The organism is Streptomyces sporangiiformans (assembly GCF_005768555.2).
GTDB lineage: Bacteria > Actinomycetota > Actinomycetes > Streptomycetales > Streptomycetaceae > Streptomyces > Streptomyces sporangiiformans.
In genome coordinates, this window is the sequence record NZ_VCHX02000071.1 from 1 (window position 1) to 57,671 (window position 57,671).

Sequence of the window (57,671 nt, forward strand, 5' to 3'; positions counted from 1 at the left end):
CCAAAGTCGTCACCACCCGCTGGCCCCAACCCACACAACAAGTCAACGCCGGCTTCAACTTCCCCACCTCCAGCTGAGGTTGCGTCGGCCGTCGCCGCAGAACCCTCATCCGGCGGCCTCTTCCCCGTTCCCGTTTCGAAGGACGTACACCATGGCAACGACGCCATCCCCCCTCCGCACCGTCGTGGGCAACCTGTGCCTGGGCTCCGCCCCCGACTCGTGGGGCGTCTGGTTCCCCGAGGACGAGCACCAGGTTCCGTACACCCGCTTCCTCGACGAACTGGCGGCGGCCGGCTACAAGTGGCTCGAACTCGGCCCGTACGGCTACCTCCCCACCGACCCACAGCGCCTCAAGGAAGAGCTGGAGTCTCGTGGGCTCCAGGTCTCCGGCGGCACCGCGTTCGGTGCGCTGCACCGTCCGGACGCGTGGGACGAGATGCTCGACCACGTCCGTCAGGTGGCCGCGCTGACCGCCGCCGCGGGCGCCCACCACCTGGTCTTCATCCCGCCCATGTACCGGGACGAGAAGACCGGCGCGTTCACCGAGTCGCCCGAGCTGACCGCGGAGCAGTGGGCGGGCTTCGGCCGGGCCGCCGACCGGCTCGGCAAGCTGCTCCTCGACGAGTACGACGTACGTCTCGTCGTCCACCCGCACGCCGACAGTCACATCCAGACCCAGCCGGAGATCGAGCGGCTGCTGAACGAGTCCGACAGCCGTTACACCAACCTCTGCCTGGACACCGGACACGTGGCCTACGGCGGCGGCGACAACCTCGACCTGATCCGCCGCTTCGGCGAGCGCGTCGGCTACGTCCACATCAAGCAGATGGACCCCGAGATCCTCGCCCAGGTCGCCGCGGAGGACCTCTCTTTCGGCGAGGCCGTCAAGCGCGGAGTGTGCGTGTCGCCTCCGGCGGGTGTGCCCAAGCCGGCCGACGTGGTGACCGAACTGGCCGGGCTGGACGCCGAGTTGTTCGTGATCGTCGAGCAGGACCTGTACCCCTGCGCTCCCGAGGTGCCACTGCCCATCGCGGTCAGTACCCGTGAACACCTGGCCGGTTGCGGCCTCACCGGAACCCGGCGCCCCAACGCCTACAAGTAGGAGGTGGCCATGGACGTCAACAAGGACACGGCCCAGGCCCCCACCCCGGCCACCGCCGTCCCGGACGACGCCCCGCCCACGGTCTCCCGGCGACTGCGGGTCATCACCCTCATCGCCACCTTCGGCGGTCTCCTCTTCGGCTACGACACCGGCGTCATCAACGGCGCACTGCCCTACATGACCGACGACCTGGGCCTGACTCCGGTCACCGAGGGCATGGTCACCAGCTCGCTGCTGCTGGGCGCCGCGCTGGGCGCGATCACCGGCGGCCGGCTGTCGGACGCGCGCGGACGGCGGCGCACGATCCTCACGCTGGCCGTGCTGTTCTTCATCGGAGCCCTCGGCTGTACCCTCGCCCCGACCACCGCGGTCATGGTCGTGGCCCGGTTCGTGCTCGGTCTCGCGGTCGGCGGCGCGTCGGTGACCGTGCCGGTGTACCTCGCGGAGGTCTCGCCCGCCGAGCGGCGTGGCGCGCTGGTCACCCGCAACGAGCTCATGATCGTCAGCGGTCAGCTGCTGGCCTTCACCTCCAACGCGATCATCGCGCGGGTGGGCGGCGAGTCCGGCGGGGTCTGGCGCTGGATGCTGGTGATCGCCACTCTCCCGGCCGTCGTGCTCTGGTTCGGCATGCTGGTCATGCCGGAGAGTCCGCGCTGGCTGGCGTCCAAGAGCCGCTTCACCGAGGCTCTCGACGTGCTCAGGCAGGTGCGGTCCCAGCAGCGGGCCGAGGCCGAACTCGCCGAGGTGACCGCGCTCGCCGTCAAGGACGAGCAGGAGAAGCTCGGCGGCTGGCAGGACATCAAGGCCGTGCCGTGGGTGCGCAAGCTGATGTTCGTCGGCTTCGGCATCGCGATCGTGCAGCAGATCACCGGCGTCAACACGATCATGTACTACGGCACGCAGATCCTCACCGACGCCGGCTTCGCCGCCGACAGCGCGCTCACGGCGAACATCGCCAACGGCGTGATCTCGGTGCTGGCCACCTTCGTCGGTATCTGGCTGCTGGGCCGCGTACCCCGTCGCCCGATGCTGATGACGGGTCAGATGGGTACCACCGCGGCTCTCTTGCTGATTGGCGTCTTCTCCCTGGTGCTGCCCGCCGGGGACGGCCGGGCGTACGCCGTGCTGGCGATGACCGTCACGTTCCTCGCCTTCCAGCAGGGTGCGATCTCGCCCGTGACGTGGCTGATGCTGTCGGAGATCTTCCCGATGCGGATGCGTGGCTTCGGGATGGGGATGGCGGCCGTGGTGCTGTGGCTGACCAACTTCGTGATCGGGCTCGTCTTCCCGTCCCTCGTCTCCGGGATCGGGATCTCCAACACGTTCTTCCTCTTCGTGCTGGCGGGCCTGTTCTCCCTCACCTTCGTCAAGCTCTACGTCCCCGAGACCAAGGGCCGCACCCTCGAAAGCCTCGAAGCGGAGCTGAAGGCCCGCCTCTCCTGACCTCTTCGGAGGGGCGGGAGCAGCCTGAACACTCCCGCCCTCCCCCTCCTTTGAAGGAATCGACCATGACTGTACGTGTAGGTGTCATCGGCGCCGGCATGATCGGCCAGGACCACATCCGCCGGCTGACCGACGTCGTCACGGGAGCGCGGGTCACCGCGGTGACGGACCTCGACGCCGCCCGAGCCGCCGAGGTAGCCGCCAGTGTCGGCGCCACCGCGTACCCCACGAGCGCCGACCTGATCGCCTCCCCCGACGTGGACGCCGTCCTCGTCACCTCCTGGGGCCCCACCCATGCCGAGCACGTCCTCGGCGCCATCGCCGCGGGCAAGCCGGTCTTCTGCGAGAAGCCCCTCGCCACCACCGCCGAGGACTGCCTGCGCGTCGTCGAGGCCGAACGCGCCTACGGCCGCCGCCTGGTCCAGGTCGGCTTCATGCGCCGCTTCGACGCCGGCTACCGGCAGATGAAGCAGGTCCTCGCCTCCGGCTCCATCGGCACCCCGCTCATCGTGCACTGCGCCCACCGCAACCCCACCGTGGGCGACACGTACCACTCGGCGATGGCCGCCCAGGACACCGCCGTGCACGAGATCGACGTACTGCGCTGGCTCCTCGACGACGAGATCGTCTCCGCCCAGGTGATCACCCCGCGTGCCACGAGCAAGCGGTTCGCGCACCTGAAGGACCCGCAGATCATGTACTTCGAGACCGCGAACGGGGTCCGCATCGATCTGGAGGTCTTCGTCAACTGCCAGTACGGATACGACATCCAGTGCGAGACGGTCGGCGAGGACGGCCTGGTCCGGCTGCCCGACCCGGCGGCCGCGCACGTCCGCACCGCCGGGCAGCACAGCTCGGCCGTCCTCCAGGACTGGAAGGCCCGGTTCGCGGACGCCTTCGACACCGAGTTCCGCGAGTGGATCGCCTCGGTCACGGCCGGCGCCGAGCCCACCGGCCCGTCCGCCTGGGACGGCTACGCCGCCACCGTCATCAGCGACGCCGCCGTCCGCTCCCTGGAGTCCGACGGCACCGTCGTCACCGCCGACATGAAGCCTCGCCCCACGTTCTACGGAGGCACCGCATGAAAATCGCCCTTGACCCCTACATGTTCCGCGGTCTGTCCATGGACGACATGGTGCGCACGGTCGCCGAACTCGGCTACGAGCACATCGAGTTGTCCCCACGCGCCGACTTCATGCCGTTCTTCCTGCACCCGCGGGCGGACGACGAGCGCATCGCGCAGCTCAAGAACTCCCTGCGCACGCACGGTGTGCAGCTGTCCTCGGTGCTGCCGCTGTACAAGTGGTCCTCACCCGACGAGACGGAGCGGCAGGCCGCCGTCCGCTACTGGAAGCGGATGATCGAGATCACCGCGGACCTCGAATGTCCCCTGATGAACTCGGAGTTCAACGGCCGCCCCGAACGCGCCGCGGAGAGCGAGGCCGCCTTCTGGCGCTCCATGGAAGAGCTGCTTCCCCTCCTCGATCGGGAGGGCATCGCCCTGAACCTGGAGGCCCACCCGGACGACTTCTGCGAGGAGAACACCCCCGCGGTCGACCTCGTCCGCTCCATCAACAAGCCCTGGGTCAACTACCTCTACTGCGCCCCGCACACCTTCCACCTCTCGGGTGCCTCGGAGGTCGGAGCGGACATCGCGGCGATGATGCGCTACGCCGGCGACAAGCTGAAGCACGTGCACATCGCCGACTCCTTCAACCACAAGGGATCCTCCGGCCTGCGCTACATCCTCAACCCGCCCGGCACCCCCGCCCGCATCCACCAGCACCTGGACATCGGCCAGGGCGAGGTCGACTGGGACGTCTTCTTCGGCACCCTGCGGGAAATCGGCTTCGACGGAGTCGCCACCGCGTGCGTCTTCGCCTGGGAGGAACGCGCCCGCGAATCCTCCGCATTCATGCTGGACCGCATCTCCAAGGAACTCGCCGCCTGAGACGCCCTGAGGCACGCAGCGATCCTGCGTGAACAATTCACTCAACCTCCGACCCACCAGTTCTGAGCCATCACACTAGAGCGCTCCATAAACTTCGCTATCTGTAGCGAATAAAGCCCTGCCGAGTACCGATCACCACCCGGCAGGGCCCTTTGGCCTGCATAAATGCTCCCTACTAGGCCAATGGAAACCACGCTGAGACATGTCCGAGCGAGGCCACCTCGGAACATCAAAATCCCCGTTACCTATTCGTTGGAATTCGCCTTGCGAAAGTGTATTGACACCTTCTCCCAAACAGGCGCTAATTTTCGCCAAAGAGGTTCCCGACCGGTCTGCGACGAGACCAGGACCTCAATCCCGTTCCGCGCCGTTCGAAGACACCTCAGTCAGTCCCGCATTCTCTGCGGGCCCGCGGCGCCCTCACTCATTCCTCAAAGGAGAGGTAGCAACATGCCGCACTCCGCTCACTCGCCCCGAAGAGCCCGCCGGGTCTCCGGTTGGCGCGCGCTCGCCGTCGTCCCCGCACTGGCTCTGCTCGCGGTGGGCTGCTCCCAGGGCTCGGACGACACCGCATCGGCTTCGGGCAAGGGAACGTCGCTGAAGTCGGGCCTCGGCAGCACGGCCAAGGACCGCAAGGTCACCTTCCTGCTCCCCCAGGACCCCGGAGACCCGTTCTGGACCACCATCGCGCAAGGCGCCAAGGACGCCGCGCAGTTGCTCAACCTCAAGCTCAACATGCAGACCAGCTCGGGCGACCAGTCCAAGTACAACGACCTGATCGGCAGCGCGGTCGCCGACAAGCCCGCGGCACTGGCCGTGGTGCTCGACGACCCCAACAAGTACACCGAGAACGTGTGTGCGGCCCAGAAGGCCGGCATCCCCGTGATGAGCTACAACATCACCCAGGAGGGCAAGGTCGGCGCCTGCACGCTCGGCTTCGTCGGACAGGACTTCGAAGAGGTCGGCTACCTGCTCGGCAAGCGCCTCCTCGCCGAACACCCCGACATCGGCAAGGGTGACACCGTCCTCACCCCTGTCGAGTTCCCCGACCAGGTCTACGCGGTCCAGCGCCACGCCGGCGTCAAGCGCGCACTCGACGAGGCGGGCGCCAAGACGGACATCCTCGGCACCGGCATCGAGGACTCCGCCGCCCTGGACAAGATCACGCAGTACCTGCTCGGTCACAAGAAGACCGCCGCCATCGTCCCGCTGGGCGGCACCCCGCACCGCAACGTCGTCAAGGCCATGGACGACTCCGGTGTGAAGGTGCCCGTCGTCGGCTTCGACCTGGCGCCGCAGATCGTCACCGGCATCGAGTCCGGCGCCATCGACGCGGCGGCCGACCAGCAGGGCTACGTCCAGGGCTTCCAGACGGTCATGGAACTCGGTCTGAAGCTCGACTTCGGTCTCAGCCCGGCCAGCATCAACTCCGGTGGCAGCGGCCTGGTTGACAAGTCCAACGTCGGCATCGCCAAGGAGCTCGCCGGCAAGGTCCGCTGACGCACGCCGTCCGCACCTCCGGCAACACCTCATCCGCCGACGATTCGGCTCGGGGCGGCCAGGCATTTCGGCCGGCCGCCCCGCCATCTCAACCAGGAAGGCAGTACGACCATGAGCGAGCGGAGCGGTCAGGCGACCGCGGGGAGCATCCCGGCGGCAGGGGGCGCCGCCGTGGAGGACAACGCCACAACAGGGGGCGCGCCCGCCCGGAAGCGGACTCTCGCGGACTCCGCCCCCACCACCACCGCCGACCGGCTGACCGAGCGCCTGCGCCAGATCCGTGGACGCGGCGCACTGGAGATCGGCCTGGTCTTCGTCCTGGTGCAGCTCGGCTGCATCATCTACTACCTCGTCGACCCCGTGGGCTTCCCCTACCTGGAGACGTCGAACTTCAACGTCCTCAGTCAGAGCATCCCCGTGCTGGCGATCCTCGCCATCGGCGCCGGCGTCCTGATCATCGCGGGCGAGTTCGACCTGTCGCTCGGCGCCAACTTCACCTTCTGCGCACTGGTGTTCACGAGGTGGTACGCCGACGGGGCGAGCGCCTGGACCGCCACCGGCATGGCCCTGGTCACCGGCGTCGCGATCGCCCTGCTGAACGGCATCCTCGTCACCAAGGCCAAGATCCCCTCCTTCATCGTGACGCTCGGCATGATGCTCTTCTGGGAGGGAGCGGCTCTCTTCTACAACGGGACCACGGCCGCCCTGATGGTCCCCAGCGAGACCCTGAAGCAGATCTTCACCGCCGACCTCGGCTTCTTCCGCGGTCAGGTGCTGTGGCTGCTCGGCCTTGGTGCGCTGTTCTGGCTGCTTGTGCACCGGCACCGGCTCGGCAACCACATCTTCTCGGTCGGCGGCAACCCCGCGGCCGCGCGCGCGATCTCCATCAACCCCGACCGGGTCAAGATCATCGCGTTCGGCATCCTCGGTCTGTGCGTGGCGCTCGCCGCGGTCCTGACCGCTGTCCGCACCGGTTCGGTCCAGCCCGGCACCGGCCGCGGTATGGAGCTGAAGGCGATCGCGGCCGCCGTCGTCGGCGGGGTCGCGCTGTCGGGCGGCCGCGGCAGCGTCCTCGGCATGGTCCTCGGCGCGGCCCTCATCCTCACCGTGCAGGACATCCTGCTTCTCGGTGGTGCGCCCGGCTTCTACCTGGACCTCTTCGTGGGTCTGATCATCGTCGCCGCGGCCTTCTTCAACCGCATGATCGAGGGGAAGGCGAAGTGAGCGCCGCCAAGCCCACCGCCGGAAACGGAGCAACCATGTCCCCCACCGCCACCGCGGAGCGCACCGGCGAGGTGCTGCTGGAACTGTCCGGCATCACCAAGCGGTACGGAGCCAACACCGTCCTCGACGACGTCAGTTTCACCATCCACCAGGGCGAGGTCGTCGGCCTGCTCGGCGACAACGGCGCCGGCAAGTCGACTCTGGTCAAGACGATGTCCGGAGTCGTCACCGCCGAGGAGGGCGACTACCTGTGGCGCGGCGAGAAGCTGAACACGCCCAACCGCCAGGAGACCGAGAGGCGCGGCGTGGAGACGATCTTCCAGGACTCCGCCCTGGTGCCGTCCATGACCATCACCCGCAACATCTTCATGGGCCGTGAACTCACCAATCCCCTCGGGTTGCTGAAGCTGAGGAAGATGGACGAGATCGCCGCGCAGATCCTCGACAGCGTGGTCACCATCGAGGGCATCAAGAGCCCGCGCCAGCTGGTGGGTTCGCTCTCCGGCGGCCAGCAGCAGGCCGTGGCGATCGCCCGCGCGGTGCACTTCAAGCGCAGTCTGCTGATCCTGGACGAGCCGACCAGCGCGCTGGCCGTCCGCGCGACCGAGGCCCTGCTCAACTACCTGCTGCAGTTGAAGCAGGAGGGCGTCAGCTCGGTGCTGGTCACGCACAACCTGCACCACGCCTACCAGATCTGCGACCGGCACATCGTGATGAACCACGGGCGCAAGATCCTCGACGTACGCCGTGAGGACACCAGCGTAGAGGAACTCACCGCCGCCGTCGTGGAAGGGCCCGAGGGCCTGCGCCGCCACCGCGAGGGCAAGCCCCTCGCCTGAGCAACGGCCGTGCCCGACAGGACCGTTCACAACAATGGCGAGGCCGGACCTGCCCGACACCACAGGCAGGCCCGGCCTCGCAGCGGTCCGCCGCCCTGCCCGGCCTGCCGGAACTCAGCTCCGGGACGGGGTCAGCACCACGAAGTCCGCGTTCGACGGGTCGAGGCAGACGGCCAGCCGACCGACACCCTCGGCATCCTCCGGCCCCATCTGCACACTGCCACCGTTCTCGGTGACCTTGGCGACCGCGGCGTCGCAGTCGGTCACGGCGAAGACCGGATGCCAGTAAGGCCGTCCACTCGTCAGAGCGAGGTCCTCCTTGCGGAGCTCCATGACGCCACCTTGCATACGCTCCTCGGGAAGGTCGGCAGGGGTGATGAGGTGGTACGTACCCCCGCCGCCCGGCAGTTCCATGTCGCTGAACCGCCAGCCGAAGACACCGCCGTAGAACTCCTTCGCGGCCGCGGCGTCGCTCGTGAACAGCTCGGTCCAGGACAGCGAGCCAGGCTCGTCCACCAGCTCCGCGCCCTTGTTCGTGCCCGGCTGCCAGACAGCGAACTGACCCCCCAACGGATCGCTGTACTGCGCCATCCGGCCCCACTCGTCGAGATCCATGGGCGCCACCCGCACCGTGCCGCCCAATCGCTCGACGGTGCGGGTCGTGGCGTCCGCGTCCGTGACGCCGTAGTAGATCATCCAGGCCGAGCGCGCACCCTTCTCGGTGAGCTTGCCCAGCCCGGCGACGATCTTGCCGTCCTTCCGGAACATGCCCCCTTCCATCTCCTCGCCCTCGCCCATGGACTCGTACTCCCAACCCAGTACGGCGCCGTAGAAGGAAGCGGCGGCCCGGACATCGGGAGCGCCGAGGTCGAGCCAGCAGGGAGACCCTGGTGCGAAGTCACTGGTGATCATGGCAATTCCCTTCACGGATCGTGTGTCCTCAGCGTGACACCGGCCGCGGACACACGCCCGTCGACCACACCTGTTCGAGCAGCCGTAAGCTCGCGCCAGAGTGGTACGACAAAACATCGGCGAGGAAAGGAGTCTTCCCACTCGCCATCGGCAGTCCGGCTACAGAAATCGTGACTGCTGTTACTGCTACGGACATGTCCGACATGAAATGCGGGGTATTCAAACCTCCGATCCAGGAGGCATCCCGCCCGAACTGATTGACTCCCACTGACGATTGCGTGACGAGCATGTGTGGGTCCTGTAGTCGTCAGTCCTGCGATGGCGACGTATAAGCCCGAAGGCGCCGATTCTGTCCGCTGAGGGTCTTGAAGGAGGCTTGCGGCAATAACTGTCTTGCAGTAACTACGTGAAACATGAACTTGTTCAACCGCGGCACGTCCTTCCGCCGCTCGGCACCCCCCGCTGCTCCACCGCTCCCCGTCGACCCGCCGGCTGGTCCTGCTGCCGGCTTGCCGGATCCCGCCCTGGCGGCGCTGACCGGAGAGTGGGCGATCGACCCGGCGCACAGCCGGATTGGCTTCTCCGTCCGGCATGCCATGGTGACAACAGTGCGCGGGGCTTTCGCGGAGTACCAAAGTCGGCTCTACTTCGACGGCCGCAACCCCGTTCGCTCGCAGGCCGAGATCGTGCTGTCCACGGCCAGCGTCGACACCGGTGTGGAACAACGCGACGCCCACCTGGTCGGCCGTGACTTCCTGGACGCCGCAACCTACCCCCGTATGCGTTTCACCAGCACCGCCGTGCAACTCGCGGGGCCCGACGTTTACCGTATGACCGGCGACCTCACCATCAAAGACGCCACCCGTCCCGTAGCCCTGGAACTCACCTACATAGGACACGTCACCGACCCATTCGGCGATGAGCGGGTCGGATTCGACGGCACCACCACCATCAATCGTTCCGAATGGGGCCTGACGTACAACGCCAGGCTGGCCGAGGGCGGTGCCATGGTGAGTGACAAAGTGCGCCTCCAATTCGACATCGCCGCCATCCGCACCGCCCCGTGAACTGACGGACGGCTCGATTCACTGCTGATGCGGAGCTCGCACTCCAGACCTCAGGCCGGCGTGGCCAGGTGGAGGGCGAGGAGTTCCCGGCGGGCCAGTACGACAGCCGTAGATCGGGGCTGTGGCCTGAGGTGACGCTGGACGTGGGGCGGCCGCCGCCCGGATGCCTGCCGGAAGAACTGCTGGACGGTCGCCGAGCATGCCGGGCACGACTCCCCGCACCGGTCGCAGTACCTGCTTGGTCGGGCGATGTGGGACGCGGACGGCGCGCGGGACGACGTGCGCTCCTACGTGCTCGGCCACTGGCGGACCCGGGCGCGGTGCTCGTGGTCGACGAGACGGGCACCGAGCTCCTTGATCCAGGCCGGGACGTCGCACCGGCACTCGCGCTCACGATAGATCACAGGCCGCGTCCAAACTGGGTGGCTGGCCTGCGTCCAGCGTCATCGACGGTCACCGACGCGATCTACGGCTGTGGTACTGGGACCAAAGCCCAAAGGGTCAGGCCGGCGTTTTTTCTTCTGGGCAGCAGCTGATGTGCTGGAGGGTGCGGAAGGCGTGGGCGGCGGCGACGAGCGTGACATGGTGGTGCCAGCCGTTCCACGTGCGGCCCTCGAAGTCGGTCAGGCCCAAGGCCTGTTTCATCTCGCGGTAGTCGTGTTCGATGCGCCGGTGGAGCTTCGCGAGGCGCACGAGCGTGGTCAGTGGTGTGCTCTCGGGAAGGTTGGAGAGCCAGAACTGGAACGGTGCGGGTTCGTCGGAGGGCCATTCGGCCAGCAGCCAGTGTGCGGGCATCTCCACGGCTTCGCCGATCTCGGGTCCGGCGGGACGGATCCGCAGGGGGACGAAGCGCGAGTACATGTGCTTGAACCCGATGCGGCCGGTTCCGAGACGGAATCCCTCGCGCCACTGCACCGGGCGGGCTGTCTTCCGGCCCGAGTCGATGACCAGCCGTTGCACTGTCTGCGGCCGGTCGGAACAGGCCGCCACGGGATTGCGGCCGCAGCCACCGCACATGGGCGTCTGCGGTCGCGCAGCGGCCGGGTGCGCCGTGGCCGTCTTGGGCAGACCCACCAGGTAGGACAGCCCGCGTTCTTCCAGGCCGAACCGGAACGCAGCGGCGTGCCCGTATCCGGCGTCCGCGACGACCACGGGAACGTCGATACCCCAGGAACGGATCTCGTCCACCATGTCGAGGGCCAGCTGCCATTTCTCCACATGGCCGACGTCGGCGGGGATGCCGCACCGTGCACGGCGGGCGACCTTGGCGGGATCGGCCTGGGGCGATGCGGGATCCCAGGATCTGGGCAGGAACAGCCGCCAGTTGACCACCGCCGACGAGCGGACGGAGGCCAGGTGGAGCGAGACGCCCACCTGGCAGTTGGTGACCTTGCCCGTGGTGCCGGTGTACTGCCGGGACACGCATGCCGACGCATCGCCGTACTTGAGGAACCCCATGTCACCGACGATCACGGCGGTCGGCTCGACGACCGGCTGCATCTTCCGGGCCAACCGGGCCCGGACATGGGCAGAATCCCAGGGGCTGGAAGTGATGAAGTGAGCCAGGGCCTGGCGGTTGCCGTCCCCACCGAGCCGGGCCGCCATCGGCTCCACCGATTTCCGTTTCCCCTCCAGCAGCAATCCGCGCAGATATACCCCGCCCCAATGGCGCTGATCCGCCCGCGGGAACGGCTCCAGCACATCCGCGGCAAAGCTGTCCAGTCGGCACCGGACCTCATCTAATTCCCCAGGTGTCACCCCCGGTCAACGACCCGGCCTTTCAACCGGACACGCCGGCAACTGCATCTGACCAAGTCCACTACTCATTGGTGTACGCCGGAGTGCCCCCTGACCTGCGGGTAGCGCATTTGCATACCGATTAACACATCGAAACGACATGCGATCACACGCTCTTCTCGTGCTTCCATGCCCCGCTCCTGCCGGCGCTTCGCGGGACCCAGGTCGGAAAGACTGCTGGTAGTGCTCTTGGCGGCATCATCCGGCCGTAGTTCCCCGACCTTTCACGTCAGGATCGGTTCTCCCATGCCTTCCCGTCTCGTGTTGCTCAAAGATGGTCCGAGCGTTGCTCCACAGGTAGTTCAGGCGCCGTCCGGTGAAACGGGTGCTCCGGTGAAGATCGCGTACTACGGCGGCTACGAGCATTACGAATTCACCGGCGAGTTCGCCGACATCGGTGAGGGCCCGATGCCGGTGTACCGCTGGACGCGCCATCAGCCTGGAGCGGAATAGCCGACGGGGAGGGCGGCGTCGCCGCCGACGGAGACGAGCGGACTGCACAGGAACCGATGACACCACCCCGCTTTCCCGTGCGTTGCGCCACGAGCGCACCACCACACGCCTTTGGAGGTCAGGATGAGCAATGCCGTGAGCGCGCGGGACGTCATGGTCACCGGCATGGGGTTCTGTCTGCCAGGGACCAGCCGACCGGTGTTCTCCGCGGACGACGTCTGGGACGTCGCATCGCGTGGAGCGTCGTGCCTCGTCCATGGGGACGTCTACTACGGTGCGGTAGACCTGTCACCGGCCATGTTCGACGCACGACTGCCGGACATCCCGCCGGCGTTCTCCCGGCACTACACCAACGCCCACAGGTACGGGCTGGTCTCGCTGGTGGAGGCCTGCTCGGACGCCGGGCTGGACTTCCGGGCAGGTGACCTGACCGGGGCAGCCGTGCTGGCCGGGCGCGGCGGCGTGGACACCAATGTGGGGCCCTACCTGGCGGTGCTCGAGGCCGATCCGCTGACGACCAGCTCGCAGGAAGCGATGGAGTTGTTCGTCCGGGGCCAGCAGGGACTCACACCGTCCGATGTCTCCCTGGTGCAATCGGCTGTCTTACGGTCGACCGGCCCGTGCTTCACCGTGTCCTGCGGATGTGCCTCGTCCGCGGTGCAGGTCGGCACCGCTCGGCAGATGATCGCCGGGGGTGTGGCCGACCTGGCCGTCGTGTCGGGCGTGGATCTCTTCGGGGTGGACGTCATCTTGAACGTCCAGCGGCTGCTGCGCTCCGCCCAGGGCGCGTACGAGGCGGTCCGGGTGGAGGGCATGCCGGAGCTCCTGCCCTCCTTCGATCGGCTGATGCGCCCGTACGACCGCCGGGCGGACTGTGTGAACCACGGCGAAGGCGCGGCGACCCTCATCCTGGAGTCCCGCGAGCACGCCGACCGGCGAGGCGCACGCGCCTACGGTCAGGTGCTCGCGCACGCCATGACCCGCGACGGCCTGGTGAATCCGTTGGCCAGTGACGACAGCGGAACCGCCTTGGTGGACGCCGTCCGCCAGTGTCTGGGAGACCGGTGGGACCTGTCGCAGGTGCCCTACATCCATGGCGGCAGCGACGGTGACGTGGTGGTCACCGCTTTCGAGGCGAACGCGGCCAAGCAGCTCTACGGCCCCGACAGCGACCTGGTGATGACCTCGCAGGAGGCCTGCTTCGGTCACAACGGCGCGCCGGCCGGCTGCGTCGGAGTGGCGTTGAGCCTGCTGATGATGGAGCGCGGTCAGGTGTGTCCCACGGCGAACTGCGAAGAGCCCGCCGACGGGCTGCCGTTCGATCCCGTTCCCGGCACGAGCACCAGGCCCCTCGACTTCGACTACGCGCTGACCTGCAACTACCAGATCGGCGGGGTGAAGAACGTGATTCTCGTCGGCGGCCCGGACGCCGTCTGACGGCAGGAGAGGGAGAAGCCCGTGGCACAGAACGAGCACGATTCAGCAGCCGATGGTGAGGGACGCATCGCCGTCATCGGTATGGGTTGCCGCCTGCCCGGGGACGTCGACTCCCCATCAGACCTGTGGCGGCTGCTGGCCGCCGGCCGCGACGCGGTCGGCGATCCGCCGCCCACTCGTACGGACATCGGGCGGACGCGGGATGCCGCGCCGCCCCGGCAGGGCGGCTGGCTGAGGGACGTCTGCGGCTTCGATGCGGCGTTCTTCGGTGTCTCCGGACGGGAGGCGGGCCTGCTCGACCCCCAGCACCGGCTCTTGCTGGAGGTGTCCTGGGAGGCCCTGGAGCACGCGGGGTTGCCACCGGACCGCCTCGCGGGAACGCCGACCGCGGTGTTCACCGGGCTGAGCTACACCGACTACATGGACCGCCTGGCGGGGCATCCCAAGGAGCTGGAGGGGGCGGTCCTGACGAACGGTCACTGCGTCGCGCCAGGACGCATCTCCTATCTGCTGGGGCTGCAGGGCCCGTCGGTCGCCCTGGACACCGCGTGCTCGTCCTCGCTCGTCGCCGTGCACCTGGCGGGCCAGGCCCTGCGGAACGGCGAGTGCGATGTCGCGCTCGCCGGGGGCGTCACGTTGATGCTCGCCTCCAGAACTACACGGTCGTTCGTCCGGATGGGCATGCTCTCACCCACGGGGCGCTGCCGTGCATTCGATGCGGCGGCCGACGGATTCGTCCGAAGCGAGGGCTGCGCGGTCGTCGTCCTGAAGCGTCTGCGCGACGCCCTACGGGACGGTGACCGGGTGCTGGCCGTACTCCGGGGCTCGGCCGTGAACCAGGACGGCCGGTCGGACGGCCTGGCCGCGCCATCGGCGGCGGCCCAGGAGGCGCTGTTCCGTCAGGCCCTTGCCCGTGCCGGGGTGGAACCGGGCGATGTGGGCATGATCGAGGCACACGGCACGGGCACGCCGGTCGGCGACCCGGTGGAGTTCACGAGTTTGGCCCGCGTCTACGGGAAGGGCCCGGGCCGCTGTGCGCTTGGGTCGGTGAAGACCAACCTGGGGCACCTGGAACCTGCCGCGGGAGTCACCGCTCTGCTGAAGGCGGTCATGTCCGTCCAGCAAGGCGTCGTCCCGCCGAGCCTGCACTTCACCCGTTGGAACCCGGCCATCGCAGCTGAAGGCACACGCTTCTTCGTGCCCGACCGGCCGGCGGACTGGCCCACGCGGATGACGGCCCGGCTGGCCACCGTCTCCTCGTTCGGGTTCTCCGGCACGAACGCTCATGTGGTGCTGGAGCAGGCGCCTGCGGCCGCCGTGCGCCCTCTGCCCAGCCGGCGCTCGGGCCGGGCGGGGGCGGGGTCAGGGGCAGGGGCAGGGGGCGCGGAAGCACATGCCCTGTTGGTGCCGGCGGGCTCGGCCGATGCGTTGCCCACGGCTGCGCGACGGCTGGCCGACTGGCTGGAGGGCGAGGGTGCGGGCGTGCCGCTCGGCGACGTCGCCCATACTCTCGCGCTGCGCCGCCCGGCGGGATGCGGGCGTCTCGGTGTGGTGGCGTCCTCGCGCCCGTCGCTCGTCCGCGCCCTGCGGTCGTTCGCTGCCGGGGAGGCCGTCCCGAATGTGGTGTCGGGGGCTGTGGCGGCCGGTGTGTGCAGGCGGCCGGTGTGGGTGTTCTCCGGACAGGGCTCCCAGTGGCCGGGTATGGCCCGCAGCTTCCTCGCGCACGAACCGGCCTTCGCTGCCGCCCTGTCCGAGGTCGAGCCGCTGATCGCCGCCGAGGCCGGCTTCTCCGTACGGGACATCGTGCGGGAGGGCGCGGAGGTGACCGGGTGCGGACGGGTGCAGCCGGTGCTGTTCGCCATACAGACCGCCTTGGCCGCGACATGGCGGGCCTACGGGGTGGAGCCCGCCGGGGTCGTGGGCCACTCGATGGGCGAGGTCGCCGCCGCGGTCGTCGCGGGGGCCCTGTCCTTGCAGGACGGCGTACGGGTGATCTGCCGGCGCTCCGCCCTGCTGACCCGCATCTCGGGCACCGGTGCCATGGCGACCGTCGCCCTGGGCCGTGCCGAGGTCGAGGCGGAGCTGGCCTCCGCCGGCGCCTCGGCATCGGTCTCCGTCGCGGTCCTGGCCGCGCCCGGTTCCACCGTCGTCGCCGGCGACACGGCAACCATCGAGCACCTGGTCGAACGCTGGGACGCCCGGGACATCCCCGCCCGACTGATCGCGGTGGATGTCGCGTCGCACTCCCCGCAGGTGGAGCCACTGCTGGACGAACTGGCGTCCGGTCTTGCCGACCTCACGCCCGGCCCGCCCGTCGTACCGTTCTACTCCACTGTGCTGGACGACCCGCGCACGGTCCCGGACTTCGACGCCGAGTACTGGTGCCACAACCTGCGCCGCCCCGTGCGGTTCACGGAAGCCGTCCGCGCGGCCGCCGCCGACCGGCACACGGTGTACGTGGAGGTGTCCCCCCACCCGGTCGTCACCCAGGCCCTCACCGGCAGTCTGAGGGACGTGGTCGACGTTCCCGTCGTCCTGCCCACACTGCGGCGTGAAGAAAACGAACAGGCAGCCTTCCGCACCCACCTCGCCGCCCTGCACTGTGCCGGCGTACCCGTCAACTGGGCCGCCCTGTATGACGGAGGCACCCTCGCGGAGGTGCCCACCATCACCTTCGACCGCAAACAGCACTGGGTGGAACCGAGCGACCGGCCCGACGGCGGCAGGCCATCGGCGGCTCCCGGCCTGTCGGTGGACGCCGGAACGGACGGCGTGAGGAGTTCCGTGCCCGGACTGCCCGGAGCCCACACGAAGGTACCGGGCCGTCCCGTCCGGCACACCTGGCGAGGAGAAGCCGGAACGCGCGCCCACCCATGGCTGGCCGACCACCAGGTGAACAACGCGGTGGTTCTTCCCGGAGCCGCCTACTGCGCCCTCGCCCTGAGCGCCGCCTGCCAGACCTTCCACGCGCCACCGCGCGATGTCGAGGTCAGTGACATCACCTTCCATGAACTGCTTGCCCTCGCCGACCGGTCCGAGATCACCATGACGGCGGACCTGAGCGCCCAGGCCCGCGCCACCTGCCAGGTCTTCGCTCGCGCTGACAGCGATGAGGGCGGTGAGGACGGTGAGGAAGGGGAGGACGAGGACGGTGAGGGCCAGTGGGTGCTGCATGCCAGTGCCACCCTGAGTTCGGGCGGACCACCGAGGAAAAAGCCCGCCCCCGTCTCCCTGCACGCCCTGGACGCGGAACATCCCCTCGCACTGCCCGCCGCCACCCTGTACCAGCGCCTGCGCTCACGCGGCCTCTACCACGGCGACGCGTTCACGGGACTCAGCGAAGTACGCCTGTCGCCCACCGGCGACAGTGTCTGGGCGCGGGTCGGTCTCCCGGCCGCGGCCGGTCCCACGCCGGACTCCCTGAGCGTCCATCCGGTACTGCTGGACCTCTGCGCCCAGTTGGCGGTGGCCCTGCCGACCTGCGACGACGCGGCGAGCGGCCTGGTCCTCCCCGTCCGAGCGCGGTCTTTGAGGATCCACGGTGATCCCGCTGAAGTCGTCCACGGCCACGCGGAGATCACACAGCAGCATCCCAATGGCGTCACCGCCGACATCCGGCTCCTGACCGGTGACGGACACACCGTGATCGCCCTGAACGGCCTGCGCCTGCTGCACCGCGAAGTGCATGAGGACGCCGCCGTCGACCGGTGGTTCTACGCCATCGACTGGCAGAGCGCGCCCACCGGCGAAGCATCGCCCGCACGGCCGTCGGACCCCGCGCCGACCGGTACCTGGCTGGTGGTCGGCGAACACGGCGCCCGAGCCGAGGTACTTGCGGAGGCGCTCCGCGCGTCAGGGGCCGGCGCCCAGGTCCTCGCTCTCCCGGAGGGCGAAGACCGCGTCCCCGCCTTCCGGGCCCACGTTGCCGAGCGGGTGCCGGCCGATCCGCCGGGCGCCGTGGTGTTCCTGTGCTCGCCGGCCGGCGTGCCGGAGGTGGCCGGCGCCGAGACGCCCGCTGCCGATCCCGCGGTGGACGCCCTGGAGCGCACCCGACGGCTCCTTGGCGTCGCCCAGGCCGTCGCGGACTGCGAGCGCCCTCCGAGGCTCTACGTCCTCACCCAGCAAGCCCGCGCCGTACGGCCGGGCGAGACGGACGACCCCGCTCAGAGTCCGGTCCGCGGCCTGGCCCGCGTCATGGCCCACGAGCACCCGGAGCTGCGCCCCACGCTCATCGACCTGGGACGCTCCGACGACGACCTGCGGCGGACGGCCGCCCTCCTGCTGGCCGGGGTGCCCGGAGACGAGATGGCGGTGCGGGGTGCGGACCACCGCGTGGCCCAACTAATCCCCGCCCCACTGACAGACGCCGAACGCCTGACGGCGACCGCCCGCACAGTGCGCTACGGAACGGACCGTTTCCGGCTCCGCGCGTGCCGGACCGGAGACCTCGGCTCCCTGGGTCTTGTGGTGGGCGAAGAGCGCCCACCTGGACGGGGAGAGGTGGAGTTGCGGGTACGCGCGGCGGGGGTGAACTTCCGTGACGTCCTGACCGTCATGGGGCTCCTCCCGGCCCCGGATCAGCCTACGGACCGGGGCACGGACCGGCCTGCGAACCGAGGTACGGACAGCGGTGACCGTATCGGTTTCGAGTGCGCGGGGACGGTGACCGCTGTCGGGCCGGGCGTCGAGCATGTCCGCGCCGGGGACACCGTCCTGGCCGTGGATCTCGCCGGCGGCGCCTTCGGCTCGTTCGCGACCGTCCGCGCCGACGCCGTGGTCCCCCTGCCACCCGGCGTCGACGCCGTCGCCATGGCCGGCATCCCGACGGCGTATCTCACCGCCTGGTACTCCCTGCGCCACATGGCGCGCCTCTCCGCAGGCGAACGCGTACTGATCCACTCCGCCACCGGAGGTACGGGCCTGGCCGCCATCGCCGTTGCCCGGCATCTGGGGGCCGAGGTACTGGCCACAGCCGGGAACGACGAGAAACGCGGGTACCTGCGCGGTATGGGCGTCCGGCACGTCATGGACTCCCGCTCACTGGACTTCACCGAACAGGCCCGGGAGGCGACCGGAGGCGAGGGCGTCGACGTGGTGCTCAACTCGCTCTCGGGGCCGGCGATCCGCGCCGGTCTGGAGGCACTGCGCCCCTTCGGCCGGTTCGTCGAGCTGGGTGTCCGTGACATCCTCGCCGACACCTCCCTGGGGCTGGCGCCGTTCCGGCACAATGTCACCTTCAGCACGGTCGACCTCATCGAACTCCAGCAGAGCCGCCCGAAGGTGTTCCAGGACCTCTTGGGCGAGGTCATGGACCTGTTCGCCGCGGGTCGGCTGAAGCCGCTGCCGTACCAGGAGTTCCCTCTGGCCCAGGCTACGGAGGCGTTCCGTCTCATGGCGGGCGCCGGCCACATCGGCAAGCTCGTCCTGACCGTGCCCGAACACGGTGAGACGACCGCCGTGCGCGCCGAGCCGCCCTCGCCGGTCCGCTCCGACGGCGCCTACATCATCACCGGCGGGCTGCGCGGCGTGGGGCTGGCCACGGCGGCCCGCCTGGCCGAACTGGGCGCCGGGCACATCGTCCTCAACGGACGTACGCCGCCCAGCGAGGCCACCGAAGCCCATCTGACCCGGCTACGCGCCGCAGGTTCCCGCATCACCGTCGAACTGGGCGACGTCTCCCGGCCCGGGACGGCCGAACGGCTCGTGTCCGCCGCCACGGCGGGCGGGCTGCCGCTGCGGGGAGTGGTGCACTCGGCCATGGTCCTGGACGACGCTGTCCTCACCAACATCACCGACGAACAGCTTGAACGCGTCTGGCGGCCCAAAGTCACGGCCGCATGGCTGCTCCACGAGGCCCTGACCGAACACCCGGCCGGCTGGTTCGTGCTCTACTCCTCCATGGCTTCGCTGCTGGGCAACCCGGGCCAGGGCGCATACGCCGCCGCCAACGCCTGGCTGGATGCCTTCGCCGCGTGGCGGACCGACCAGGGGCTGCCCACCTCGGCCGTCAACTGGGGGCCATGGGGACAGACCGGCGCCGCAACGGGCTTCGGGGGGCGCGGTTACGAAACCATTCCCACCGAGGACGGCCTGCGCGCCCTCGACGCACTGCTCACCCACCGGCGGGTGACGACCGGTGTCCTGCCCGGCCCACCGGAAACATGGATCCTGCCCAACGTCCGCAGCTCCCCCTTCTTCGCGCGCCTCGTGGACGGCCACGAGTCTCAGAGCAGCGCACCGCCGGGCAACGCGTCGTCAAGCGGCGAGCCCGCCACAGGAGCCGACGTCCGAGCCGGCCTGGCAAGGCTTGACTCCCCTCTCGCCCGCCGTACGGCCCTGGAGGCCTATCTCGCCGAACAGATGGCCACTGTCCTCCAGTCCGGCAGCGCACGACTGGACCCGCAGACACCGCTCCGCAGCCTCGGGTTCGACTCACTGCTGTCCATGGAACTGCGCACCCGGCTGCAGGCGGCGCTCGGCATCAAACTCGCGAACAACTTCGTCTGGCAGCACCCCACCATCGCGGCACTCGCCACCGGCCTGGCCGACAAGATGGGACTGGACCTGTAAAGGGCCCTCATGCGGCAACTCATCTCGGGCGTGTCGACCACAGCAGTACAGACGTGGCTCCAACACCCGGCAATGGATGAGGATGTGCATCAGTGACTCGATTCAGATTCCTGGCCTCGCTCACCGCAGTGCTCACCATGGTGGTCGCCTTCCTGGTGGCTCCGCCCGCGACCGCCGCCGTCGCCTTCACGTCGACGGGGGTGAACCAGAACGGCGGCAACTGCCTTGAGGTCCCCGGCAGTTCGTCGACCAGCGGAACGCAGCTCCGCGCCAACACGTGCACCACCGTTGTGAGCCAGACCTTCGGCTTCACTCCGGTCGCGGGGACCACCGACGTCTACACGATCAGTACGCACGCCGCCGGCCAGTGTGTCGACGTCCACGGCGCGTCCACAGCGGACAACGCCACGATCATCCAGTGGACCTGCCACAACGGAACGAACCAGCAGTGGCGGCTCGTCCCCGTGTCGGTCACCGGAACCGACAAGACCTTCAACCTGGTCTCCGTCAGCTCCGGCAAGTGCGTCACGCCGAGCGGCGGCTCATCGGCCTCCAATACCGGCCTGGTGCAGCTGCCGTGCGGTACCGCGAACGGCAGGGTGTGGCGCCTGCCCGGCTTCTCCGGCGGCGGCACCGGCCCGCGCACGTTCACCAATCCGCTCTCGCAGCACGGGCCCGACCCCTGGCTCACGTACTACGACGGTTACTACTACCTCGCCACCACGACCTGGAACTCGACGATCACCATGCGCAAGGCCAGCACACTGGCAGGTCTCGCCACGGCCGACGACCAGGTGATCTTCAACCTCACCCGCCCCAACGGGGCCGGCACCATGTGGGCCCCGGAGTTCCACCTGCTCGACGGCCCCAACGGGAAGCGGTGGTACTTCTACTACACGGCCGGGCGGGAGCCGTTCGACCTGGGCACCCAGCGCATCCACGTGCTCGAGAGCGCCGGCCTGGACCCGATGGGGCCCTACAGCTTCAAGGCCGACCTGCTCGACCCGACGCAGGACAACACCTGGGAACTGGACCCGGGCATCCTCCAACTGAACGGCAAGCTCTACCTTCTCGGCACCTTCTACAACGGCTCGCAGCCGATGTTCATCCGGCCGCTGTCGAACCCGTGGACCGCCAGTGGCACCCGCCGTGTGCTGTCGACCCCGACCTACAGCTGGGAGACGGTGGGCGGCGCGGTCAACGAGGGCGCCGAGGTGCTCCAGCGGAACGGCAAGACCTTCATCATCTACTCCGCGAGCCACTGCTCCACGCCCGACTACAAGCTGGGGATGCTCACCTACAACGGCGGCGACCCGCTCAGCTCGTCCTCCTGGGTCAAGTCACCGAACCCGGTCTTCCAGAGGTCCAACGCCAACGGTGTGTACGGCCCCGGCCACAACGGCTTCTTCAAGTCGCCCGACGGGACCGAGGACTGGATGGTCTACCACGCCAACGACTCCGCCGGCGGTGGCTGTGACATGAACCGGACCACCAGAGCTCAGAAGTTCACCTGGAACGCCGACGGCACACCGAACTTCGGCACTCCGGTGGCCCTCGGTGTCCCGCTGGCGGCACCGTCAGGGGAGTAGCCGACCGCTCGACCGCAAGAGCGCTGTTGCGGCCGGAGTCGCCTTCGCGGTGGCCGCTGTTCCGACGGCCGCCGCGTCGGCGCCGACACCGCTCCGCGACGAGGACGCGGCTGCTACCCCAGATCCACCTGGAACACCTTGTCCGCGCCGTCCGGCTCGCCTCCGTTGTTGTCGGCGTTGGTGGTGGACAGCCACAGGGCGTTCTTGCCGGGGACCTTCTCCACTGTCCGCAGTCGGCCGTACTGACTGGTGTAGTGCGCCACAGGGGTACCCGCGCTGGTGCCGCTGACCGGGATCCGCCACAGCCGCTCGCCGCGCAGTGCCGCCAGGTAGAGGGCGCCGTCCGCGTACGCGACCGCGCTCGGGGAGGCCTCACTGACGGTCCACTGCCGTTTGGGGTTGGTCATGCCGGAGCTGGAACAGGTGCCCTCGCAGATCGGCCAGCCGTAGTTCTTTCCGGACTCGATCAGATTGAGCTCGTCGTACTTGCTGTTGCCGAACTCGGCTTCCCACAGCCTGCCTTGCGCATCCCAGGTGAGGCCCTGGGGGTTGCGGTGGCCGAGGGAGAAGACGAGCGTGCCGAACGGGTTGCCGGGTGCGGGCTTGCCGTCCGCCGTCATCCGCAGGATCTTGCCGTTGAGGGAGTTCTTGTCCTGTGCGCGATCGCCGTTCTGGGCGTCGCCCGTGGTGGCGTAGAGGTAGCCGTCGGGGCCGAACTTGATGCGTCCGCCGTTGTGGTACTTGTTCTTGGCTATACCAGTCACGAGTACCTTGTAGCCGCTGAGCGAGGAGCCGTCGTACGTCATGCGAACGATGCGGTTGTCACTGGCCGCAGAGTGCATGAGATAGACGTAGTGGTCGGTTCTCCAGTTCGGCGAGACCGCGACGCCGAGGAGGCCGCCCTCGCCATTGGTGGTCACGACATTGGGCACCGTACCGACCTGGGTTCTGGTGCCGGACTGGGTGAGCTTGAAGAGCTTGAACGAGTCCCGTTCGGTGAGGAGTGCCGACCCGTCGGGCAGCCAGCTCAGGCCCCAGGGAACGGTCCAGCCGGACGAGACCGTCCGGATGCCCGTGGGGACGGAGTCGATGCCGCTGTCGGTTCCTGAGACGCTCCGGGCCGTGGCGTTTCCGGTCCCGGCAGCCGCGCCGAGCAGACCGGCGGCCAGCGCGACCGCGGTTGCCGCCGCTGTCAGGGCAGGGGGCACGCGTCTTGCGGTGATGCGGGGGTGGCTTGCCATGGAACTGCTCCTCGAGTGGGGGATCAGGAGTCCTCGACGGTAGGTGACGAGACGTCAGCTCACCGAGAAGGTAGGAGGTGTGCGACGGGCGGTCAAGAACAGATAGAGCCAAAGGTCCGTACCACCCCGGCGACATCAGAGATCATCACCCCTCTCGCCAGGCCCTATATCGACACATCCGCCGACGGATGACTTTGAGGCGTCATCTCCCACCGGGAGAGATCGGAGCACTTTCTTGCTGCCCCATTGACCCGGAAGGCTTGGCTCGCGATTCTGCAACAGAGCACAAGTCGAACAGGAGACCACCTGTCCCCCACTAGAAAGGCAGGTCTGTTCATGACCGAATCCGTGCAGCAGGCGGTGGAATTCCAGGCACAGCCCGGCAGCGAGGAGACATCGGGCTGGCAGACACCCGACTACGTGGTCGTCGAGACCGCGCTCGAAGTCACCGCCTACTCCCTGAACAACCGTTAGCCCGCCGCTGTGCTGCTGCAGGTGCTGGGCACCGCGGCGGGCGGTGGCATTCCCCAGTGGAACTGCGCGTGCCCTGGGTGCTCCGGGGCACGCGCCCACCCGCACTGGCGCCGCCGCCACGCCTCACTCGCCGTACAGGCGTCCGAGGACCGCTGGTATCTCGTCAACGCCACCCCGGACATCGGGGACCAGATCGAGAACTGCCCGGCACTGCACCCCCGCCCCGGATCGCGGCGGACCCCGCTCTCCGGGCTGATCCTGACCGACGCGGAACTCGACCACACCCTCGGCATCGCCCGGCTGCGCGAAGCCGGTGCCGGCGGCCTGGAGTTGCTTGCCACCAGTGCCGTACGCGAGGCACTGCTCACCCGACTGCGGCTGCAGGCCGTCATCGGCCCGTACACCCCGCTCAACTGGCGGGAACTGCCCCGCGAGCGGCCCGAGCCGCTCGAGTCGGACTCCGCTGTCGCGATCAGCGCGATTCCGGTCTCCGGCAAACGCCCGCGATACGCGACGGACTCACCCGGCCCCGGCGAGGATCCCTGGGTCGTGGCCCTGCGTCTGACGGATCGCGCCACCGGGGCGACCGCGGTCTACGCCCCGGCGCTGGCAGCCTGGCCTGACGCCCTGCAGTCCGCCGTCACCGAGGCCGACTGCGTGATCGTCGACGGTACGTTCTGGGACGACGAGGAACCTCGGCGTACGGGCATCTCCACTCGCACCGCGACCGGTATGGGGCATCTCCCGATCGACGGGCCGGGCGGCACCGCGGAGCGCCTGGCGCCGTTGCGCGCCCGCTGTCTCTACACCCATCTGAACAACACCAATCCCCTCGTCGACCCCGGCGCGCCGCAGCACAAGCGGCTGGCCGACCGGGGCATCGAGGTGGCCGGCGACGGAATGGTGATCAATCTGTGAGCACCAGCACCAGCACCAGCAGGGCAACGGCGTTCGAGGACCGGCTGAGGACCGTGGCCCGGGAGCGTTACCACGACCGCCACCCCTTCAACGTGCGTATGCACCAAGGCGAGTTGACCCCCGACGAGCTGCGCCGCTGGATCCTCAACCGCTTTCACTACCAGCGGCACATCCCCGTCAAGGACGCCCTTGTGCTCGCCAAACTGGACGGCCCGCAGCTCCGCCGCATGTGGCTGCGGCGGATCGAGGAGCACGACGGCCGGGCCGAGGGAGAGGGCGGTATCGAGCGGTGGCTGAGACTGGGCGAGGCCGCAGGACTCGACCGTGCCCGGCTGCTGTCCGGTGCGGAAGTGCTGCCCGGCGTACGGCTGGCGGTGGACGGATACGTCAACTTCTGTCGGCTCCGCTCCCCGCTGGAAGCCGTCGCGGCGTCCCTCACCGAGCTGTCCGCCCCGGGCATCATGCGCACGCGCATCGCCGCGTTCGAACGCCACTACCGGTGGATCGACGCCGACGGGCTCGCGTACTTCCGCTCCCGCGAGACCCAGGGCCGCCAGGACAGCGGGGAGGCCCTCGGCCTCGTACTGGACTGGGCGCGCACCGAGGCCGACCAGGAGCGCGCTGTGGCAGCCCTCGCCTTCAAGTGCGACGTGCTGTGGTCACTGCTCGACGCGATCGATTACGCCGACGGAAAGGAACGGCCGTGACCGGATGGCGGCCGGCCCTGGCACGCTCGGTCGTGCTCCGGCACGACCGGGTACGCCGGGCAGACCTGCTGGTCCTGCCGGAACGGGTGGTGATCCTCGGCGGCCGGGCGGCTGATGTCCTCAGGTTGTGCGACGGCCGGCGGCAGGTCGGCGACATCGTCGACGAGCTGGCGGCCCGGTTTCCCGGCGCCCCCGTGGCGGCCGAGGTGCCCCGGTTCCTCGACCGCGTACGCGAGGAGGGCTGGCTGCGATGACGAGCCCACCGCCGCCCTGGGCCCTGCTGGCCGAACTCACCCACAGCTGCCCGCTGCACTGTCCCTACTGCTCCAACCCGCTCGAACTCGTGCGCCGTTCCCGCGAACTCTCCGCCGAAAAGTGGGCAGACGTTCTGCGGCAGGCCGCGGAACTCGGCGTGATCCACACTCATCTCTCCGGTGGCGAGCCACTGCTTCGCCCCGATCTGGCGGCCATCGTCGCCGCGGCCGAGTCGGCCGGGATCTACACCCAGCTGGTCACGAGCGGAGTCGGGCTGAGCGCACCGAGAATGTCCGCGCTGGCGTCCGCCGGGCTGCGCAGCGTCCAGTTGTCGGTGCAGCACGCGGGTCCGGCCGCCTCCGACCGGATCGCGGGGTACCGGTCCTTCGCGGCCAAGGAGCAGGCTGCCGCTGTCGTACGTGACGCGGAGCTGCCGCTGGGCCTCAACGTCGTCCTGCACCGTGACAACCTCGACGCCGTCGACGCCATCGTGGACCTCGGCGTGGCCTGGGGCGCCGAGCGGATCGAACTGGCCAACGTCCAGTTCTACGGGTGGGCCCTGCACAACCGCACCGCGCTGCTGCCCACCCGCGACCAGCTTTCCCGCGCCCGGGAGACGGTCGAGAGCCGACGGCAGCAACTGGCGGGCACCACCGAACTGGTGTGGGTGGTACCGGACTACTTCGACGGGGTGGCGAAGCCGTGCATGGGAGGCTGGGGAGCGGTCTCCCTGACGGTCGCCCCGGACGGCGGTGTCCTGCCGTGCCCCGCGGCGGGGGCCCTGCCGGACTTGGAGGTACCGAACGTGCGCGACAGATCCCTGGAGTGGATCTGGAACAGTTCCCCGGCCTTCAACCTCTACCGCGGCACCGAGTGGATGAGCGGACCGTGCGGTGGCTGCCCCCGCCGGGAGACGGACTTCGGAGGCTGCCGCTGTCAGGCGCACGCGCTCACCGGCGATGCCGCCCGCACCGACCCCGCGTGCGCGCTCTCCCCCGACCACGCCCTCGTACGCGCACTGGCGGAGGCACCGCCTGACGACCTCCCGCCCGACGACGCCCGGCGCTACGTCTACCGCGGCCCTCGTCCGGCACGGCGCGAAAGATCCAGGGGGTGAACCGGGACGGCACACACGGCGAGAACCCAGGAGGACGGCTTCGTGCCCTCGGCACTCAGGGCGCGTGAGGGCCTGCCGACAGTTCTGCCAGCGGCTGGAAGGCGCGTCGGAAATAGAGCAGGGGCTGGTCGTCCAGGAGAGTGACGTCGTGGACGCGGGCGACCAGGATGCTGTGGTCGCCACCGTCATGGCGTGCGTGGGCCGAGCAGGCCAGGGTGACCGGCGCGTCCGGCAGGACCGGGACGCCCCGTTCGTCGGGGACGAACTCGTTTCCGGTGAACTTGTCGGCGCCGCTGGTGGCGAACCGTGTCACCAGTGCGAGGTGGCGTGGGGCGACGATCTGGATCGTCCAGTCGTCGCTCTGCCGGAAGGCCGGGTGGCACCGGGCGGTCTTGGCGAGGCAGACCAGGACGAGTGGCGGGTCGAGCGACAGCGAGCAGAACGAACTGGCGGTGAAGCCCCACGGCCGGCCCGACCGGTCCGCGGTGGTCATGATCGTGACGCCGGAGGGAAAGGCCGCCATGGCGTCGCGGAACAGGGCGGAAAGGTCGCAGTGCGTGGACTCGGTCATGTCGCCGCCCCTTCCAGTCGTGGCCCTGGGGCACAGCGTGCGCCGGGGCCCTCATGCCTGACCCAACGCCGTCTCAACTGCCCGTCAACGCGCGGTGTTGAGCGAGCGTTGTGGACGGCGTTACCTCCCACCGAGGGAGCGGGTCCAGCCTGGGCCGCATCGGTTCACGAGCACCCCGGAGGAGGCGGTCCGATGTCGGCGATCACGTACGACGTCAAGACCAACGGCAAGGTCCAGCCGACCGACAAGGAACAGGCGGACATTGCGCGCGCGTTCGAGAACACGCCGCCGGTGTTCCAGTTGCTGTCCCAGCTGAGGACGCGCCGGTTCGGTCGCGGCTTCACCTACGAGACGGGCGAGGAGGAGATCCACCCGGCCACCGGGCTCCCTCAACTCCTGCCCGAAGGCGAGTTCAAGTACAAGTCCACGGTCGACCCGACACCGCTGACGGAGGTCCAGGAGGCCCTGGTCCTGTGGGCGGCCGGCGGCCCGAACGGCCAGATCGTCATGGACCTCCCGTGCGGGGTCGACATGGCGACGTTCCTGTGCGTCGCCGGCCGGACGATCCCCGGCCCCTGCAACGACTCGCAGGTGCACTTCTTCCTGGTCAACGACCGCGGCACGTTCTTCTGGAAGCCCACCCGCAAGCGCGAGAAGCCGGTCGAGATCGAGGGACCGGACGACTACTACAAGATCCTTCAGTGGTATCGAGACGGGCTCGTCCAGCTCTCCGACCGGCGCATCGACCTGTCGTGGGGTGTGCCGAACCGGCTGATGGGCGCCTGGCAGTGGAACTTCAACAAGCCGGGGACCTCGATCATCATCCCGGTCGGCGAGATCGCGCTCGAGCAGATCAACCTGCTGCTCACCTTCTACGAGTGGGCCGGCTGGTACATCGTCGACGACGACGGCGAACCCAACGTCGGCGCGGACTTCCTGCGTGAGCACCCCAAACTCACCCTCCCCTACCCGCACAAGAAGTTCGAGGAGCTGTGCCTGCAGGCCAGCGACTACGTGGTGGGACACGCGATCGGCAACGCCAAGCTGGCCGCCGAGGCGCTCGGCCTCGGCTACTGGAACTTCTGCGGCTTCGCCGAGGACCTCGTGCTCGGCAGCCTCCCCGAGATCGCGAACGGGCTGGGCTTCAAGTACAACGAGGTCAATGGCCAGCGGTACTCGATCGGCCGCGAAGACGTGTTCGAGAGCTGGGGCTACCCCGCGCCGTGGTGGGACAGCATCGACGAACTCGTCGACTCGGTGGTCGACTACCGCTACGGAAAGAAGGGCGACTTCTTCGGCAAGGGCGGGCCCTCGGGCTCCGACCTCGACGAACTGCCCTTCAAGCGGGAGCAGTTGGAGAGCTTCCGGGGCAACCCCCGGCTGCGCTACGAGGACTGGACCATCGAGGCGGTCAAGCGCGATGTCCGGCACAACGTCGAGAAGTACGGGCGCTACCCGGTCAACTTCAGCCCGATGCAGTGCAACTTCATGATCCAGCTGCACAACGTGGACTCGGCGTACTACGACAAGTTCTACGTCCCGGGCTACATCACCGACCGTATCCGCAACCAGGACGCCACCTGGCACTGAGTGCGGCCATCCAGGACGCGACCATCCAGGGAGTGAAGATGACGGTCAAGGTACAGGTACCGCACGGCATGGCCTGGTGCACCGGGGGGCGGCGGGTCGTCGACGGTGAGGGCGCGACCGTGGGCGAGCTGTGGGAGGGGCTGGCCGACAGCCATCCCGAACTGATGTGGCGACTGTCCGGCGAGGCCGGTGAACCGGGCCGCTGGATCAGAATCGCCCTCGACGGTCAGAAAGTCCCGCAGGAGAACGTGAAGCAGGCCCCTCTGGAGGGAGTGACGATCGTCGCCATCACGGTGATGGAAGCAGCCCCCGCGGCCGCGCCCATGGGGAGCAAGAACCCCTTCTGACTCGCCTTTCGACTCATCGGCCGGCACATCGCGTCCCCTATCGCGTGTGCCGGCCGATGACTTCACCCAGTTCCGCCAGCGTGTACGGCTTGCGGAGCAGATCGACGACACCGGGCGGTACCGAGGGATGCCGCGGCTCGCCCGAGGTCCCCACGACCGGGATCCCCAGGCGTTCCCATCCGCCGCCGGGCACCCCGAGGTGGACGATGGCCAGCTCCCCCGTCCAGCCACAGCTCAGCGCCGGCGCCACATCCGCCACAGCGAAGACTTCGTGCCCCAGTTTGGCCAACTGGCGCTGCAGCAGCTCACGCAGCCGGTCGTCGTTCTCCACGACCATGATCCGGGCCATCGGGCGCTATCTCCGGTGCTCCGGAAGCGCGGGAAGGTCGATCGAGAAACAGGAACCCTGCCCAGGGACGCTCCGGATGCCCAGGGATCCGCCCATTCCGCCCACGAGTTCGCGTGTGATCAGCAGCCCGAGGCCATGCGCGCGATCGCCACGGCGCAGGTTCATCAGTTCCGTGATCTCGGCGGCGGTCAGCCCCGGTCCGCGGTCGTGACACGCGATCGTGACGGTGCCCGGCTGTCCGCTGACCACGACGTTCACCTCGCTGTCCGGCCGACTGCACTCGACGGCGTTGGTGAGGAGGTTGAGCACCGCCTGACGCAACCGGAGCGGATCGGCGCCGACCAGGTCCTCTGTCGTGCGCCTGGCCGGCACGAGACCGACGTGCGCCGCACGGGCCAGCGGTGAGGCCAGCAGAACAGCCTGGGCCACCGCCGTGCTCGCCAACGTGCTCCTCCCCCGGGTCCCGCCCGCGACCGCGTCGTCCAGCAGGCCCGCCATGTGCCGTCCGGCGGCCACCAGGCCGCGCAGGCAGTCGTCCCGCGCCTCGCCCGCCCGCAGCATCTCGGCGAATCCGATGACGGCCTGCAGAGGTGTCCTCAGTTCGTGTGCCAGCTCGGGCGTCAGACGGTACGCCTTCGCCTCGCGGTCGGCGGAGGCCAGCAACGCCGCCAGATTGCGCAGTGCGTCCAGCATGACGTCCGCGTCGTGACGCTGCTGCCGGGAGAGTCCCGGCGAGACCGCGAACAGCTCCGCGGTGCCGTAGAGGACGCTGAACTCATTGGCCAGTTCGTGCAGCAACGGACGTCCATCCGTGGTGGTTTGCGTCATGGGACCATGAGACGGGACGGTTCCGGCCATGGCTGTCCCAGATTGAGACAGTTCACTTCTTCCGGAAACACCGCCGCGCCGTATCGTTAACTTGCTCCTCCTGTGACGCGGGCCTGGACCGCAAGGTGGTGGTGAGATGGAGCGTGTCCACGTCGAGCGCGCCCGTGAGCGGTTCCTCAGCGGCGACAGCCCTGACGCCTCCGTGCGCACGCAGATCCTCGCCTCATGGCGCCGGTCCCTGACGGCCGGTGTCCCCGCCGAGCGGTTCGACATCCCGTACGAACCGGATCTCGACTTCGACGGATCCCTCGCGACCTGCGCCGAGCCGGTCCTGGAACGGCTCCAGGAACAGCTGTCGGGAATGGCCGTCAGCGTCGTGCTCACCGACGCCCACGGCCGGCTGCTGGACCGCCGGGTCGGCGAGAGCGATCTACGGTGCAAACTCGACCAGATCTGGTTCGCACCCGGGTTCAGCTACGCCGAGGAGCACGCCGGGACCAACGGTGTCGGGACGACGCTGGAGAGCCGCTCGGCCACCCTCGTCGTCGGCTCCGAGCACTTCACCGATCCCCTGCGGCCGTTCGCCTGCGCGGGAGCGCCGATCCACAACCCGCTGACGCACCGGCTCGAGGGGATCATCGACATCACCTGCCGGGCCGCGGACGCCAACGACCTCATGCGTGTGCTGGCCGGCCAAGCCGCCCAGGACGTCGAGCGGCTGCTCCTCGAACGGGTGGGTGCCGGGCCAAGGGCTCTGATGGCGGAGTTCCAGGCCGCGTGCACACGGACGCCCAATCCGGTGCTGGCGGTGTCGGGCGACTTCGTCATGGCCAACTCCGCCGCGACCCGTCTGCCCGCTGTCGACCGGGAACACGTCGAGCAGATCGCCGCGGAGCTCGCCCGGGGCGCGCGCGGCGAGGCACGACTGCTGCTCAGCGTCGGCGAGACCAGGCTGCGTTCCGTCCGCGTGCGGACCGGAAGGCGATCCGTCGGCGTGGTGCTGGAGGTGAGCTTCCCCAGGCCGGAGCGGATGGGCGAGACCACGGCTGCCGCCTCGGAGCGCCCCTTCGTCGGCCTGACCGGCGCCGATCCGGCCTGGCTGGTCGTGTGCGGCGCGGTCCGCCGGTCAGCCGCCCGGTGCACGCCCACGCTGCTGCTCGGCGAACCCGGCGTCGGAAAGTACGCCCTCACCCGTGCCGCCCATCTCGAACAGCGCCCGCTCCGGCGGTTCACCGTCCTGGACTGCGCCGGGGACGCGGCCATGTCCTGGGAAGCCCTTCAGACGGCTCTTGCCGACATGACCGGCACGGTCGTCCTGCGCCACCTGGAACGGGCCGACCGGGCAACCGTGGCCGCGATCCGGGCCGGACTCACCGGCGCCTCCCCGGATCTCTGGCTCGTCGGCATGGTGACGGCCACGACCGTGGAGGACTCGGCCCCGGTGTACGACGTGCTCGAATGGTTCGACACATCGATCACACTGCCGCCACTGCGCCACCGCCCCGGCGACGTGGAAGCGCTGGCCACGGTGTTGCTGCGCAGGCTCGCACCCGGCCGCCGGGTGCAGTGCTCGACCGAGACGGCCCGTCTGCTCGCCGGCGGGCACTGGCCAGGCAATGTGACCGAACTTCAGTCCGTGCTCCGTGCCGCTCTCAGACGGCGTCCGGTCGGCGACATCGAGGCAGGGGACCTGCCCATGAGTTTCGTGTCGGGCACCAGCAGGCGGCGGCTGTCCCGGCTGGAGGCCGCCGAACGCGACCTGATCGTCAAAACCCTGTGGGAGACGAAGGGCAACCGGGTGAGGGCCGCTGCCGCGCTCGGGATGAGCCGGGCCACCCTCTACCGGCGGATGAGCGCCTTCGGGATCGAGTTCGTCGGTCAGCACCCCTGAGCGCGGTGAGTTCCTCGCACCGGTCCCAGTGGGCCACCGGAGCGGTCATCGTGCCTCGCCGAGCACCGGCATCCCGGACACCTCGCCGTACAGGGTCGTGCGCCGTCGCACCGGACGGCCCACGGCCGCGGCGATGTCCGCGAAATCGGCGGGCGTGAGCCCCTGGCCGTGTGCGGCGCCCGCCGCCCGGCTGATGTTCTCGTCCATCAGCGTCCCGCCGAGGTCGTTGACACCGGCGGCGAGCAGCTGCCGAGCGCCGACCGGTCCGAGTTTCACCCAGGACGCCTGGATGTTGGGGATGTCGTCGCGGTAGGCGATGCGGGCGACCGCGTGCAGGAGCAGCGCCTCACGCCAGGTCGGTCCCCTGCGTGCCGCGCGCTTGAGGTAGACCGGAGCGGCCATGTGGACGAAGGGCAGTGCCACGAACTCGGTGAACCCGCCGGTCTCGCGCTGCAACGCACGGGTCCGTAGGAGATGGCGGACCCAGTGCTCAGGGTGCTCGACCGATCCGAACATGATGGTGACGTTGCTGCGCAACCCGATCCTGTGCGCGGTGCGATGCACGTCCAGCCATTGCTCGGTGTTCAGTTTGTCGGGGCAGAGCACGGCACGGATCTCGTCGTCGAGGATCTCCGCGGCGGTTCCCGGCAGGGACTTCAGCCCGGCCGCCCGGAGCCGGCACAGGTACTCCTCGAGGGACTCGCCGAGCCGTCGGGCGCCCTCCCGCACCTCGAGCGCGGTGAACCCGTGGATGTGCAGGTCCGGGACCGCTTCGTGGATCGCTCGGGCGACCTCGACATAGAAGTTCCCGTCGAACTTCGGGTGGATCCCGCCTTGCAGGCACACCTCGGTGGCGCCGAGTTCCCATGCCTCCCTCGCGCGGGCGACGACCTCATCGATCGTCAGGAGGTAGGGCGTACCCCGCAGGTTCAGGCTCAGCGGCCCTTTGGAGAAACCGCAGAACGTGCACCGGAATGTGCAGACGTTCGTGTAGTTGATGTTGCGGTTGGTCACGAAGGTGACGTCCTCGCCGACCAGTTCGCGGCGGATCTCGTCGGCGGCCTCCGCCACCGCGGCGACTTCCGGCCCGCGGGCCCCGAAGAGCGTCAGCAGCTCGTCGTGTCCGGTCTCCTGTCCCGCCAGCACCCCGTCGAGCACCTCACGGACCGCCCCGGAGGCGGCCGCCCGGCCCGGCAGGAGCAGGACCGGGTCGGTGCCGGCGCCTGAGTACCAGGCCGTGGAGCGACGGCCGATCTGGACGACCTCCGCACCGGTGCCGACGTTCCCGGCGGCCTCGTACCGCTCGGGCCAGTGCGCGCCGGGATCGTCGCGGCCGAGGCCCTCGGCATCCGAGCGGTCGAGGACCGGGAAGCGCAGCCGTTCGTCGAGCCAGCGGTCGGCGGCCCGGGCGAACTCGGGATGGACCGGCAGGCGCGGCGCCAGAACATGGCCCGTCAACTCCGTGGCCGCCCGCAGGGCCCGGATCGCCGGCCAGGGACGTTCCGGATTGACGTGGTCTGCCGTCACCGGAGACACCCCGCCCCAGTCGTCGACACCCGCGGCGATCAACGCGCCGAGCCGTCCGGGCTCGGAGAGGTTCGGCGGCGCCTGGAGGTGGACGTCCACCGGGAGGAGGAGCCGCGCCAGCGCGACGGCCCGTATGTGCTCCTCGTGCGGGCAGGCCGGAGCGCCGCTCATCGCGGTGTGCGGCTTGGGAAGGAAGTTCTGGACGATGACCTCCTGCACATGGCCGTGCCGGGCGTGCGAGGCGGCGATGGCGCGCAGCGCCGCGATCCGGTCCTGCTCGGTCTCGCCGATGCCGACGAGAAGGCCGGTCGTGAACGCAATCCGCTGCCGGCCTGCTTCTTCGAGGGTCTGAATGCGGCGGGCCGGGGCCTTGTCCGGTGCGCCGCGATGGGCCGGGAGGTCGGGCCGCAGCGATTCGATCATCATCCCCTGCGAGGCCGACACCCGTCGCAGGGCGGCGAGTTCGTCCGCGGCGATCGCTCCGGCGTTGGTGTGTGGCAGCAGTCCCGTTTCCGCGAGGACCAGCTCGCACATCGCCGCGAGGTAGTCCACGGTCGAGGCGTAACCGTGCTCCGTCAGCCACTCCCGTGCCTGCGGGTAGCGCGCCTCCGGCTGCTCGCCGAGCGTGAACAGCGCCTCGTGGCAGCCCAATTCGGCTCCCCGGGACGCGATCCGCAGAACTTCCCGCGGCGTCAGGTAGGCGCCAGGCAACGAGCGCGGTGCCGTCGCGTACGTGCAGTAGCCGCACCGGTCACGGCAGAGCCGCGTCAGTGGGATGAACACCTTCGGCGAGTACGTGATGCGGCTGCCGAAGGCGTCGTCGCGTCGTCGCCCCGCGGCGGCGACGAGCTCCGTGGTGGAGCACCGTGCGAGGTCGTCCGGATCGTCCATGGCGCCCTTTCGATCGTGAACGGCTCGTGGTCAGCTCATCCAGGCCGGTCGCTCGGTCAGCAGGCGACGACCGTTGGCGATGAAGAAGGCACGGATGACATTGCTGCGCCGCAACTGGGCGTTGGGCGAATCGTCGAAGCTCGCCGCGAAGGCCTTGGCCTCGCCCGTGTAGAAGCCGCGCCTGCGGTACTTGCGGGTCTCCTCGTCGAAGATCTCCTCGATCATCGTGTCCGGGTCACGGTCCACGTACTCGGCGAACGACTGCAGCAGGTCGAGCCGTTCGTCGCGCTCCCGGGGCGTGAGGTCGGCGAGTGTGGCGGCGTACCGCTGGACCGATCGGTGCGCGACGAAGTCGGGACGGGGCACGATGCAACCCTTTCTGAGCGAGCCATGGTGAAAACGCCGTGGGACGGCCGAAGGGGTCGGCCGTCCCAGGGAATCAGTCCGGCAGACCGAACATCGCCGCGAGCGCCCGGACCTCCCTGCGCCGGTACGGGAGCGGGGCCTGCTCTTGGATCATTCCGTCTTCGATCAGGCCCGCGACGACCTCCGGATCGCGCTGCAGGGAGGTGCCCCACCGACCGTCGAAGTAGAGCTCCTCGAAGTCGGGTCGGGGCCGCTGCCCGCCCGCCTCGGGCCCCTCGGCCGCGTAGCCGAGCAACTGGATCTGCGCGACCGTGGCCGTGTCCGGGATGCCGAGCAGTTCGGCCATCTGCTGGCGCTTCCCGGTCAGGAGCTGGGTGCCGAGGCCCTCGTCCTGGGCGGCGAGCAGGGCGGCGCCGATGGCCATGCCCGTCTCGATGGCCGACAGCCACTCGGCGAACCGGCGTTCGCCGGCCATGACGTTGAAGTCGGGTGTCTTCAGGACGATTTCGTCGATGAACTGTTCGCTCCAGCCGTAACTGGAGGTCAGCGCACCGGCGTCGATGAGGCCCTTCAGGTTGTCGCGCAGGTGGTCCCAGCCGGTCATGTCGATCGTCCAGTAGATGTGGACGGGTGCTTGCGCGGCCTGGGGCTGGTTGTAGAGCGCGTCGACGAGTCCTGTGAAGACGTCCTCGTCGGTCTCTTCGCGGTGGACGACGACCGCCTTGCGGATCTGGCCCGCGTTGCCGTGGCAGGACTGGAGCCTGGCCGCCTCCAGGATCTTCTGGATCTTCTCGCGTTCGACCGGCTGCCAGGGCTTGTAGTAGCGGATCGACCGGCGTCGGCCGACGGCCTCCTTGAACGTCAGTCCCAGGGACGACGGCATCCCCGCCGCCTTTTCAGGCTGCACAGCTGTCATGGTCTCTCCCTCTTATTTTGGGCTCGGTTCGACTCCGGGGCGCTTGTGTCGGTGTCGAGACCTCGATCGTGCTCGGCCTGTGCCATCGGGGCCGGTGTGGCCGGGCGGCGCAGGAGGTGTTTCTGGATCTTCCCCACGGAGGTGCGGGGGAGCTGCGAGACGATGTGCACGGCGTCGGGGACCTTGAACTTCGCCAGTTCGCCACGGCATTGCGCGATCACGTCGGCGGGGTCGACGTGCGCTTGTGGCCGCGGGACGACGTAGACATGGATCGCCTCGTCGAGCATCGCGTCGGGTATTCCGACCGCGGCCGACTCCAGGACGCCCTCGATCCGGTCGACGACGCGCTCGATCTCGCCGCAGGCGACGTTCTCGCCGGACCGCTTGATCATGTCCTTGGAGCGGTCGACGAAGAAGAGGAAGCCATCGGCATCGGCGCGGACCACGTCGCCGGTGTGCAGCCAGCCGTCGACGAGCGCGGCGGCGGTCGCGTCCGGATCGTCCAGGTACCCGCTCATCAGCGTCCGTCCGGGCTCCCCGCCGACCAGGAGCTCACCGGGTGTCCCGGGAGCGACGTCGGCACCGTCGGAGTCCACGATCCGCAGCCGGGCACCGGGAAGGGGACGGCCGATGCTGAGCGGGTTCCGGGTCTCGTACAACGGATTCATGGTCGGCGGAATCACGGTCTCCGTCATTCCGTAGAGTTGCACGAGCGGCGTCCGGAAACGGCGCTCGAATTCGGCTGCCTGATCCGGTGAGACATTCTGTGCGAACAACGTCGCCCGGAGAGAAGGGCCGAGGGGAGGATCAGGAGGAAGCCCGGGAGAATTCCCCCCGGAGTTCCCGCTCTTCGCCAGGATCATCCGAATCGGCGCGGCGAAGAGGCTGGCGATCGTGGCCCCGAGTGCCGCGGCCTGTTCCGACCACCGGCCGGCGCTGAATCTGGGGGTCAGCGCGATCGACGCACCCGTGACGAGCGCCGACATCGAGCAGTAGTACTGCGCATTCCCGTGGAAGAGCGGCAGGACGATGAGGAAGCGGTCGTCGGGGCGCAGCCGGACGTGGTCCGCGACCGCGTCCCCCACGGCGAGGTAGGCGGCGTGTGTGATCTGCACGCCCTTGGGCCGGCTGGTGGTCCCGGACGTGTAGAGAACGCCGAGCACGTCGCCGGGAGTCGCGTCCGGAGGGCCCGCATGGTGGTGGGCGCCGCTGGTCCAGTCTCCGCCGACGTCGATGACCTGCTCTGCTCCCGCCGCCTGGACGGTGGGGACGAGGTCGGTCTGGGTCAGCACGGTCCGGCAGCCGGAATGGCCGAGCAGGTAACGCAGTTCCGCCGCCGTGGAGAGCGGATTGGTCGGCACCATGACCGCGCCGAGGTAGGCGGCGGCGAACCAGATGTCGTAGAAGTCGGGGCTGTTGCCGAGGTGTACGCCGAATCGAGTGTCGGCCGAGATTCCCAGATCCGCGAGGGCGGCGGCCGTCTGCCGGGCACGGGCGTCCTGTTCGGCCCAACTCGTCGTTTCGACGACTCCCGGTTCGCGTTCGAAGACAAGAAAGGGAGCGTCCCCACGGATGGAAGCCTGGGACGAAAGGACACCGGAGACGGTGTCGGCACCACGGGCCGGAGCGATGAAAACCACGGATGCAATGGTGTGCCCTGCGCGTCACCGCGGGTTCAACGGTTTCTCAACGCTCTCTCAATGACCGCCGATCTTCACGTTTTTCAATTCAGGGTTATTGCCGCTCTCAGTGCTCTGTGCTAGCTGTTACCCGTGACCCGCATCCTCGTCGTCGACGACGATCCACGCATCCGCTCCCTGGTACACCGGCAGTTGAACGAATCCGGGTACGAGGTGGTCGAGGTCACCGACGGGCGCGTGGCCCTGGAGCGGATATCGGGCGAGACCCCGGCGCTCGTCGTCCTCGATCTGTCGTTGCCCGGGGTAGGAGGTCTGGACGTGCTCCGGGCGGTGCGCACGGGACAGGCCGGCGCCGCCGAGGATCTGCCGATCATCATCCTGTCGGGCCGCGACGGCGAGACCGACCGGATCATCGGCCTCGATCTGGGCGCCGACGACTACCTGGTCAAGCCGTTCTCCCCGGCGGAACTCGCCGCGCGGGTGCGCTCCGTCCTGCGCAGGGCAGGGCCGGACCCGGCCGGGTTCATCGTCAACGGGCCCCTGCGTATCGAGCCTGCCACGCACGAGGTGTGGGTGGGGGGCGTCCGGGTCGACCTCACGGCCAAGGAGTTCGACCTGATCGCGTTCCTCGCCACCCACCCGCGCCAGGTGTTCACCCGGCATCAACTGCTGCACCACATCTGGAAGTCGGCGGAGTGGCTCGGCGAGGCGACCGTGACCGAGCACGTCCACCGGGTGCGCGGCAAGCTGGAAGCAGCGGGCGGGCCACGCATGATCCGTACGGTCCGCGGAGTGGGCTACCGGCTGGACGTCCCGGCATGACCTCCCTGAAGGTCGTCGGCCTGGGCGGCGGCATCGGGGCGTCGAGACTGTGGAAGGCGCTTCTCGCCCGAGGGGGCGAGATCGACCTGACGCTCGCCGTGAACACGGGTGAAGATCTCTGGATCCATGGCCTGCGGGTCTGCCCCGACCTTGACACGGTGCTGTACGCGCTGTCCGGGCGCCAGGACTCCGAGCGCGGCTGGGGCGTCCGGGACGAGACCTGGCGCTGTATGGAAACCCTCGGCGAGATCGAGGGCCGCCAGTGGTTCAACCTCGGCGACCGGGACCTGGCGGTACATCTGTACCGGACCGGGCGGCTCCGGGCGGGCCACACCCTCAGCGAGATCACCTCGGACCTGGCCCGCAGACTCGGGCTCGGCTGCCGGATCCTTCCGGCGACCGATGCCGAGATCACCACCCGTGTGGTGACGTCCGGCGGGAGAGACCTTCACTACCAGGAATTCCTCGTACGCGAACAGGCGACCGCCGACGTCACGGATACGTACATCCGAGGCCCCGCCCTCGCCGCACCGGCCGCCGGACTCCTCGCGCACATCGCCTCGGCCGATCTCATCATCATCGGTCCGAGCAACCCGGTCGCCAGCCTGGGGCCGATCCTGCACCTCACCGGAGTGCGTGAAGCGCTCAAGACCGCCCGCCACAGGACGGTCGTCGTCACCCCGATCGTCGCTTCGGTGCCGATCACCGACCCCGGTGAGAACACCCGGGCACGCAGCCGCGCCCGTTTGCTGGCCGCCGCCGGCTTCGCCGCGGACCCGGCCGGCGTCGCGGCCTTCTACACGGACGTGGCCTCCACTTTCCTCCTCGACCGGGCAGACCTGCCGCAGCTGCCCGCCGTCGAGAAGCAGGGTTTGCGGGCCGTCCCCACGGACACCCTCCTCCACCAGGGCGCCGACCCGGCTCCTTTGATCACGGCCCTTCTCGCCCGGAGGTGAGGCCGGCTCGCCCTCCCCCATGCGAACCCCCTGGCCTACCGCGCCCTGACGCCTGGGCTACCTGCCCCAGATGTTCTGGTACGCCTCGCGGTAGCCCGCCGGGTCCCAGGTCGTGGCCCCGCGGCTGTTGGCGGCGGTGGAGATGTGGACGGGGGCGGCATAGCCGCTGGCGGGCCGGCCGGAGAACGAGCGGTTGAACTCGTCGATGATCTGCCAGCCCTGCTCGGACAGTGGCTCGGGGACGGTGGCGGCCTGGTACTGCTCGTTGTTGATGCGCTGGAAGGCGGAAGGATCGCCGTCGCCCGCGCCGATGTTGAAGGGCGGGCCGGAACCCTGCTTGCCGGCCGTACGGAACGCGGGCGCGGCGTCGGCGAAGTACAGGTCGTTGATGGCGACGGAGTAGTCCCACTCGTCCTGGAAGCGCGAGACGAGCGAGGAGACCGCCTGGGGTGTGCGGGTGCTCGCGTCCGGGATCGGGATGTTCTCGTACGCCAGCAGGTCCACGTCCGAGCAGGTCGCGAGTTCCTTCCGGATCAGCTCGGACTTGTTCTTGGCGAAGGGGATCGAGGCGTCGGTGAAGACCACGACGCCTGCGTCGCCGCCCGACCGCGCGATGACCCAGTCCGCGCTGATCCTGGCCACGTCCTCCACCTTGGTGGTGACGTTGGAGAAGAGCTTGGGCCTCTCACTGGGTCCGGGTGCGGCGACCGCGTGCCATCCGACGAGGGGGATTCCCGCCGCGTCGGCCTGCGCGATCTGGCGCGAGGTCGAGTTGGGGTCGAAGCCGCCGATGACGATGCCCGAGGGCCTGAGGGCCACGGCCTGGCTCATGGCCGCCTGGATCCCTGCCGGGGTGCCCCCTCCGTCGATCACCCGGAGGTTCCAGCCGATGACCTTCGCGGCTTCCGTCACACCTCTGGCGGCTCCCGCGACCCCGGGGTTGGTCATGGTCTGGGCGACGTAGACGATGGTCTTGCCGGACACCGCCTCGGGACCGCTGGTCGGACCGTTCCAGGGGACATCGGTCCTTTCCGCCTGGCGGACGGCCGCCTCGGCCCTGGCGAGGGTCTCGGGGCAGCCACCCGGCCCCCCGGTGGAATCCCCGGTGCCGGTCGACGAGCCGCGCTCACAGCCGGCGAGGACGGCTGCCGCTGCCAGCAGTGTGGCGGCTGTGAGGGAGGTCTTGCGGTGGGAGTGCACGGTAACTCCTCGCGGAGGACAGGGACGGGATGGCGGGCCGGACGTCGGGAACGTGGTGCCGGGAGGGAGGCGTCACGGGGGGTTCCCGGGACTGCTGTCCCCCGTCGGCGCCGTCGGCGACAGCGACTCGGGGGCCGGGGTCGCACCGGTGCGCAGTCGACGCCGGGCGGAGTAGCCGGCCAGGCCGACGGCGAGGAGCAGAGTGGCGCCGTTGAACAACGGAGTCACCCAGAACTGGGCGCCGAGTTGGCCGATACCGGCGAGGCCTACGGCCAGGACGGCGACGGCGACGAGGGTGCCCATGGCGTTGGGGCGGCCGGGTTTGATCGCGGTGGAGCCGAGCAGCGCGCCCACGAAGGCGGGCAGCAGGTAGTCGAGGCCGACGCTCGGGTTGCCGATCTGCTGCTGGGCGGCGAGCAGCACACCGGCGAAGCCGACGATCAGCCCCGACCCGGCGAAGGCATAGATGGAATATCGGCGGGTGGGGATGCCGACGAGCTCGGCGGCACGGGGGTTGGAGCCGATGACGTACAGGTACCGGCCGAGCGGCAGGCGCTCCAGGAGCAGCCAGAGGAGGACCGCGAGGGCGAGTACGTAGAAGGCGGGCACCGGAAGGCCGAGGAAGGTGGAGTCGTAGAGGTCGGTGAAGGCGGTCGGCAGGCCCTGCGGGCTGGGGACGATCCGGGCGCCGCCGGTGATCCAGCCGGTCACGGCGTACAGCATGCTGCCGGTCCCGAGGGTCGCGATGAAGGAGTCGATCCTGCCGAACTCGACGATGACACCGTTGAGGACGCCGACCACCGTCCCCCCGAGGATCACCGCGAGGCAGGCGAGCGGCCAGGGCCAGCCGTCGTTGACGACGAGCTGCATCACCATGACGTGGGCCAGGCCGAGGCCGTAGCCGATGGAGAGGTCGAACTTGCCGGTCACGATGGGGAGCGTGGCGCCCAGCGCGAGGATGGCCGGGATCGACTGGGTGGAGAGGATCGAGGAGACGTTGTCGTGGGTCGGGAAGGTGCGCGGCAGGGCGAGGGAGAAGACCAGGAAGAGCAGGGCGGTGAGGGCCAGGAGACCGTAGGTGCCGATGAGGTGCCCGCTCTGCTCGCGCAGCCGGTCGAGCCGGGACGGTGGTGAGGGCGAGGTGGTCATCGGCGGGCCGTGGTTCCGGGAAGGGCCGAGGCGGCCCGGGTGAGTGCGGCCACCGTGAGGTCCGGGCCGCTCAGCTCGGCGGTCACGGCCCCGCGGACGAATACCAGGGCGCGCCGGCACACGCCCGCCACCTCCTCGAAGTCGGTGGAGATGAGCAGGACCGCGAGGCCGGCGGCGAGCGCGTCGTCGAGCAGGCCGTGGATCGTCGCCTTGGCGCCGACATCCACGCTCGCGGTCGGTTCCTCCAGGATCAGCAGGCGCATGCCGACCGGGACCCACCGTCCGATCATGACCTTCTGCTGGTTGCCGCCGGACAGGGTGGCGATCGGGGCCTCGCTGTCACGGGGACGCACCGAGAACCGGTCCATCAGGGCGACGGCCTCGGTACGCTCGCGGCGGGGGCTGATCCAGCGCAACGCCGACAGTCCGCCCGCCCGGGGGTTGGCCAGGAGGTTCTCCCGTACGGTCAGTTCGGCCGCGCAGCCCTCCTCCTGCCTGTTGCCGGTCACGAGACCGACACCGAGGCCGACGGCGGCGGCGACCGTCCCCGGTCGGTACGGGCGACCGTCCAGAAGTGCGCGGCCGCCGAGGAGCCGCCGGGACCCGGCGAGGGCGCGGCCCAGGTCCATGTGCCCGGCGCCCGTGAGGCCCACGAGGCCGAGGATCTCGCCGTGCCGCAGCTCCAGGCTGACCGGTCCGGCCCGCGCGGTCCGGACGCCGTCGAGGGTCAGCGCGGGCGGGCCGTCGGCGGGCAGGGCAGCGGGCCGGTGCGCGGTCAGTTCGAAGCCCACGATGTCGTGCACCAGGCGGGTGAGGCTGTGGCCCGCCAGCGGGCCATGGCTGACGAGGCGGCCGTCGCGCAGGACCGCGAAGGTGTCGGCGACCGCGTACACCTCGTCCAGGCGGTGGCTGACGTAGAGAATGCCGTGCCCCCGGTCGCGCAGGGAGTGCAGTACGTCGAAGAGGCGGGCGCAGTCGGCGGCGGGGAGGCTGGCGGTCGGCTCGTCGAGGACGATGAGTTCGGCCCGGGTCGCGAGGGCACGCGCGATGGCCACGAGTGAACGCTCGGCGGGGGCGAGGTCGGCGATCCGAGCGTCGGGGTCCAGATGTCCGGCGACGGTGCGCAGCACCTCGGTGCAGCGCTCCCGGGTCCGCCGCCAGGAGATCAGCGTGCGCTGCCGCCCGCCGCGCGCGTACCCGGTGCTGAGGGCGATGTTCTCGGCGACCGTCATCCACTCCACGAGACCGAGGTCCTGGTGGATGAAGGACATGCACCGGGAGGCGGCGTCGGTCCCGAGCCGGTGCCCGGCCACCGTCACCTCTCCTTCGTCGGCGTGGTGGACGCCGGCGAGCACCTTGATGAGCGTGGACTTTCCGGCACCGTTGGGCCCCAGAAGGGCGAGGACACTGCCGCCGTGGATGTCGAGGTCGACCCCGGCGAGCGCGCGGGTCCCGCCGAACCGCTTGCTGAGACCGCGGATTCGGACGAGGGGTTCCGCGCCGAGCGGCGGGCGCACGTTCGCAGAGGTGTCTGGAGCGTCATGCACGGACTTCTCCGGTGGTGGCCTGGCGGGTGGTGGCCTGGCGAGTGGTTCCCGTCCGCATCGGGATGCTACTGGGACCGCCTACCGCATTTACGGCATCTTGCGGCCCCTGCTACTCCAACGGGTCAGTTGATCGGCAGGGCATTCCTCCATACGTGTGGTGGCCGCGAACGGACCCGTGCTCAGGCCGCCGCGTCAAGGGAGCACTCGGCCCAGATGACCTTGCCCTCCGGGGTGTAGCGAGCCCCCCAGGCCTGCGCCAGCTGGGCGACGAGGAACAGGCCGCGGCCGCCCTCGTCCATGCTGGCCGCCCGGCGCAGGTGCGGGGCGGTACTACTGGTGTCGGAGACCTCGCAGATCAGGGTGCGGTCGTGGATCAGCCGCACCCTGATGGGCCCGGTCGCGTGGCGGACGGCGTTGGTGACCAGTTCACTGACCAGCAGTTCCACGGTAAACGCGGCCTCGTCCAGGCCCCAGTCGGTCACCTGCCGGGTGACGGAGGCACGGACCTGGCCGACGAGGGCCGGGTCGGCTGCCAGGTCCCAGTCGGCGATCCGCTTGGGGTCCAGGGTGTGGGTGCGGGCGACCAGCAGGGCGATGTCGTCACCGGGGTGAGCGGGGGCCACGCCGTCCAGAACAGCCTTGCAGGTGTCCCCGGGTGGGCGGTCCGGGTGCGCCAGTGCCCGTCGCAGGTCATCGAGGGCCACATCGACGTCGCGTTGCCGGTCCTCGATGAGCCCGTCCGTGTACAGGACCAGCTGGCTGTGTTCGGGAACGTGGAACTCGGCGGCTTCGAAGGGCAGGCCGCCCAGGCCGAGTGGAGGACCGGCCGGCAGGTCGGGGAATGACACGGTGCCGTCGGGGTGGACCAGCGCGGGCGGGGGGTGGCCGGCGCGGGCCATGGTGCACTGTTGCGAGGTGGGGTCGTAGACGGCGTACAGGCAGGTCGCGCCGATGATGCCGATGCTGTCGGCCGCGGGGTCCTCCCGGCCTTCCTCCCGGTCCAGGCGCACCACCAGATCGTCGAGGTGGCTGAGGACTTCATCCGGGCTGAAGTCGAGTTCGGCGAAGCTGCGTGCGGCGGTGCGCAGGCGGCCCATGGTGGCGGCCGCGTGCAGTCCGTGGCCGACGACATCGCCGACGATGAGGCCGATGCGGGTGCCGGAGAGCGGAATGACGTCGTACCAGTCCCCGCCCACGGCTGACTCGGCCGGCAGATAGCAATGGGCCACCTCGACGGCGTTCTGCTCGGGCACACCGTGTGGGAGCAGGCTCCGCTGCAGGGCCAGAACCATCGCGTGCTCGCGGGTGTAACGCCGCGCGTTGTCCATGCACAGGGCGGCGCGGGAGACGAGTTCCTGGGCCAGCGAGCAGTCGTCGTCCCCGAAGGGAGCGGGATCGCGTGAACGGTAGAAGCTGGCGACGCCGAGGACCACGCCGCGGGCGACCAGGGGCACCGTGATGAGGGAGTGCACGTGGGCGAGTAGCTGATTCGTGTGCTCGGGGTCCTGGGCGAGCCAGCCGGCGGCGGCCTGCAGATCGGGTTCCAGGACTGCGCGCCCGCCGGTCAGGGAACGCGACTGGGGCGTGGTCGGCCAGAGCTCGATCCGCTTGCCGACCGGGTGGAAGGGGCAGTCGGCGCGGATGCCGTGCACCACGGTACGGCGCAGTTCCCTGCCGGGGTCCGCGGACTCCTCACCGCGCAGCACGGCCTCGGCCAGATCGATGGTGACGAAGTCGGCCAGTCGCGGGACGGCCGTCTCGGCGAGTTCCTCGGCGGTACGCCGCACGTCCAAGGTGGTGCCGATGCTGGCGCTGGCCTCGGACAGCAGTTCCAGGCGGCGCCGTGCGGCGAGGGCGTACTCGCCTACTCCTGGCTCACCCACCAGCACCAGAGCGGGGGCCGGGGCCGGGCCGTGGGGCGTGGCGTCGTCGCCGTCGGCAGGCGACCTTGACGGCGGGGTAACGGGTTCGGTCGCACGCCCGGCGGGGAGGCTGAGCAGCTCCTCGACCTGCCGCGGGATGGCGAACCGCTGGCGCGGCGTGTCGACGGGGAGTGGTGGGTGACCGGGGAGGACGGCCTCGACGGCGACCCCCTGGGTCCCGGAGGCACTCGTCATCGGGCGGCTGAGGAGAGTGACGCGTCGGCCGTCGGACAGATGCACATCGACAGCGACACGCCGTGCCGCGGAGATCAGCTCGGCGGCCTTCTCCCTGAGTATCGCCAGGTCACGGGGGTGCAGCAGCTGGGACAGTTCCTCCACGCTGCTGCCGTCCCCGGTTCCGGGCGGCTCACCGAGCCGCACGCGGCGGGCCTCGGTGTACGCCCGCAGCAGGCCCAGCTCTCGCTCGGAGCTCTGCCCCAGCAGCCGCCTTTCGATGGCCTCGGCCGCCCCGCGTATGACGGGGAGCAGACCGGGGTCCGCGAAGGAGCGCGGATAGCCGAAGCACAGGATGCCTTCGATGCCCCCGCTGAGCGGGTCGCGGACGGGCAGCGCGCAGCAGGCACTCGACTGAGAGCGCTCGGCGAAGTGCTCGGCACCGTAGACCTCGATGAGGCGCCTTTCCGCCAGGGCGAGACCTATGCCGTTCGTACCGGCGACCTGTTCGGCGAACACGAATCCGGGAGCGCGCTGGATGTCCGGAAGACTTCTGGCCCAGGACTCCCTGCCGAAACGGCGTTGGAGCACCGTCCCGTTCCCGTCGGCGAGGGAGATGTTCATCTCCATGCCCGCGAACTTGGACTGCAGCCGGTCGAGCACGGGAGCTGCCGCGCGGGCAAGCCTGCCGTCGGGGTCGAAGTCCTCCCGGTAGGGAAGCTCCGCCTGGTCGGGGGACAGACCCAGTGACCGGCAACGCTGCCAGGAGTCCTGGATCGGGCTTCTCACTCTTCCTTCGACCGACTCGCCCTGCAGGAACCGCTCACGAAAACGTGTGGGCCCGGTGCCGCCTCTCACCAGCCCCACCTGAGGCGGTCCCCCATCGGAGCGAACCACTCTCCACCTCACTAACAAGGTAATAATCCGCCCTTCGACCATAACGCCATATGCAGCAATAAAGGGCTAGAGATTGCGTGATTACGGTGCGTTCCAACCCGTCACTCGTGATGGTCGGGGTCGGGCCAGTCTTCTCCGGTGAGGGTCGCCGTCATGCGCCCCTCTTCGAGTGCCACTTTCACGTCCATGCCGCTTGCCGCGGCCTCGACGAAGGCGCTGGGCGGCATGTCGTCGAGGAGGAAGACGAAATGCAGGAGGAACGGTGGCCAGTGCTGGTTCGCCACCCCATCGGCGTCGAGCTGAAGGTTGGCCCTCCACGCCGCCTGGCAGAGGACCGAGACGAAGAGCCCCAGGAATCCGGCGCCCCGCAGGTCATCGGCGTTGTCGATCAGGACCGCGATGTCCTTTGTGGTGCCCCCGTGGCCGTGCCGGTCGTGAAGGCAGTCCACGAGCGCGTCCCAGTTGTGGCCGAAGTGGCCGGGGAAGGACAGCTCCCGGGCAAAGGCGGCGAACAGGTTCTTCGGCTCTCGCAGCTCCCGGCCGTCCATACGGAATACGCGCCCACCCTGTTCCCGCAGCCTGGCGGTCTCGGCGTTCAGCCATGGGTCGTCCCGGCGGGTGAAAACGACCCAGGGTGGCCGGCGCCGAGTGAGTGAGGTTGCCATGCGGGAGATCCTGGCACCGGAGCTCCGCGCGCTCGACCTGCGCGACATCGCACCAGTCGCTGCCGCCGCCCACCCATAGGTTCAGCCTTGGGCAGCCAAGGGAAATCGAGGGTGTACCGATGGGTGAAGGTTCCCCATACTCGCGTCAGGGGTCGAGGGGGTCGACAGCGAGGGAGCCTCACCATGACTTCACCGCGCTACTGCGTCATCGGAGCCGGCGCCGCCGGCCTGGCGGCGCTCCAGGTCCTCACCGACCGCGGATTCGCCGTCGACTGCTTCGAACGCACCGACCGGGTCGGCGGACACTGGCACACCGACTACGACTCGCTGCACCTGATCACCTCGCGCGACGTGTCCGGTTTCGACGGGTTCCCCATGCCGGCCGACTACCCCGTCTACCCCAGCCGTGACCAGATGCGGGCCTACCTGGAGAGCTTCGCCGAGCACCACGGGCTGCGCGAGCGGATCAGCTTCGGCACCGAGGTGACGGGGGTGAAGCCCGTCGGCCCCGCCGGCCGGGACGGCTGGGACGGCTGGACGGTCGAGACGTCCGACGGCGACATCAGGGAGTACGACGCGGTCCTCGTCGCCAACGGTCACCTGACCGACCCCTACATACCGGATTACGACGGGAAGTTCACCGGCAAGCAGATCCATTCCGCGAACTACCGCAACGCCGCCGACCTCGAGGGCCGCCGCGTCCTGGTGGTGGGCGCCGGCAACTCCGGATGCGATCTGGTGGTGGACGCCGCCCATGCCCGGCTGGACGCGAACATCTCCGTACGGCACGGCCAGGTGTTCCAGCCCAAGGCGCTGTTCGGGAAACCCCGCGCGGAGCTGCGCTGGCTGACCAGGCTTCCCTCCTTCGCGCAGGAACGCCTCACCCGGGCGCTCATCAACATCGCTGTCGGACCGCCCACCGCCTACCGGGGCCTGCCCGAGCCCGTCACCCGCAACCTCAACAAGCAGCGCCCGGTCGTCAACAACCTGCTGCTGTACTGGATCCAGCACGGCCGGATCACCGTCCGGCCGGGCATCGAGCGGTTCGACGGCCCTACCGTGCACTTCACCGACGGCTCGGCCACGCAGATCGACACCGTCGTCTGGGCCACCGGGTTCAAGACCTCGTTCCCGTTCCTCGACCCCGGCCTGCTGACCTGGCAGGAGCGCACCCCGCTGCGGGTCGCCGGGCTCACCGTCCCCGTCGGCCTCGAGCGGCTCTTCTTCATCGGCCTCGCCGCGCCCCGCGGTCCCCAACTGCCCGTCTACTCGGCCCAGGCGAAGCTCGTCGCCCGTTTCCTGGAGCTGCAGCAGCGCGATTGTGTCGCGCTGTCCGGTTTCTTCAGCGGCCGGCAGACCCCGGACGCGCGGATCGACATCGTACGGAAGGTGTGGCTGAAGCAAATGGACGCCACCCACAAGGCGCTCGGCCCGCTCGCGCGCGGCGCCACAGGAGGTGCCCGTTGAGAACAAGTGCACGCCTTTCCGGGAGAACCGCCATCGTCACGGGCGCGGCCCGTGGCCAGGGGGCCTCGCATGCCCGACGTCTCGCCGCCGAGGGAGCGCGCGTCCTCGCATGCGACGTCCAGGACGACGTGGGCAAGGCCGAAGCGGCCTGGCTGCGTCAGCGCGGCCTCGACGTGGAGTACCTCCACCTCGATGTGAGTTCGCCGCCGGACTGGGCGCGGGCCGTCACCGTCGTCCGGGACGCCTTCGGCCGCCTGGACGTGCTGGTGAACAACGCGAAGATCATCCATGTGAACCCGCTGCTCGAAGAGCGCATCGAGGACTGGAACACCACCCTCGCGGTCAACACCACCGGCCCGCTGCTGGGCATCCAGGCCGTCGTACCGCTGATGCGCGAGAGCGGAGGCGGATCCATCGTCAACGTCTCGTCGGTCTCCGGGATCGTCGGGGCCGTCGGTCACGTCGCGTACTGCGCCAGCAAGGCGGCGCTGGGCGCGATCACCAGGACCGCCGCGCTCGAACTCGCCGCCGACGGTATCCGGGTCAACGCGATCTGTCCCGGAGGGGTCAGCACTCCCATGAACGCGAACGAGAAAGAGGGCGGCGTGGTGCCGCAGACCCCGATGGGCCGTCGGGCCCACCTCCGGGAGATCTCCGGTGCGGTCGCCCATCTCGCCTCCGACGACTCCGCTTTCACGACCGGAACGGAGATCGTCATCGATGGCGGCCTCCTCGCCCACTGAGCGTTGTCCACTGGTCAACACCCCGGCGCCCGTGTCGGCGGGCGCATCGAGCAGGCCGTCGCCACCGTTCCCCTCGGCCGGGCGGCACGCCCGGAGGAGATCGCCGACTGGGTATGGACGCTCTGCCGCGGCTACTGCATGACCGGCGAAACCCTGGTCGTCAGCGGCGGTCTCACCGTCCGCTGACTCACCCGGACGTACTTTCCAACGGCGGGAGAGCCCTCCCGGAACGGCTGCGGTCGGCCGGGGCTGGGCCCCCGCGGCGTGCCCGGTGGATCACCGCCCAGGCCGCCGCGGCATCCTGCACGCCCAGGCCGACGCTGCCGTAGAACACGATGTCGTCGGGATCGGTGCGGCCGGCCGCGCGGCCCACGACGACATCGCCGAGGGCCACGAGATCCTGCCGTCCGATGTCTCCGGACCGCAGAGCCGTCACCACCGGCCCGCACTGCACCGCGACGGTGGCGGGGTCGTCGACGACGACGGCGCTCGCCCGGCGCAGTACCTCCGCGTCGGTCTCGCAGCGCGTGGGCTCGACGGACCCGACGCTCACGACGGTGCAGCCCTTCGACAGCCAGGAGCCGAGGACGACGGGCTCTTCGCTGAGGGTGCACGCGGCGACGATGTGTGCGTCCGCCACCGCGTCCTCGGCGGTGGCTGCGGCCTCCACCTCGATGCCCTCGATGCCCAGCTCGGCGGCGAGTTCGGCTGCGGCAGCCAGGCGGTTCTCCGGTGTGGGGCTCCAGATCCGCACCGACCGCAGCGCGCGTACCCGGGCGATGGCGCGTACGTGAGCACGGGCCTGTACTCCGGAGCCGATGACCGCGAGGCGGGTGGCGTCCGGGCGAGCGAGAGCGTCGACGGCGAGGGCGCTGCCCGCGGCCGTGCGCAGGGTCGTCACCGTGGTCCCGTCCATCACGGCGACGGGCCGGCCGGTCTCCGGGTCGAGCACGGTGATCAGGGCGTGGACGTTGGGCAGCCCGCGTGCGGTGTTGCCCTCGTTGACGCTGCCGAACTTGCTGACCGCGCCGGTGTCCGCCGACAGGCGGGAGGCGTAGCAGAAGACGATCGAGCCGTCGAAGCGGCTGGAGTAGTGGATCTTGTCCGGCAGTTCGGCGGTCCCGTTGCCCAGGGCGGCGAAGGCCACGCGCTGGGAGTCGATCGCCGTGTCGGGATCGAAGAGGATTGCCACCTGGCTGCGGGACAGGAACAGGATCTCTTCGGGCAGTTCGTCGGGCATGTCGTCGTGCACGTCTTCGGACATTTCCTCGGGCGTTTCTTCCGGCATCTGCTCTCGCTTCCTCGTCACGGGGACCTGCCCGGGCGCGTCCCCCGCGGCGGACGAGGCGCCGAGCGCCACGCCGCCGGCGACGAGCAGGCTTCCGAGCAGCTGTCCGGGACCGAAGCTTCCCGTGCCCACGATCGGTGCCGTCAGCGCGGCCGAGACAGGGATCAGCCCGGACAACAGTGCCATGCCCACTGCCCCGATGCGGTGGATCGCCCCGAACCACAGCACGATTCCCAGGACCGTCACCGCGAGGACCTGCCACGCCAGTGCCGCCGCCTCCACGCCGTCCGGCATCCGTACCCACGCCCGGCCGTCCAGGGCGAGCCCCAGCACGGCCGCCTCCACCGAGGCGATCGCGCAGGCGCAGGTGGTCAGCAGCAGCGGCCCCAGGGCCCTCAGTACGGGCACCACGAACAGGGCCATGACCACTTCCCCGCTCATCGCCGCCAGTGACCAGACCAGGCCGGCCGCGTCGGTCCGTCCCAGCCCCTGGACCACGGCTGCCCCCGCCGCCACCACCAGCGCTCCGCAGGCCACCCGGCCCGAAGGCCGCCGCGACTCCATCAGCGGCGCCAGTATCGCCACCACGACCGGTGTGCACCCCACCACGACGCTGGGAACGGCGGGCTCGGCGGTGCGCTCGGCGTTGAGCACCGCCACGTTGAACCCCACCAGGCCCCCCGCCGTCACCAGAGCGAGCCGCACCCACAGCCGGAGGGTGAGCCGGCGGACCGGTGCCCACCCCCGCCGGGCACAGAGCACGGCCAGCACCAGGAATCCGAGGGCGTACCGCACCGACTGCCCGCCCAGGAACGGGTAGTGCGCCATCAGGCTGCTCGCCACGAAGGACACGCCGACCAGGACGGCGGAGGCGGTTCCCATCAGCACGCCGAGTCGCTGCGACCGCGTCATGTCCGGTATCGCGTTCACGTGGTCCGCGCGCCGGGCCGCCGGTACCGGGTCACCAATCGGTCCGGCAGGAACGGCCGGACGGCGTCCGGCAGCGCGCCGGCACCCAGGCCCGCGTTCACCATCTCGGTGATGAGCTCCGCGGTGGCGGGGGCCAGGGTGACGCCGAGCATCGCGTGGCCGCTCGCCACGAGGACGTTGTCCCGTCCGGGGAGCGGGCCGACGACCGGCAGGCCGTCGGGGGTCATCGGCCGCGCCCCGGTCCAGGCTCGTGGCGGGGAGGCGGGCGCCCCATCCTTCGGACACCCGCCCTCCAGATAAGCGCCTTCCGGACACCCGCCCTGCGGATACCCACCCTTCAGATACGCGCCGGCGGAGCGCACGATGCCGCGCAGACGATGTGCGTCAACCGTGCCTTCCGCACTGCCGAGTTCCATCGTTCCGGCGAACCGCACCCGTCCGGCGAGCGGGGTGAGCGCCACCCTGGCCTCGCTGAGATAGACGGCGTGCCGCAGCGGCACGGACCCGCTCGTGTCGTCGAACCCGTACCCCTTGCCCGCCCGGATGGGCAGTGGGCAGCCCGCCAGCCGGGACAGCCCGGCCGTCCGCACCCCGGCCGCGAGCAGGAACACCTCGCCCTCGATGTCCTCTCCCCCGGCCACCAACGCCGACACGGCGGAGCCCCGGCTCCTTACGGCGGTCACCGGGCTGTCGTACCGGAAGCGGACGCCGCGTCCGCGGCAGGCGGATTCCAGACCGGCGGCCAGCGACGCGGGGTCGACGTGCCGCTCCTCCGGGTACAGGACCCCGCCCTTTACCTGCTCGCCCAGGGCGGGTTCGAGGTCTCGGACCTCGTCGCCGGAGAGCCCGGGGGGCGATGCGTCCACGGCGTGGTGCCGCATCGCCTCTCGCGTCCGGAAGGCCAGCAGCAGCCCCGCACGGTGATGCTCGAATGCGACGCCGTCGGTTTCGTAGGCATCCAGCAGTTCCGTGGTCCGCGAGTTGAGCGTGGCCAGCGCTTCCGCCCCGTGCTGGAAGTCGCGGGGATTGCAGTACCGGAGCATGCGCAGGAGGAAACGAAGATGTGCGGGGTCGGGGCTCGGCCGGATGTAGAGCGGGCTGTCGTTGCGGAGCATCCAGCGCAGGGCCTGCGACACCATCCCGGGCCCCGGCACCGGCGTCGACAAGGCCGGTGTGATCCACCCCGCGTTGTGCGAGGAGGCCCCCGATCCCGCACGGCCCGCCGCCTCGACGACCGTGACCGCGTGCCCGTCCCCGGCCAGGCGGTACGCCACGGCGAGTCCGATCACCCCGGCCCCGGCAACCACCACACTCGTCACTGCCGCGCCACCTCCGACTTCATGCCTTGTGCCCGTGGTTTCGCACCGTGTCCCCGAGGCAGCGGCACCCCGGGCGCGCAGGCGCGTCACGTCGGACGGACGCGCCCGTGCACCCGGGGTGATTCAGGCGGCCGCTCGCTCATCCTCCGAGGTAGGCCTTGACGATCTCCGGGTCCTCGGCCAGTTCGTCCGCGGGACCGTGGAGTTTCAGGGAGCCGGATTCCAGGACGTAGGCGCGGTCCGCGACATCGAGTGCGGCCAGCGCGTTCTGCTCCACGAGCAGCACCGTGGTGCCCTGCTCGCGGATCCGGACGATCGTTTCGAAGATGACGTCGACGAGCACCGGGGCGAGACCCATGGAGGGCTCGTCGAGCAGGAGCAGTTGCGGCCTCGCCATCATCGCCCGCCCGACGGCGAGCATCTGCTGCTCACCGCCGGACATGGTGCCCGCCTTCTGGTCGAGGCGTTCCCGGAGCCGGGGGAAGAGTTCGAGGATCATCTCCCGGTCCGCGGCGATCGCTTCCTTGTCCTTGCGCAGGAACGCGCCCATGTCGAGATTCTCGTCGACGGTCATCCGGGGGAAGATCCGCCGGCCCTCCGGCGAGTGGGCGATGCCGCGTCGGACGACTTCGTGATCGGGCACGCCGTTGAGCTGCCGGCCCAGGAAGGTCATGGTGCCGCGACGCACCGGCAACAGGCCGGAGATGGCCCGCAGGGTGGTGGACTTGCCCGCGCCGTTCGAGCCGATCAGGGTGACGATCTCGCCGGGGTAGACGGTCAGCGACAGGCCCTTCACCGCGGCGATGTTGCCGTAGTAGACGTGGATCTCGTCGAGTTCGAGCATCGGTTCGCGCGTCTCGATCACGCCGCCTGCGCCGCTCATGTGGTCTTGTCCCTTCCGGACTTGCCGAGATACGCCTCGATGACCCGGGTGTCGGACCTGATGTCGTCCGGGCTGCCTTCGGCGATCTTCTCTCCTCTGTCGAGCACGGTGATCCGGTCGGAGACCTGCATGACGACGCTCATGTCGTGCTCGATGAGCAGGACCGAGAGGTCCTTCTCGTCACGCACCCGGTGGACGAACTGGGTGAACCGGCCGGACTCCTGGGGGTTCATGCCGGCGGTCGGTTCGTCGAGGAGCAGGATGCTCGGCTCGAGCGCGAGTGCCCGTGCGACCTCCAGCCGCCGCTGGTCGCCGTAGGAGAGGTTGCGCGCGTACTCGTTCGCGACCTTGCCGATGCCGACGAACTCCAGCAACTCCCGTGCCATCTCCTGGGCTTTGCGCTCCTCGCGGCGCTGGCGGGGGGTGCGCACGATGGTGTGGAAGGGCCCCGAGTGCAGCTTGGAGTGCATGGCGACCTTGACGTTCTCCTCGGCCGTCATCAGACCGAAGAGCCGGATGTTCTGGAACGTACGGGCCATGCCGAGGGCGGCGATCCGGTGCGGGACGAGGTTGGTGATGTCCGTCTCGCCCAGGACCACCCGACCGCTGGTCGCCCGGTAGAGGCCGGTGAGCACGTTGAAGAACGTCGTCTTGCCCGCCCCGTTGGGCCCGATCAGGCTGACCACCGACTGCCCGGGAATGGTGAAGCTGACGTCGTTGACGGCGACCAGGCCGCCGAACTTCACGGTGATGCGGTCGGCGTGCAGTTTCACCGTCCCCGCGTCCAGCGATGCGTCTGTCTGCGGACTCGTCGTCATACCTTCTCCCCCATTCCCGTTCCCGTTCCCGTTTCGTCGGCGATGACCGGCCCTTCGGCGATGGCGGTCTTGAGCGATGCGCTTTCGTCCAGCTCGGGAGCGGGCGCTTCCATGTCGGCGCCAAGCGACTCCATGTCGGTCCGGCTGGGTTCGTGCAGTACCAGCCGGGTCCGCGACTCCGGCAGGATGCCTTCGCGCCGGAACAGCATCATCAGGACGAGGATGCCGCCGAACAGCAGGAAGTTGTACGAGGGGAAGTTGATGTTCGTCCCGAACTCCTCGTTGAAGGACGACCCGAACTGCGGCAGGCCGGTCGAGTTGACCCAGGCGAGGACGAGAGCTCCCAGCATGACCCCCCAGACGTTGCCCATCCCGCCGAGTACGACCATCGCCAGCAGCGTGATGGAGATCGAGAAGTTAAACCGGTCCGGCAGGACGCCTCCGACATGCGTGGCGAAGGCGACGCCGGCCAGGCCGCCCGCCACCGCGCCGACGGCGTAGGCCGAGAGCTTGGTGCGCATGAGCGGAACGCCCATCATGCTCGCGGCGAGCTCGTCCTCGCGGATGGCCAGCCAGGCGCGGCCCAGCCTGCCGTCGCGCAGTCGCAGCGTGATGAAGACGACGACGGCCGCGATCAGCACGAAGATCAGGTACTTCCACACCAGGTCGAAGGGCCCGAGGCGGGTGGAGCCGATGCCGATCGGGTCGACCGGGGTGATGCCCTTGCTGCCGTTCGTCAGGTTGAAGCCGCCGATGTTGTCGCCGTTGGTGAAGACCTGCGGGATGATCTCGCCGAAGCCGAGCGTCACCAGGGCGAGATAGTCACTCTTCAGGCGGAGCGTGGGCGCGCCGATGATCACACCCCACAACGCGCAGAACCCCGCTCCGATGAGGAGCACCAGCCAGAAGCTGATGTGGATACCCGGAACGGTTGCCGTCGCACCGCCGAAGATATGGATCTTCACCTGGTGGAAGAAGCCGGACATCAACCAGCCCGCGGTGTAGCCGCCCAGTGCCCAGAAGGCAACGAAGCCCAGGTCCAGCAGACCGGCGTAGCCGACCACGATGTTCAGACCGAGGGCGCAGATCACCCAGACGAGCGCCTCGTTGATCGAGGTGAGCGGCAGCCAGTTCCGGAAGAACGTCTGACCGCCGGCGCCGAGGTTCGGGATCACGTAGTAGTACGCAAGGAACACCAGGACCGCTGCCGCGGTGTACCCGAGCGGCCAGCGCATGCGGTGCGGTATGGCCAGGCCCGGCATCCGCCTCGCCCGGCTCGGAACGTCGGACACCATGGCTACACCTTCTCCGTGGACGGTCTGCCGAGCAGGCCTTCGGGCTTGAAGACCATCAGCAGGATGAGGATGGCGAAGACGACGCTCTGGGACCATTTCTGCCCGAAACCGAACGGCAGACCATCGTTGAAGCCCTGGATGAGGCCGATCAGGAGGCCGCCCAGCACAGCGCCGCCGATGTTGCCGATGCCGCCGAGGACCGCGGAGACAAAGGCGATGAGACCCAGCTGGTATCCCAGGTTGTACGCCGTCGTGCCCACGACCTGCTGGTACATGACTCCCGCGGTACCGGCCAGCGCTCCGCCGATCAGGAAGGTGAAGGAGATGGTGCGGTTCACGCTGACGCCCATCAGCCGCGCGGCGTCCTGGTCCTGGGCGACCGCCCGCATGGCCTTGCCCTGCCTGGTGCTGGTGATCACCCAGCGCAGCAGCAGCAGGACCGGCACGGTCACCGCGATGACCACCAGCAGGCTGTAGTCGACCTGGAACTTGCCCACTCCGAAGGAACCTTCGGGAAGAACGCTCGGCCACTGCTTGGGAGTCGAGCCGTTCCATTTCAGACCGACGAACTGCAGGACGAAGCTCATCCCGACCGCGGTGATCAGCGGCGCGAGCTTGGGAGCCCGTCGCAGGCGGCGGTAGGCCACGAATTCGAGCGCCACGTTGATGCCGCCGCAGAAGAGCATGGTGCCGACGATCGTGACGAGCAGGAGCACGATGCCGAGCACACCTGCGTGTTCCTGCCCCATGACGGTCGTCAGCAGGAATCCGCTGAACAGGGCGCCGAGCATGAACAGGTCGCCATGGGCGAAGTTGATCAACTCGATGATGCCGTAGACAAGGGTGTAGCCGAGGGCTATGAGCGCGTAGAGCATGCCGAGGTTGAGCCCGACCATGCCCGCCGAGAAGAACTGTGACGGGGAGTTGATCAGGTTGGCGCCGAGCCAGATGGCGACGCCCAGAAGGATGACGTGCGTGGCGTAGCGCTGGATGACCGCCTTGCGGTCGATCGCGGCCGGCACCGCGGTGCTGGTGGCAGTTGCTGCCATGAAGGTCCTCGCGAGGTCGAATAACGCTGTGGGCTGGGGAAGAGGGCCACAAGCCGGTCCGGGGCGGGCGTCACCTGGATGGGGTGGCGCCCGCCCCGAACCTCAGCTCAGCTCAGCTGACGGGCCACGGCTTCAGGAACTTCTCTTCCTTGTCCTTGAGCTGGAGGACCGAGATGTCACGGACACTGACGTCGCCGGTCTTGGGGGAGATGTCCAGCTTCTTGCCCACGATCGACTTGTCGGCCGGGATGCTGATCCCGCTGCCCGAGAAGACCTGCTCCGTGATGCTCTTCCGGGTGCCGTCGGACTTCTCGATCGCCTGCATGATCACCTGCAGTGCCTCGACCCCGTAGAGGGCGTAGCTGGTCGCCGGGTCGGCACCGTACTTCTTCTTGTAGGCGTCGAGCAGCTTGGCGCCGGGGCCGCCGTCCTCGCGGAGGGTGGTGGCGGTCAGGCCCGCGAACGTGATGTAGGCGCCCTGGGCCTGTGCCAGTCCGTCGAATTCGGGGTAACCGCTGAATCCGTCGGGCGCGATGAGCTTCACCTTGGAATTGTCGCCGAGGACCTTGACCTTGTCCTTGACGAGCTGGCCGCCGTTGTTGTCGAAGATTCCGGCGAGGTACACGCAGTCCGGGTTCGTGGACTTGATGCTGGTGAACAGCGCGGTGTAGTTGGGCTGTTTGACGTCCCACGCCTGGTTGCCGAGCACCTTGATGCCCTGCTTCTTCGCCTCTTCCTCGAAGGCCTTGCCGACGCCCTGCCCGTAGGTCTGGTTGTCATTGAGGATGTAGCACTTCTTGGCGCTGAGATCCTTGGCCGCGAACTGGGCTCCCGCCGCGCCCTGGTAGTCGTCGGTCGCGATGACACGGGCGTAACTGCGCTTGCCGGACGGGAAATACTTCTCCGGCTCTCCCGAGTCCCATGCCTTTGTCAGACCGGGGTTGGTGTTCGCGTGCGACACCATCAGCATGGGGCCCGTCGGGTCCTGGTTCAGAACCGGGGCGATGATCTGCGCACAGCCGGAGTTGTAGGTGC

Annotated in this window: 47 protein-coding genes and 1 pseudogene (1 of these 48 running past the window's edge); 26 read left to right on the forward strand and 22 right to left on the reverse strand. The window is 69.4% G+C overall.

Annotated features, from left to right (window positions below):
* Window positions 1-151 precede the first annotated feature (151 nt).
* The 7 genes from FGD71_RS06840 to FGD71_RS06870 all read left to right on the forward strand — a co-directional run bounded on the left by FGD71_RS06840 (window position 152) and on the right by FGD71_RS06870 (window position 8,059).
* Window positions 152-1,102 carry a TIM barrel protein gene (locus FGD71_RS06840; protein ID WP_119099490.1) on the forward strand — a complete coding sequence of 317 codons (951 nt, stop codon included), beginning with the start codon at window positions 152-154 and terminating at the stop codon, window positions 1,100-1,102.
* 9 nt (window positions 1,103-1,111) lie between these two features.
* Complete coding sequence (locus FGD71_RS06845) at window positions 1,112-2,545, forward strand: sugar porter family MFS transporter (protein ID WP_119099491.1); 1,434 nt, start codon at window positions 1,112-1,114, stop codon at window positions 2,543-2,545.
* 65 nt (window positions 2,546-2,610) lie between these two features.
* A complete protein-coding gene (locus FGD71_RS06850; protein WP_119099492.1) occupies window positions 2,611-3,630 on the forward strand; it encodes a Gfo/Idh/MocA family oxidoreductase in 1,020 nt (339 codons plus the stop codon).
* Window positions 3,627-4,496: a sugar phosphate isomerase/epimerase family protein gene (locus tag FGD71_RS06855; protein WP_119099493.1), complete on the forward strand. Its 870-nt coding sequence runs from the start codon at window positions 3,627-3,629 to the stop codon at window positions 4,494-4,496. Before FGD71_RS06850 ends, FGD71_RS06855 begins: the two co-directional genes overlap by 4 nt.
* Window positions 4,497-4,946: 450 nt before the next feature.
* Window positions 4,947-5,996, forward strand: a complete 1,050-nt coding sequence (locus FGD71_RS06860) for a sugar ABC transporter substrate-binding protein (protein ID WP_162931050.1) — start codon at window positions 4,947-4,949, stop codon at window positions 5,994-5,996.
* Between the two features lie 111 nt (window positions 5,997-6,107).
* Window positions 6,108-7,220 carry an ABC transporter permease gene (locus tag FGD71_RS06865; RefSeq protein ID WP_119099495.1) on the forward strand — a complete coding sequence of 371 codons (1,113 nt, stop codon included), beginning with the start codon at window positions 6,108-6,110 and terminating at the stop codon, window positions 7,218-7,220.
* Window positions 7,221-7,255: 35 nt separating this feature from the next.
* Complete coding sequence (locus FGD71_RS06870) at window positions 7,256-8,059, forward strand: ATP-binding cassette domain-containing protein (RefSeq protein ID WP_119099548.1); 804 nt, start codon at window positions 7,256-7,258, stop codon at window positions 8,057-8,059.
* Between the two features lie 114 nt (window positions 8,060-8,173).
* On the opposite strand, the gene FGD71_RS06875 is transcribed toward FGD71_RS06870, so the two are convergent.
* Window positions 8,174-8,971, reverse strand: coding sequence for a VOC family protein (locus FGD71_RS06875; protein ID WP_119099496.1), 798 nt, complete (start codon window positions 8,969-8,971; stop codon window positions 8,174-8,176).
* A gap of 413 nt (window positions 8,972-9,384) precedes the next feature.
* Here FGD71_RS06875 and FGD71_RS06880 point away from each other — a divergent pair, with 413 nt between their 5' ends.
* Together FGD71_RS06880 and FGD71_RS48495 are read left to right on the forward strand one after the other, a co-directional pair.
* Window positions 9,385-10,038 carry a YceI family protein gene (locus tag FGD71_RS06880; RefSeq protein WP_119099497.1) on the forward strand — a complete coding sequence of 218 codons (654 nt, stop codon included), beginning with the start codon at window positions 9,385-9,387 and terminating at the stop codon, window positions 10,036-10,038.
* Between the two features lie 162 nt (window positions 10,039-10,200).
* A pseudogene (locus FGD71_RS48495) lies at window positions 10,201-10,382 on the forward strand (IS701 family transposase); the annotation flags it as partial.
* Between the two features lie 157 nt (window positions 10,383-10,539).
* Here FGD71_RS48495 and FGD71_RS06885 read toward each other — a convergent pair.
* Window positions 10,540-11,796 (reverse strand): IS701 family transposase, encoded by a 1,257-nt coding sequence (locus tag FGD71_RS06885; RefSeq protein WP_119099498.1) that lies wholly within the window; start codon window positions 11,794-11,796, stop codon window positions 10,540-10,542.
* A 285-nt stretch (window positions 11,797-12,081) separates the two neighbouring features.
* Between FGD71_RS06885 and FGD71_RS06890 the strand changes: the two genes are divergently transcribed.
* From FGD71_RS06890 to FGD71_RS06905, 4 genes are all read left to right on the forward strand, one after another.
* The gene (locus tag FGD71_RS06890) at window positions 12,082-12,288 is read left to right on the forward strand and encodes a DUF5988 family protein (RefSeq protein ID WP_140935839.1); all 207 of its coding nucleotides are present in this window, start codon (window positions 12,082-12,084) and stop codon (window positions 12,286-12,288) included.
* A gap of 123 nt (window positions 12,289-12,411) precedes the next feature.
* On the forward strand, window positions 12,412-13,725 hold the full coding sequence (locus FGD71_RS06895; protein ID WP_240436431.1) for a beta-ketoacyl synthase N-terminal-like domain-containing protein: 1,314 nt from the start codon (window positions 12,412-12,414) through the stop codon (window positions 13,723-13,725).
* A 21-nt stretch (window positions 13,726-13,746) separates the two neighbouring features.
* Window positions 13,747-20,295, forward strand: coding sequence for a type I polyketide synthase (locus tag FGD71_RS06900; RefSeq protein ID WP_276147120.1), 6,549 nt, complete (start codon window positions 13,747-13,749; stop codon window positions 20,293-20,295).
* A gap of 92 nt (window positions 20,296-20,387) precedes the next feature.
* Window positions 20,388-21,884, forward strand: coding sequence for a family 43 glycosylhydrolase (locus FGD71_RS06905; RefSeq protein ID WP_119099499.1), 1,497 nt, complete (start codon window positions 20,388-20,390; stop codon window positions 21,882-21,884).
* 113 nt (window positions 21,885-21,997) lie between these two features.
* On the opposite strand, the gene FGD71_RS06910 is transcribed toward FGD71_RS06905, so the two are convergent.
* A complete protein-coding gene (locus tag FGD71_RS06910) occupies window positions 21,998-23,125 on the reverse strand; it encodes a PQQ-dependent sugar dehydrogenase (RefSeq protein WP_119099500.1) in 1,128 nt (375 codons plus the stop codon).
* Between the two features lie 336 nt (window positions 23,126-23,461).
* On the opposite strand from FGD71_RS06910, the gene pqqA reads away from it, so the two are divergent.
* From pqqA to pqqE, 5 genes are read left to right on the forward strand one after another with little or no spacing between them, the layout of a single operon-like run.
* On the forward strand, window positions 23,462-23,599 hold the full coding sequence (gene pqqA, locus FGD71_RS06915) for a pyrroloquinoline quinone precursor peptide PqqA (RefSeq protein WP_119099501.1): 138 nt from the start codon (window positions 23,462-23,464) through the stop codon (window positions 23,597-23,599).
* A 9-nt stretch (window positions 23,600-23,608) separates the two neighbouring features.
* Window positions 23,609-24,517 carry a pyrroloquinoline quinone biosynthesis protein PqqB gene (gene pqqB / locus FGD71_RS06920; RefSeq protein ID WP_119099502.1) on the forward strand — a complete coding sequence of 303 codons (909 nt, stop codon included), beginning with the start codon at window positions 23,609-23,611 and terminating at the stop codon, window positions 24,515-24,517.
* Complete coding sequence (gene pqqC, locus FGD71_RS06925; RefSeq protein ID WP_119099503.1) at window positions 24,514-25,224, forward strand: pyrroloquinoline-quinone synthase PqqC; 711 nt, start codon at window positions 24,514-24,516, stop codon at window positions 25,222-25,224. Before pqqB ends, pqqC begins: the two co-directional genes overlap by 4 nt.
* Window positions 25,221-25,478, forward strand: coding sequence for a pyrroloquinoline quinone biosynthesis peptide chaperone PqqD (pqqD, locus tag FGD71_RS06930; RefSeq protein WP_240436432.1), 258 nt, complete (start codon window positions 25,221-25,223; stop codon window positions 25,476-25,478). Before pqqC ends, pqqD begins: the two co-directional genes overlap by 4 nt.
* Window positions 25,475-26,596: a pyrroloquinoline quinone biosynthesis protein PqqE gene (gene pqqE, locus FGD71_RS06935; protein WP_119099505.1), complete on the forward strand. Its 1,122-nt coding sequence runs from the start codon at window positions 25,475-25,477 to the stop codon at window positions 26,594-26,596. The genes pqqD and pqqE overlap by 4 nt, the downstream gene beginning before the upstream one ends.
* A gap of 55 nt (window positions 26,597-26,651) precedes the next feature.
* Here pqqE and FGD71_RS06940 read toward each other — a convergent pair whose 3' ends face one another.
* Complete coding sequence (locus FGD71_RS06940; RefSeq protein ID WP_119099506.1) at window positions 26,652-27,167, reverse strand: flavin reductase family protein; 516 nt, start codon at window positions 27,165-27,167, stop codon at window positions 26,652-26,654.
* 192 nt (window positions 27,168-27,359) lie between these two features.
* Between FGD71_RS06940 and FGD71_RS06945 the strand changes: the two genes are divergently transcribed.
* Both FGD71_RS06945 and FGD71_RS06950 read left to right on the forward strand, forming a co-directional pair.
* Window positions 27,360-28,757 carry a hypothetical protein gene (locus FGD71_RS06945; protein ID WP_119099507.1) on the forward strand — a complete coding sequence of 466 codons (1,398 nt, stop codon included), beginning with the start codon at window positions 27,360-27,362 and terminating at the stop codon, window positions 28,755-28,757.
* Between the two features lie 38 nt (window positions 28,758-28,795).
* The gene (locus FGD71_RS06950) at window positions 28,796-29,104 is read left to right on the forward strand and encodes a MoaD/ThiS family protein (protein ID WP_140935840.1); all 309 of its coding nucleotides are present in this window, start codon (window positions 28,796-28,798) and stop codon (window positions 29,102-29,104) included.
* A gap of 37 nt (window positions 29,105-29,141) precedes the next feature.
* Here the strand turns inward: FGD71_RS06950 and FGD71_RS06955 are convergent, their stop codons facing one another.
* Together FGD71_RS06955 and FGD71_RS06960 are read right to left on the reverse strand one after the other, a co-directional pair.
* Window positions 29,142-29,453 carry a response regulator gene (locus tag FGD71_RS06955; protein ID WP_119099509.1) on the reverse strand — a complete coding sequence of 104 codons (312 nt, stop codon included), beginning with the start codon at window positions 29,451-29,453 and terminating at the stop codon, window positions 29,142-29,144.
* A 6-nt stretch (window positions 29,454-29,459) separates the two neighbouring features.
* On the reverse strand, window positions 29,460-30,281 hold the full coding sequence (locus FGD71_RS06960; RefSeq protein WP_162931051.1) for a sensor histidine kinase: 822 nt from the start codon (window positions 30,279-30,281) through the stop codon (window positions 29,460-29,462).
* A gap of 136 nt (window positions 30,282-30,417) precedes the next feature.
* Between FGD71_RS06960 and FGD71_RS06965 the strand changes: the two genes are divergently transcribed.
* Entirely contained in the window at window positions 30,418-32,172 is a 1,755-nt protein-coding gene (locus FGD71_RS06965; protein WP_119099511.1) for a sigma-54-dependent Fis family transcriptional regulator, read from the forward strand.
* Between the two features lie 45 nt (window positions 32,173-32,217).
* Here FGD71_RS06965 and FGD71_RS06970 read toward each other — a convergent pair whose 3' ends face one another.
* The 4 genes from FGD71_RS06970 to FGD71_RS06985 form a co-directional block, all read right to left on the reverse strand.
* The gene (locus FGD71_RS06970) at window positions 32,218-34,590 is read right to left on the reverse strand and encodes a bifunctional FO biosynthesis protein CofGH (RefSeq protein WP_119099512.1); all 2,373 of its coding nucleotides are present in this window, start codon (window positions 34,588-34,590) and stop codon (window positions 32,218-32,220) included.
* A gap of 30 nt (window positions 34,591-34,620) precedes the next feature.
* Window positions 34,621-34,956 carry a hypothetical protein gene (locus tag FGD71_RS06975; RefSeq protein WP_119099513.1) on the reverse strand — a complete coding sequence of 112 codons (336 nt, stop codon included), beginning with the start codon at window positions 34,954-34,956 and terminating at the stop codon, window positions 34,621-34,623.
* A 73-nt stretch (window positions 34,957-35,029) separates the two neighbouring features.
* Window positions 35,030-35,872: a nitroreductase family protein gene (locus FGD71_RS06980; RefSeq protein WP_119099514.1), complete on the reverse strand. Its 843-nt coding sequence runs from the start codon at window positions 35,870-35,872 to the stop codon at window positions 35,030-35,032.
* Window positions 35,869-37,512, reverse strand: a complete 1,644-nt coding sequence (locus FGD71_RS06985) for a class I adenylate-forming enzyme family protein (protein ID WP_119099515.1) — start codon at window positions 37,510-37,512, stop codon at window positions 35,869-35,871. The genes FGD71_RS06980 and FGD71_RS06985 overlap by 4 nt, the downstream gene beginning before the upstream one ends.
* A gap of 132 nt (window positions 37,513-37,644) precedes the next feature.
* On the opposite strand from FGD71_RS06985, the gene FGD71_RS06990 reads away from it, so the two are divergent.
* Together FGD71_RS06990 and FGD71_RS06995 are read left to right on the forward strand one after the other, a co-directional pair.
* A complete protein-coding gene (locus tag FGD71_RS06990) occupies window positions 37,645-38,334 on the forward strand; it encodes a response regulator (RefSeq protein WP_119099516.1) in 690 nt (229 codons plus the stop codon).
* Window positions 38,331-39,290 carry a 2-phospho-L-lactate transferase CofD family protein gene (locus FGD71_RS06995; RefSeq protein WP_119099517.1) on the forward strand — a complete coding sequence of 320 codons (960 nt, stop codon included), beginning with the start codon at window positions 38,331-38,333 and terminating at the stop codon, window positions 39,288-39,290. The genes FGD71_RS06990 and FGD71_RS06995 overlap by 4 nt, the downstream gene beginning before the upstream one ends.
* A gap of 57 nt (window positions 39,291-39,347) precedes the next feature.
* Here the strand turns inward: FGD71_RS06995 and FGD71_RS07000 are convergent, their stop codons facing one another.
* The 5 genes from FGD71_RS07000 to FGD71_RS07020 all read right to left on the reverse strand — a co-directional run bounded on the left by FGD71_RS07000 (window position 39,348) and on the right by FGD71_RS07020 (window position 46,844).
* On the reverse strand, window positions 39,348-40,490 hold the full coding sequence (locus FGD71_RS07000) for a substrate-binding domain-containing protein (protein WP_240436433.1): 1,143 nt from the start codon (window positions 40,488-40,490) through the stop codon (window positions 39,348-39,350).
* Between the two features lie 72 nt (window positions 40,491-40,562).
* Window positions 40,563-41,639: an ABC transporter permease gene (locus tag FGD71_RS07005; RefSeq protein WP_119099518.1), complete on the reverse strand. Its 1,077-nt coding sequence runs from the start codon at window positions 41,637-41,639 to the stop codon at window positions 40,563-40,565.
* Window positions 41,636-43,186 (reverse strand): sugar ABC transporter ATP-binding protein, encoded by a 1,551-nt coding sequence (locus tag FGD71_RS07010; RefSeq protein ID WP_119099519.1) that lies wholly within the window; start codon window positions 43,184-43,186, stop codon window positions 41,636-41,638. Before FGD71_RS07010 ends, FGD71_RS07005 begins: the two co-directional genes overlap by 4 nt.
* A gap of 179 nt (window positions 43,187-43,365) precedes the next feature.
* Window positions 43,366-46,179, reverse strand: a complete 2,814-nt coding sequence (locus FGD71_RS07015) for a SpoIIE family protein phosphatase (protein WP_420878249.1) — start codon at window positions 46,177-46,179, stop codon at window positions 43,366-43,368.
* Window positions 46,180-46,280: 101 nt separating this feature from the next.
* Window positions 46,281-46,844, reverse strand: coding sequence for a barstar family protein (locus tag FGD71_RS07020; protein ID WP_162931052.1), 564 nt, complete (start codon window positions 46,842-46,844; stop codon window positions 46,281-46,283).
* A gap of 183 nt (window positions 46,845-47,027) precedes the next feature.
* Here FGD71_RS07020 and FGD71_RS07025 point away from each other — a divergent pair, with 183 nt between their 5' ends.
* From FGD71_RS07025 to FGD71_RS07035, 3 genes are read left to right on the forward strand one after another with little or no spacing between them, the layout of a single operon-like run.
* A complete protein-coding gene (locus FGD71_RS07025) occupies window positions 47,028-48,311 on the forward strand; it encodes a flavin-containing monooxygenase (RefSeq protein ID WP_119099522.1) in 1,284 nt (427 codons plus the stop codon).
* On the forward strand, window positions 48,308-49,054 hold the full coding sequence (locus tag FGD71_RS07030) for an SDR family NAD(P)-dependent oxidoreductase (RefSeq protein ID WP_119099523.1): 747 nt from the start codon (window positions 48,308-48,310) through the stop codon (window positions 49,052-49,054). Before FGD71_RS07025 ends, FGD71_RS07030 begins: the two co-directional genes overlap by 4 nt.
* Window positions 49,055-49,057: 3 nt before the next feature.
* Window positions 49,058-49,240, forward strand: a complete 183-nt coding sequence (locus FGD71_RS07035) for an SDR family oxidoreductase (RefSeq protein WP_119099524.1) — start codon at window positions 49,058-49,060, stop codon at window positions 49,238-49,240.
* Between the two features lies 1 nt (window position 49,241).
* Here the strand turns inward: FGD71_RS07035 and FGD71_RS48500 are convergent, their stop codons facing one another.
* From FGD71_RS48500 to FGD71_RS07075, 7 genes are all read right to left on the reverse strand, one after another.
* Window positions 49,242-51,254 carry an EamA family transporter gene (locus tag FGD71_RS48500; protein ID WP_240436435.1) on the reverse strand — a complete coding sequence of 671 codons (2,013 nt, stop codon included), beginning with the start codon at window positions 51,252-51,254 and terminating at the stop codon, window positions 49,242-49,244.
* Window positions 51,255-51,268: 14 nt separating this feature from the next.
* Window positions 51,269-52,591 carry an NAD(P)/FAD-dependent oxidoreductase gene (locus tag FGD71_RS07050; protein WP_119099525.1) on the reverse strand — a complete coding sequence of 441 codons (1,323 nt, stop codon included), beginning with the start codon at window positions 52,589-52,591 and terminating at the stop codon, window positions 51,269-51,271.
* Window positions 52,592-52,730: 139 nt separating this feature from the next.
* Complete coding sequence (locus FGD71_RS07055; RefSeq protein WP_240436436.1) at window positions 52,731-53,474, reverse strand: ABC transporter ATP-binding protein; 744 nt, start codon at window positions 53,472-53,474, stop codon at window positions 52,731-52,733.
* Window positions 53,471-54,292 carry an ABC transporter ATP-binding protein gene (locus tag FGD71_RS07060; RefSeq protein WP_119099526.1) on the reverse strand — a complete coding sequence of 274 codons (822 nt, stop codon included), beginning with the start codon at window positions 54,290-54,292 and terminating at the stop codon, window positions 53,471-53,473. The genes FGD71_RS07055 and FGD71_RS07060 overlap by 4 nt, the downstream gene beginning before the upstream one ends.
* Window positions 54,289-55,587 (reverse strand): branched-chain amino acid ABC transporter permease, encoded by a 1,299-nt coding sequence (locus FGD71_RS07065; RefSeq protein ID WP_205571100.1) that lies wholly within the window; start codon window positions 55,585-55,587, stop codon window positions 54,289-54,291. The genes FGD71_RS07060 and FGD71_RS07065 overlap by 4 nt, the downstream gene beginning before the upstream one ends.
* Before the next feature lie 2 nt (window positions 55,588-55,589).
* The gene (locus tag FGD71_RS07070) at window positions 55,590-56,636 is read right to left on the reverse strand and encodes a branched-chain amino acid ABC transporter permease (RefSeq protein ID WP_119099527.1); all 1,047 of its coding nucleotides are present in this window, start codon (window positions 56,634-56,636) and stop codon (window positions 55,590-55,592) included.
* Between the two features lie 112 nt (window positions 56,637-56,748).
* Window positions 56,749-57,671 carry the 3' portion of a branched-chain amino acid ABC transporter substrate-binding protein gene (locus tag FGD71_RS07075; RefSeq protein ID WP_119099528.1) on the reverse strand. It continues 346 nt past the right edge of the window, so the window shows 923 of its 1,269 coding nt (coding positions 347-1,269); its start codon lies beyond the right edge, outside the window; the stop codon is at window positions 56,749-56,751.

Coding starts and splice junctions, on each gene's coding strand:
- FGD71_RS06840 (WP_119099490.1), top strand. CDS start 152: ATGGCAACGACGCCATCCCCCCTCCGCACCGTCGTGGGCAACCTGTGC.
- FGD71_RS06845 (WP_119099491.1), top strand. CDS start 1,112: ATGGACGTCAACAAGGACACGGCCCAGGCCCCCACCCCGGCCACCGCC.
- FGD71_RS06850 (WP_119099492.1), top strand. CDS start 2,611: ATGACTGTACGTGTAGGTGTCATCGGCGCCGGCATGATCGGCCAGGAC.
- FGD71_RS06855 (WP_119099493.1), top strand. CDS start 3,627: ATGAAAATCGCCCTTGACCCCTACATGTTCCGCGGTCTGTCCATGGAC.
- FGD71_RS06860 (WP_162931050.1), top strand. CDS start 4,947: ATGCCGCACTCCGCTCACTCGCCCCGAAGAGCCCGCCGGGTCTCCGGT.
- FGD71_RS06865 (WP_119099495.1), top strand. CDS start 6,108: ATGAGCGAGCGGAGCGGTCAGGCGACCGCGGGGAGCATCCCGGCGGCA.
- FGD71_RS06870 (WP_119099548.1), top strand. CDS start 7,256: ATGTCCCCCACCGCCACCGCGGAGCGCACCGGCGAGGTGCTGCTGGAA.
- FGD71_RS06875 (WP_119099496.1), bottom strand. CDS start 8,971: ATGATCACCAGTGACTTCGCACCAGGGTCTCCCTGCTGGCTCGACCTC.
- FGD71_RS06880 (WP_119099497.1), top strand. CDS start 9,385: ATGAACTTGTTCAACCGCGGCACGTCCTTCCGCCGCTCGGCACCCCCC.
- FGD71_RS06890 (WP_140935839.1), top strand. CDS start 12,082: ATGCCTTCCCGTCTCGTGTTGCTCAAAGATGGTCCGAGCGTTGCTCCA.
- FGD71_RS06895 (WP_240436431.1), top strand. CDS start 12,412: ATGAGCAATGCCGTGAGCGCGCGGGACGTCATGGTCACCGGCATGGGG.
- FGD71_RS06910 (WP_119099500.1), bottom strand. CDS start 23,125: ATGGCAAGCCACCCCCGCATCACCGCAAGACGCGTGCCCCCTGCCCTG.
- pqqA (WP_119099501.1), top strand. CDS start 23,462: ATGACCGAATCCGTGCAGCAGGCGGTGGAATTCCAGGCACAGCCCGGC.
- pqqE (WP_119099505.1), top strand. CDS start 25,475: ATGACGAGCCCACCGCCGCCCTGGGCCCTGCTGGCCGAACTCACCCAC.
- FGD71_RS06940 (WP_119099506.1), bottom strand. CDS start 27,167: ATGACCGAGTCCACGCACTGCGACCTTTCCGCCCTGTTCCGCGACGCC.
- FGD71_RS06945 (WP_119099507.1), top strand. CDS start 27,360: ATGTCGGCGATCACGTACGACGTCAAGACCAACGGCAAGGTCCAGCCG.
- FGD71_RS06950 (WP_140935840.1), top strand. CDS start 28,796: ATGACGGTCAAGGTACAGGTACCGCACGGCATGGCCTGGTGCACCGGG.
- FGD71_RS06955 (WP_119099509.1), bottom strand. CDS start 29,453: ATGGCCCGGATCATGGTCGTGGAGAACGACGACCGGCTGCGTGAGCTG.
- FGD71_RS06960 (WP_162931051.1), bottom strand. CDS start 30,281: ATGACGCAAACCACCACGGATGGACGTCCGTTGCTGCACGAACTGGCC.
- FGD71_RS06965 (WP_119099511.1), top strand. CDS start 30,418: ATGGAGCGTGTCCACGTCGAGCGCGCCCGTGAGCGGTTCCTCAGCGGC.
- FGD71_RS06970 (WP_119099512.1), bottom strand. CDS start 34,590: ATGGACGATCCGGACGACCTCGCACGGTGCTCCACCACGGAGCTCGTC.
- FGD71_RS06980 (WP_119099514.1), bottom strand. CDS start 35,872: ATGACAGCTGTGCAGCCTGAAAAGGCGGCGGGGATGCCGTCGTCCCTG.
- FGD71_RS06995 (WP_119099517.1), top strand. CDS start 38,331: ATGACCTCCCTGAAGGTCGTCGGCCTGGGCGGCGGCATCGGGGCGTCG.
- FGD71_RS07005 (WP_119099518.1), bottom strand. CDS start 41,639: ATGACCACCTCGCCCTCACCACCGTCCCGGCTCGACCGGCTGCGCGAG.
- FGD71_RS07020 (WP_162931052.1), bottom strand. CDS start 46,844: ATGGCAACCTCACTCACTCGGCGCCGGCCACCCTGGGTCGTTTTCACC.
- FGD71_RS07025 (WP_119099522.1), top strand. CDS start 47,028: ATGACTTCACCGCGCTACTGCGTCATCGGAGCCGGCGCCGCCGGCCTG.
- FGD71_RS48500 (WP_240436435.1), bottom strand. CDS start 51,254: ATGACGCGGTCGCAGCGACTCGGCGTGCTGATGGGAACCGCCTCCGCC.
- FGD71_RS07055 (WP_240436436.1), bottom strand. CDS start 53,474: ATGAGCGGCGCAGGCGGCGTGATCGAGACGCGCGAACCGATGCTCGAA.
- FGD71_RS07060 (WP_119099526.1), bottom strand. CDS start 54,292: ATGACGACGAGTCCGCAGACAGACGCATCGCTGGACGCGGGGACGGTG.
- FGD71_RS07065 (WP_205571100.1), bottom strand. CDS start 55,587: ATGGTGTCCGACGTTCCGAGCCGGGCGAGGCGGATGCCGGGCCTGGCC.
- FGD71_RS07070 (WP_119099527.1), bottom strand. CDS start 56,636: ATGGCAGCAACTGCCACCAGCACCGCGGTGCCGGCCGCGATCGACCGC.